The sequence below is a fragment of the Pedobacter insulae genome, assembly GCF_900113525.1.
In the GTDB taxonomy this organism is placed as follows: domain Bacteria; phylum Bacteroidota; class Bacteroidia; order Sphingobacteriales; family Sphingobacteriaceae; genus Pedobacter; species Pedobacter insulae.
In genome coordinates this window covers 1-57671 of record NZ_FOPP01000004.1, presented here as the reverse complement: position 1 = coordinate 57671, position 57671 = coordinate 1, and the positions used below count along the sequence as shown (strand labels likewise).

At 39.4% G+C, this 57671-nt stretch carries 38 protein-coding genes (1 of these 38 running past the window's edge); 11 read left to right on the top strand and 27 right to left on the bottom strand.

What is annotated here, in order from left to right:
* From BM207_RS07700 to BM207_RS07625, 16 genes are all read right to left on the bottom strand, one after another.
* Positions 1-295, bottom strand: partial view of an alkaline phosphatase family protein gene (locus BM207_RS07700; protein ID WP_090993009.1) — the 5' end (the start) only. Its footprint begins 1361 nt before the window's first position; only the first 295 of its 1656 coding nucleotides appear in the window; the start codon lies at positions 293-295; the stop codon falls past the left edge of the window.
* A 5-nt stretch (positions 296-300) separates the two neighbouring features.
* Entirely contained in the window at positions 301-2238 is a 1938-nt protein-coding gene (locus BM207_RS07695; protein WP_090993008.1) for a M60 family metallopeptidase, read from the bottom strand.
* Positions 2239-2257: 19 nt separating this feature from the next.
* Positions 2258-4021 (bottom strand): DUF4983 domain-containing protein, encoded by a 1764-nt coding sequence (locus BM207_RS07690; protein ID WP_090993007.1) that lies wholly within the window; start codon positions 4019-4021, stop codon positions 2258-2260.
* A 12-nt stretch (positions 4022-4033) separates the two neighbouring features.
* The gene (locus BM207_RS07685; RefSeq protein ID WP_090993006.1) at positions 4034-5662 is read right to left on the bottom strand and encodes a DUF5008 domain-containing protein; all 1629 of its coding nucleotides are present in this window, start codon (positions 5660-5662) and stop codon (positions 4034-4036) included.
* A 24-nt stretch (positions 5663-5686) separates the two neighbouring features.
* Positions 5687-6469, bottom strand: coding sequence for a fasciclin domain-containing protein (locus BM207_RS07680; RefSeq protein ID WP_090993005.1), 783 nt, complete (start codon positions 6467-6469; stop codon positions 5687-5689).
* A gap of 4 nt (positions 6470-6473) precedes the next feature.
* On the bottom strand, positions 6474-7976 hold the full coding sequence (locus BM207_RS07675) for a RagB/SusD family nutrient uptake outer membrane protein (protein WP_245768055.1): 1503 nt from the start codon (positions 7974-7976) through the stop codon (positions 6474-6476).
* Positions 7977-7981: 5 nt separating this feature from the next.
* Entirely contained in the window at positions 7982-11161 is a 3180-nt protein-coding gene (locus tag BM207_RS07670) for a SusC/RagA family TonB-linked outer membrane protein (RefSeq protein WP_177217079.1), read from the bottom strand.
* A gap of 22 nt (positions 11162-11183) precedes the next feature.
* Positions 11184-12215, bottom strand: a complete 1032-nt coding sequence (locus BM207_RS07665) for a DUF5007 domain-containing protein (protein ID WP_090993003.1) — start codon at positions 12213-12215, stop codon at positions 11184-11186.
* Positions 12216-12226: 11 nt separating this feature from the next.
* The gene (locus BM207_RS07660; protein WP_143095927.1) at positions 12227-12907 is read right to left on the bottom strand and encodes a hypothetical protein; all 681 of its coding nucleotides are present in this window, start codon (positions 12905-12907) and stop codon (positions 12227-12229) included.
* A 26-nt stretch (positions 12908-12933) separates the two neighbouring features.
* Positions 12934-14478, bottom strand: coding sequence for a RagB/SusD family nutrient uptake outer membrane protein (locus BM207_RS07655; protein WP_090993317.1), 1545 nt, complete (start codon positions 14476-14478; stop codon positions 12934-12936).
* A 32-nt stretch (positions 14479-14510) separates the two neighbouring features.
* A complete protein-coding gene (locus tag BM207_RS07650; protein ID WP_090993001.1) occupies positions 14511-17495 on the bottom strand; it encodes a SusC/RagA family TonB-linked outer membrane protein in 2985 nt (994 codons plus the stop codon).
* A gap of 237 nt (positions 17496-17732) precedes the next feature.
* Positions 17733-18941 (bottom strand): purple acid phosphatase family protein, encoded by a 1209-nt coding sequence (locus BM207_RS07645; protein ID WP_090993000.1) that lies wholly within the window; start codon positions 18939-18941, stop codon positions 17733-17735.
* A 191-nt stretch (positions 18942-19132) separates the two neighbouring features.
* Positions 19133-20578: a glycoside hydrolase family 10-like protein gene (locus BM207_RS07640; RefSeq protein ID WP_090992999.1), complete on the bottom strand. Its 1446-nt coding sequence runs from the start codon at positions 20576-20578 to the stop codon at positions 19133-19135.
* A gap of 5 nt (positions 20579-20583) precedes the next feature.
* Complete coding sequence (locus BM207_RS07635) at positions 20584-22011, bottom strand: DUF4623 domain-containing protein (protein WP_090992998.1); 1428 nt, start codon at positions 22009-22011, stop codon at positions 20584-20586.
* Positions 22012-22046: 35 nt separating this feature from the next.
* A complete protein-coding gene (locus BM207_RS07630; RefSeq protein ID WP_090992997.1) occupies positions 22047-23855 on the bottom strand; it encodes a RagB/SusD family nutrient uptake outer membrane protein in 1809 nt (602 codons plus the stop codon).
* A gap of 18 nt (positions 23856-23873) precedes the next feature.
* The gene (locus BM207_RS07625; RefSeq protein ID WP_090992996.1) at positions 23874-27278 is read right to left on the bottom strand and encodes a SusC/RagA family TonB-linked outer membrane protein; all 3405 of its coding nucleotides are present in this window, start codon (positions 27276-27278) and stop codon (positions 23874-23876) included.
* 232 nt (positions 27279-27510) lie between these two features.
* On the opposite strand from BM207_RS07625, the gene BM207_RS07620 reads away from it, so the two are divergent.
* Positions 27511-28257, top strand: a complete 747-nt coding sequence (locus BM207_RS07620; RefSeq protein ID WP_090992995.1) for a DeoR/GlpR family DNA-binding transcription regulator — start codon at positions 27511-27513, stop codon at positions 28255-28257.
* Positions 28258-28264: 7 nt separating this feature from the next.
* Here the strand turns inward: BM207_RS07620 and BM207_RS07615 are convergent, their stop codons facing one another.
* From BM207_RS07615 to BM207_RS07590, 6 genes are all read right to left on the bottom strand, one after another.
* Positions 28265-29113 (bottom strand): NAD(P)-dependent oxidoreductase, encoded by an 849-nt coding sequence (locus BM207_RS07615; protein WP_090992994.1) that lies wholly within the window; start codon positions 29111-29113, stop codon positions 28265-28267.
* Between the two features lie 157 nt (positions 29114-29270).
* The gene (locus BM207_RS07610) at positions 29271-30902 is read right to left on the bottom strand and encodes a right-handed parallel beta-helix repeat-containing protein (protein WP_143095926.1); all 1632 of its coding nucleotides are present in this window, start codon (positions 30900-30902) and stop codon (positions 29271-29273) included.
* A 13-nt stretch (positions 30903-30915) separates the two neighbouring features.
* On the bottom strand, positions 30916-31491 hold the full coding sequence (locus BM207_RS07605; protein WP_090992992.1) for a hypothetical protein: 576 nt from the start codon (positions 31489-31491) through the stop codon (positions 30916-30918).
* On the bottom strand, positions 31491-33275 hold the full coding sequence (locus BM207_RS07600; RefSeq protein WP_090992991.1) for a right-handed parallel beta-helix repeat-containing protein: 1785 nt from the start codon (positions 33273-33275) through the stop codon (positions 31491-31493). Before BM207_RS07600 ends, BM207_RS07605 begins: the two co-directional genes overlap by 1 nt.
* A 48-nt stretch (positions 33276-33323) precedes the next feature.
* Positions 33324-34886 (bottom strand): RagB/SusD family nutrient uptake outer membrane protein, encoded by a 1563-nt coding sequence (locus BM207_RS07595; RefSeq protein WP_090992990.1) that lies wholly within the window; start codon positions 34884-34886, stop codon positions 33324-33326.
* A 10-nt stretch (positions 34887-34896) separates the two neighbouring features.
* Positions 34897-37881 carry a SusC/RagA family TonB-linked outer membrane protein gene (locus BM207_RS07590; RefSeq protein WP_090992989.1) on the bottom strand — a complete coding sequence of 995 codons (2985 nt, stop codon included), beginning with the start codon at positions 37879-37881 and terminating at the stop codon, positions 34897-34899.
* A 373-nt stretch (positions 37882-38254) separates the two neighbouring features.
* On the opposite strand from BM207_RS07590, the gene BM207_RS07585 reads away from it, so the two are divergent.
* Genes BM207_RS07585 through BM207_RS07575 form a run of 3 tightly spaced genes read left to right on the top strand, consistent with a single transcriptional unit; the run spans position 38255 to position 43854 of the window.
* Entirely contained in the window at positions 38255-39676 is a 1422-nt protein-coding gene (locus tag BM207_RS07585) for a hypothetical protein (protein WP_218155028.1), read from the top strand.
* A gap of 11 nt (positions 39677-39687) precedes the next feature.
* On the top strand, positions 39688-42363 hold the full coding sequence (locus tag BM207_RS07580) for a glycoside hydrolase family 2 TIM barrel-domain containing protein (protein ID WP_090992987.1): 2676 nt from the start codon (positions 39688-39690) through the stop codon (positions 42361-42363).
* 9 nt (positions 42364-42372) lie between these two features.
* Entirely contained in the window at positions 42373-43854 is a 1482-nt protein-coding gene (locus BM207_RS07575; RefSeq protein ID WP_090992986.1) for a right-handed parallel beta-helix repeat-containing protein, read from the top strand.
* Positions 43855-43862: 8 nt separating this feature from the next.
* Here BM207_RS07575 and BM207_RS07570 read toward each other — a convergent pair whose 3' ends face one another.
* Complete coding sequence (locus tag BM207_RS07570; protein ID WP_090992985.1) at positions 43863-48059, bottom strand: hybrid sensor histidine kinase/response regulator transcription factor; 4197 nt, start codon at positions 48057-48059, stop codon at positions 43863-43865.
* A 38-nt stretch (positions 48060-48097) separates the two neighbouring features.
* On the opposite strand from BM207_RS07570, the gene BM207_RS07565 reads away from it, so the two are divergent.
* The 3 genes from BM207_RS07565 to BM207_RS07555 all read left to right on the top strand — a co-directional run bounded on the left by BM207_RS07565 (position 48098) and on the right by BM207_RS07555 (position 49597).
* The gene (locus tag BM207_RS07565; RefSeq protein WP_090992984.1) at positions 48098-48517 is read left to right on the top strand and encodes a DoxX family protein; all 420 of its coding nucleotides are present in this window, start codon (positions 48098-48100) and stop codon (positions 48515-48517) included.
* 56 nt (positions 48518-48573) lie between these two features.
* A complete protein-coding gene (locus BM207_RS07560) occupies positions 48574-48789 on the top strand; it encodes a hypothetical protein (RefSeq protein ID WP_090992983.1) in 216 nt (71 codons plus the stop codon).
* 334 nt (positions 48790-49123) lie between these two features.
* On the top strand, positions 49124-49597 hold the full coding sequence (locus tag BM207_RS07555) for a hypothetical protein (RefSeq protein ID WP_090992982.1): 474 nt from the start codon (positions 49124-49126) through the stop codon (positions 49595-49597).
* 171 nt (positions 49598-49768) lie between these two features.
* On the opposite strand, the gene BM207_RS07550 is transcribed toward BM207_RS07555, so the two are convergent.
* Complete coding sequence (locus tag BM207_RS07550) at positions 49769-52276, bottom strand: cation-translocating P-type ATPase (protein ID WP_090992981.1); 2508 nt, start codon at positions 52274-52276, stop codon at positions 49769-49771.
* A 495-nt stretch (positions 52277-52771) separates the two neighbouring features.
* On the opposite strand from BM207_RS07550, the gene BM207_RS07545 reads away from it, so the two are divergent.
* Positions 52772-53548, top strand: coding sequence for a MerR family transcriptional regulator (locus BM207_RS07545; RefSeq protein ID WP_090992980.1), 777 nt, complete (start codon positions 52772-52774; stop codon positions 53546-53548).
* Between the two features lie 109 nt (positions 53549-53657).
* Here BM207_RS07545 and BM207_RS07540 read toward each other — a convergent pair whose 3' ends face one another.
* Entirely contained in the window at positions 53658-54023 is a 366-nt protein-coding gene (locus BM207_RS07540; protein ID WP_090992979.1) for a nuclear transport factor 2 family protein, read from the bottom strand.
* Between the two features lie 244 nt (positions 54024-54267).
* Between BM207_RS07540 and BM207_RS07535 the strand changes: the two genes are divergently transcribed.
* A complete protein-coding gene (locus BM207_RS07535) occupies positions 54268-54768 on the top strand; it encodes a DinB family protein (protein ID WP_090992978.1) in 501 nt (166 codons plus the stop codon).
* Between the two features lie 10 nt (positions 54769-54778).
* On the opposite strand, the gene BM207_RS07530 is transcribed toward BM207_RS07535, so the two are convergent.
* Entirely contained in the window at positions 54779-55129 is a 351-nt protein-coding gene (locus BM207_RS07530; RefSeq protein ID WP_090992977.1) for a TfoX/Sxy family protein, read from the bottom strand.
* Positions 55130-55151: 22 nt separating this feature from the next.
* Entirely contained in the window at positions 55152-56309 is a 1158-nt protein-coding gene (locus BM207_RS07525) for a TlpA family protein disulfide reductase (RefSeq protein ID WP_090992976.1), read from the bottom strand.
* 187 nt (positions 56310-56496) lie between these two features.
* Between BM207_RS07525 and BM207_RS07520 the strand changes: the two genes are divergently transcribed.
* Positions 56497-56952 (top strand): MarR family transcriptional regulator, encoded by a 456-nt coding sequence (locus BM207_RS07520; RefSeq protein WP_090992975.1) that lies wholly within the window; start codon positions 56497-56499, stop codon positions 56950-56952.
* Between the two features lie 2 nt (positions 56953-56954).
* Positions 56955-57389, top strand: a complete 435-nt coding sequence (gene arr / locus BM207_RS07515) for an NAD(+)--rifampin ADP-ribosyltransferase (RefSeq protein WP_090992974.1) — start codon at positions 56955-56957, stop codon at positions 57387-57389.
* The last annotated feature ends 282 nt before the right edge of the window (positions 57390-57671 follow it).

The window sequence follows — 57671 nt, the reverse complement described above, 5'->3', positions numbered from 1 at the left end:
TCACACCGGTAATCATAGTAGCCCAACTTGCCACATCATTGGCAACCTGGCCCCTCAAAACGTCGTAACTATATTTTGATGTCTTTCTTAAGGCTTCGATATTGGTGGGTGCGATTGCTTTTAACTCTGAACCTGCTAAACCATCAATACTAATAACGAGCACCTTTCTTTGCGTGGTTACAGTGGGCTCAAATTCCTCAAAAACAGGAGGCGGATTATCATATTTTGTACAGCTGGAATAAACTATACCCATTAATAAAGCCAATGGGAGAATGCGATTTATAATCTTTTTCATAATATTTAAGGCTTAATTAAATTCATTTCGGCAAAAACTACGTATGGGTTAGTGGTATGTCCATTTTTAACAACTACTTTAAAAAACTTAGCGCTAACATTTCCATTAGGGAAAATATATTCAGTTCTATTCGCGGTACTCGGTAAAGTAGTTGTTCCTATACTGGTAAAGTTGATGTTATCTCTACTGCTAAATATTTCTATTTCTTTAGCGTCACCCGCGCGATTACCACCCGCACGTCCGTTAAAATACATCCCTTTAATTGGAATATTTGCCCCAGCGCTTAAAACAAAAGTAAATGGATAACTCTCGGTTGGGCCAATGTTACTATATTTTGAGTGATAATAGGTAGATAAAGTATTATCAACCATCGCAGCTAATGAGCCCTCTTGCGGTGGACAACTTGCAGATAGCATGCTGGTAGTATGTATAATATTTCCGGTCCCTCCAGTTTTGGTCAACGGGTTATAGGTCCAAATCTGTTTACTTAACAATGGATATTTAGCACCTATTTTTGCTTGTGACTGGGGACTCACCAAAATACCCCAAGCTTCGAAGAATGGAATTAAATCGGTATTGCAATATTCAGATAACTTCTCATATACAAAATCGTGCTTATCTAAATCATTATTGGCTAAACGTACCGCACGACGTGCTTCAGTGTACAATTTCGTCATGGCACCGTAACCATACAGTTCAAATATTTGCACAAACGGTGTCATTCGTTTAAATGGATCATCAATTTCTGCGTCGCCATCAAAGTTTTTAGTTCCTGTTCCACTTGCATAGGTGATGGCCTGTGGGAAACCGCTTTTTACCGCTGGGTGCAGGTCACTGTAATTAGCATTAATCCTATGCGCTACCTTAAAACTAAATAAATTGTTAGTGGTTTCACCCAGGGTACTCCAACTCCAAACACTGCCTTGTTGTGCATTATGACCAAATTCATGATAAGAGCCCCAGGTGCCGATACTTGTTTTCAACCTAGTGGCACTCGTAAACGAACCAAACCATTCTCTGTCATTTAACCCCACGAAAGGATAACCAGCATGTCCATAACCAGCAGATAATTGAATATCTAGTATTCCCCGCCATTGCCCTTGTGGGCTTTGATCTCTTACATCAGAGGCATTATCAGATAAACCCATCCAACCGTTGAAATCTTCCTCAAAGACCGTATTCCACAGGGCTAATGGTTCAGCCATATCAACCAATGGTTCCACAGGATTATTAAATTGACTAACAATTTTATCACGAGGCACTAAAAACACGACCCGTTTAGAGCGCAGTTCTAACCAAGGTACTTTAGACGCCAGCACCCTCGCTTTCCAAGCCTCATGTGTATCTACACCCAATATAAAATCGGGTGAAACGCATGCGCCAGATATCGTAAATTCAACAGGTGCCTGGATGGCAAACGCCGCATTAATATAGATAGTTCCACCATAGATATTACGTACATAATTAGCCCCTGGATACAATTGTTTCCTTTGAATGATGATTGGATCACGCAACAATGGATCTTTGCCAGTTAAATTATCGGTATGCCCACCTATTTGTATGCTTAACCCGTTTACACCTTCAGGCAAAACAAGTTTAATTAATTCGCCAGGTGCAGCGTAGTATCCAGTACTAAACTGAGGCTTTGGGGCAACCGAAATTCTCAGATTTTCGGTTGTTTGCGGTGTAAAGTTAAGATCTAGCGTGAATTTCTGATCTTTCACCCTAGGCTCCGACTGATCTACCAACCCTGGGAAAACACGCGCTTTCGCATAGGCAGAACGGTCAATGTTCAACATATTGGTATCAACAGTAATATTTTGTTGATTTCCAGATGCATCATCATAACCGTCTTCAACTGCTATGCCATATTTTTTACAAGCTGTAAAACCACTCGCTAATAGTATGATAGCAATATAGTTTAAAAATCTAGTTGATTTCATATTCTTGATTCTTGTTTAATTAGTTATTACGAACATCTGTATAAGTTGGTCTCCAAGTTTTCCCCATTAAGTCCCATGAGTTTGGCACAATTATTCCCATCCACTGGTAAATTTGGTATGGAATGTCAACATTGTTGATGACGACCCCAAAAGTTGCAGATGAAATAAGTGGTGAAACATGCGGTGAAGAGTCTGAAAAGGAAGTCCAATTAATATTGGCACTTGTAGTGAAGCTTGGTGCTTTGCCCGAAACATCAGCAATGGTGGTACCGCCTCCTTCATTAGCGGGCCAATACCCAGCTAAAGAAGCATAGTTTGGATAGTCTGCAGATATAACTGCCTTTTTCATGTTTGCGACCAAATCAGCATCAGAGATCGCAGCACTAAATAGGGCAATATCTTTTATCAATACATTAATAGTTCCACCTTCATTTGCAGCAAAGTTACCCCCTAAGGTAAATGGTGCAGTGGTATCAAAGTTTCCACGATCAGTAATGTCAAGGCTTAAGCCTTTTACTCCATCTAGAAATACAGTTGCCCATCTTTTTCCAGCGTCATTATAAATTTTAAACGCTAGCGAATGCCAAATTCCATCTCTTATCTTTCCAAAACTAACTTGTCTATTGCTGAACCCTACTTGACCTATATTTAACATAATCACATCGTTCTCTAAAAACAACACCCACCCTGGCACGCCAATGTTAAATGAAGCTCTCTTAGAAACTACAGCTGGGTAGTTTGAAGCTGCGCCATCATTTTTGATTTTACAAACAAAAGTAAACTGTCCGTTACTACCAAAATTCCCTAAAGTATTATTGTTTAATTTTGCATTTGTAAATATAGATGACGTACCTGTAAACCTTGGAGCAAAGCCAGAATATGGTAATGAATTAATATCTGGTTTTGGGGTAATCTGACTTACAAAACGAGGATTATAGAATGCGATGAAGTTGTTTCTTACCGGATCACTGAAAGCACCCAATCCAACGGAGCCCGGATCAACCGGAACATTCCCCCCTTTATTAGACGCAATTACGACCATCCAATCTTCTTTTGCAAAAGTTGGTCGCTGTTGCAAGGCAGTCATAATATTCCCAATATACGTATCTAACGTAAGAATTGCATTGGTATAAGCTGTCGTATTATCCGTATAACCATTTGCTGCTCCTGCAATTTCAGCACTATGAAATTGACCAATAACCACTGCAGCTTCTGGCTTTTTCAGTTCCTCAACGATGGCATCTTTAACCTTAGCGTCATCATTCTCAAAATTTACTTTTGAAACTGCATCTAGTGCTAAGTTAGCATTAAACGCTTGGCTTGCAGCAATTGAAGCAGTTCTCAAATTTGGTTTTACCTGTTTCAATCTTGTAAAAAGAGATGGGTAAGTTGCAAGCTGACTACCCGAAAAGTCTTCACTTACCACTTTATGTTTATCACTTGTTACCCCGGTGGTTGCATTCGTCCACGCGCCAGCATTGGTCATAGCATTGGTTCCAAAATCTGAAAGCGCATCGTAAGCATAAATAGATTTTCTTACTATTTGCGCCAAGTTTGGCGGATTTACTGTTTTTAAAGCATTACCCCTAACACCGTCCAATATAATATAGAGAACTTTACGCTCCTTTAAAGTCACATTTGTGGTATCATCCGGATAGTCGACTCTTAGCGTATTGGGAAAATCCTTGTTGCAAGAACTCGCAAAAAGCAAAATCGCTGCCAAGCATACCAAACCAACTGTATTGATTAGGAATGATTGCTTATATTTTGTTAAATCTTTCATATTAATATCTCCTTAATTTTTGATTTCTACTCTTACGATATTGCCAAATTTCTTGTTATCAAAACGCTGGATAGATCCCACTAAAATCACCGCTGGATTACCAAATGATGAAGTGGTTTCGATAATTTTATAAACTCGACCAGTAAATTGTCCCGTATTATTGTAACCTGACGCTAAAGATGCGTCTGCATTTAAAACCATAAATCCTTGACGAATCACGCCATTGTATGTTTTAAAATTACCAGTAACGATTACTTTACCATTGTTCAATTGTGAGGCAAAGGTAGCCGACCCCGAAGCAAGCGTTCCAAAATTGAAGGTATTATCTACACTTCCATCAGCATTTAGCATTGCTACACCTTTTTTCGCCGTTCCACCATAGGTAGTAAATGAACCGGTAATGATAATTTTATCCGTAGTGGCATTGTAAGTAATCGAGCTAATATTATCATCAGCACCTGCTCCAGCTTTGAAAGTTTGATCAACACTACCATCTAAGTTAATGCGGACTATATGCTTTGCAGGCAAACCGTTGAAAGTAGAAAAACTCCCTACCAAAATCAATTTTCCATCAGCCTGCTGAATAGCATCGGTAATTTCCCCGTTACCAGCGGCAGGACTCTGTTTTGTAGCCATATCAAAATGGAAGGTAGAATCCATTGCGCCATCTAAAGTCATGCAAACCATTTGCTTTATCTTGGTTCTATCATACACTTTTGTATCGTAGGTAGACCGATCATAAAAAACCCTTAGGTAATTTTCGAAAGCCCCTACTGCATATATACGATCATTAAAGACAAAAGATTTTTTAATTACGCCCGCAACGCCTCCATTAAAAGTAGGTACTGTATCCTTGTTCTTTCTGAAATCATTTGGTGTAGGGTTAATGACATCAATAATGGTACTATCTAATGTACCATTGCTGTTTAAAGTTGCGATGCCATTAATATTAATTCTTTTTCCTCTGGTTGAGTTAAAACTGAAAAAGAAGCCTGAAATTAAAAACTTGCCATTGCTTAGTCGATTTACACTGTTAATTGATCCTAAGGCACCTTTTCCAAAGTTTAGCGACGTATTATAGGCACCTTGCGAATTTATTTGAGCAATTCCGCCTATAGGTACTTTTACGTTGCCTTTATTATCAAAATCACTAAATGCTCCAGTAAGTAGATAGTTCGAGCTCGGCAAGCGTAGAATATCATAAATTGTTGAATTCGAACCTACAGTTGCCTGAAAAGACCCGTCAGCACTTACTTTCCCGCTGATTGTTAATAAGGGTCCAAAGAAAGTCTGCCCATCACTGATTACTGACATACCACCACTACTCGCATTATTTGGCACTTTAATTCTGGCGGTACTATCGGTAAAAGCCAAAACGGTAGCTTCAACCTCATTTACATAGAACTTATAGTTATTTTCAAATTTCTTTAAGCCTCTTATACTCACCTCTACTTCGCTACCAGGACTAGCTATTTCGGGTTCAGGCAAAGCTGTACCGAACTTAATTCCTAAAGGTTCTTTACCTCCACTGTAAGGATTTTCTCCGATAACTTCTTCTTTACAAGAATACAAGCTTAGCACTAACAAGACTAACAATAATTGGCCTAAGCGCATTGTATGTTTATGTATTATATATTTCATATCAATTGAATAATTAAATGAGATTTAAGGTGTTACAGGTAAAATTCCATCTGCAAGTACCTTGTCTATAAATGTTCGCGTATTAAAGCCAAAATTATGCTTGCTCTTTAGGGTAGCCCCCTCGAAAACGTTTTGTGCCAACACATGGACTATACCATTTGTAGGGGCAATATCTGAAGAGGAAACCGGAATGTTAAGTAGATTCACCGTTGGATTTGAAAAATCGGGAATGTATGATAAATACAACTGACGATACCCAGCATATTTCACAAACGTTTTGGGACTTCCATCCGGATTTCTTTCGGTCACTGCGTCATTAAATAGCACACCAATATTCATCGTTCTACCTGCATATGAGGTATATCCTTGTCCGGGGAATGCGGCGAAAGCAATCGTATCTAATTGCGGATAATCCTTTAAACGATTAACCCCTTTAAAAATGTACATTGAAAGTGCTTCCTTCCAAGTTTCTGGTTTAATTTGCTCAAGTTTGGCAACGGTGTCCCTTCCATTCCTTTGCAAATCGGCATTCAGTGCTTTTAATGTTTTATAGATTGTTGAACTTGTTGGCGCAAAAAAGGTAATTTGTTCCTTTTCGAAAACGTCATTCATTCCAGCAATATTAATGACTCTTGTTAGCGTGTCAAAGTAAGCTGGTTTAGATTTCAGGTAAGCAAGAATAGTTCCGTTAAAGTTGGGATTGTGTTTACCGGTGTCCAAGAAATATTCATCTCGTTTACAAGAAGTGAAAACGGTAAAGCCAATCAACATAAATAAGGCTATTTTTAAAGTTATTTTATACATCATGATATTATCTCCAATAGTTATTTAAAGTCATGTTAGGATTATTAACTAGAGCCACGGGATCTATTGGCCAAGTCCAGGCGCCAGCATTGAAATCGGTAACAGAAATAGGATTTTTAGCATACTTGCTTTCAGTTATTTTCTTGGTTCTTACCAAGTCATAAAAATAATGTCCTTCACCCATCAGTTCTCTAACCCGTTCATAATAGATATCGTCTTTCAAATTCGCACCTGTTGAAGTAATTACCGTAGCATTAGCTCTATCTCTTACCATATTCAGATAACGTTTTGCCTCCCCTTCCGAATCTCTGTTCGCATTAGCCTCTGCAGCTAATAAATAAGCATCAGAAAGTCTGAAAATAATCACATTATCATCATTCAAAATATTTAAGCCTTCAGCATATACGTTTGCAAATTTCTTGAACTGAAAAGTACCATTGTTTACCGTTCTGTTTTCGAACCAAGCATCTTTTCTACCATCAGGCGCTCCTTCAGAATAGATTTTATCCATCCATTCTTTTTCATAATAGGCCAAACTATTTGTGGTATTTACAGAGCCTTTTAATGGGTAATGACTTAGCAAGAAACCTACATTAGAATATTGAGATAATTTTTCTCCATTATTTGCGTTTTGGAAAACCTCAAATAAACTCTCTTTGGTACGTCCTTTAAAAATGACTTTATATTGTTCATTGTCATACGGTAATAACCTGTAATCGGTAGAGGTTTCTAACTCTTTACCCAAACTGATTACTGCATCATAATAATTATTTCTATTGGCTTCTGCCTGATCAAATCCAGCTGCCCACATATTCATGTGCATTAATAAAGCAATGGCGCTACCACGCATAGCTCTTACGCCTATCAACGAAGGATCTGAATAAGTCCAAGGTAAGTCACCTTTAACTGCATCCATATCGGCAATGCAATTTCTCAACACCGTAACCATCGGCGTTCTTGGCAATCTTTCTTCGCTAAAGGCTGAAGTATAATACGGAACATCACCGAACAACCTTACCATCATAAAATAAGAAAGATTACGCATAAATACAGCCTCAGCTTTATACTGTTTACGTTCAGTATCTGATAAAACACCAGCTGGGACCTCATCTATCTTCGCATATAAAATGTTTGCCGCAGCAACAACGTCAAAAAACTCTTTCCAGCGAGTGTTGGTTCTAAAATTGTAGCCGCCGGTCCACTGGCCATCGGCCGACAAGCTCCTTAAATTATTAGTAGACATTAGATTTATATAGTTACCCGCACCAGAACTAATGAGTGGCGCACTACGCAAATCTGCTACTTGAGAAAAACCGCTACCTTGTCCAACTTTTCCTCTAAAGCGAGCATACAAACCATTGGTAAATCCTTCGACATCTGTTTTGGTCTGCCAAAAATTATTCCCAGATAAGTTATCTACTGGTACGATATTCAAAAACTTTTTGCAACTAACAATAGTCGTAGCTACCACGGCTAATATTAGTATGTAGGTATATTTTTTCATCATCATCACTATTAAAACTCAATATTTAGGTTAAAGGTGTAGGTTCTAGGGTTTGGATAAATAGCTCCACTGTCTCTACCCAAATCACTTACACTTTCTGGACTGGTACCAGAATAATTGGTGATCAAGAAAACATTACTTGCAGTACCACCTACTACTACTCTGTTCATTCCAAATCTGTTGGTAAACTTTTGGTTTAAGGTATAACCTAACGACACATAACCTAATTTAAAATAAGATCCATCTTCTTGAAACAAGGTCTGGTTAGTACGATAAGGATTTGTAATGCCTGACCTTAAATAATCATATGGATTAGGGTACCTGGCCAGTTGACCGGTTCTAGTCCAGATATCGTAAGCCCCTAATGGTACAACACCTGATGGATTCGTACGGAAACCATTTTGAATTGCTAATGGGTTGTTGAAAGATGCAAACTGCGAAGCAAGTGAGTTATTGAGTACATCTCTACCAATTACATAATTTCCTTGAATTTGCATCGTAATACGTTTGTAACGTAAATCCATCGTTACACCTCCATGAAAACGCACCTGAGAATTACCCGCTGCTACTAAATCTCTTTCATCAAGTACATAATCCCCGTTAAGATCTGTAAATCGAGGATCTCCAGCTTTATAGTAACTTAAGAACGAGTTATTAGCACCAGAACGATACCTCAAACCCGTTAAAGGATCAACTGGTACTTCACTATCATTGGCATATACCCCTTTAGTATTATAAATATAATTGGTTAGGGCATTCTGACCTAACCGATACATTATCGACTGGCCTGTACTTGGATCAACATAAATAAATTCTCTTACTCCATCCGGCAAGTGTGCTATATAATCATTGTTAATGGCTCCATTCACACTGATGGTCCATTGAAATGGCTTTGATGGCTCAAACACCCTAGCCGTTAAACTTGCCTCATAACCTATATTAACTAAACTAATTTCGTTTGTTTTTATGTTAGTAAACGAGCTTACATTGGCCAAAGGCTTTTCTCGTAATTGGTTATCAACTTGTTTGTAATAAGCTTCAAATGTTCCAAACAACCTGTTCTTTAAGAGACCAAATTCAAAAGCCGCGTTATAAGTAGTGTTTTTTGTAGGCTGTAGGTTTGAGTTTGGCAATGTTCCCAAATTCATTAAAACAGTTGGAGCACCATTATAAACCGCACCATTTACATACCTACCATATACATCGTATATATTTCCTTGCGGTTGCAATACGGTACCGTAACTTAATTTAATGGAAGCATATTCAAACCACTCTCTCCATTTCTCTGTAAAGGTTTCATTTTGCAAATTCCATCTTATTCCAATTGACGGACTTTTGATGTATCCTGCTTCAGGTCCATTACTAGAGCTTCTATCGGCACGATAGGAAGCGTCCAACACATATCTACGTTTATAGTTATAACTAAAGTTACCTGCAAATGCTACCGATCTGAATTGATCAAAGTTATCTAATGTACCACCTAGTGATGTTAAATAGTCATCTACCCCCACTATTGGGCCCCTTAAGTAATCATTTACAACTTTATTATTTTGGATCACATCAGCTTTAAAATTTTTGGAATCCAATTCTGTAAAAGCATAAGCGTTAAAGTTGTGTGCATCTTCGCCACTGCCGTCTTTTATACTATAAAAGTAGTTCAATAAATTCCTGTTGTAAATGGAGTTTTTTACACTATTAAAAGTATACAAAGACGCTGCGTTACCATTGATGGTAGATGGTAAAAAGTTTTCCTCAACACCCGTATTAAATGTATAATTGAAGTTAGAAGTTAAGCTAAGCCCGGGAACAAATTCATACTTCATTTCTGTTGTGGTATTCAACTCGGTAGTTTTATTATCATTATCTGTAGTAATGGCGCCAAGCACGCTATTAACTGCAGAGAAAAGAGAAGGAGACGGTAGTAAAGATGACGATGCTCCTCCGGTTGCAACCCCTGTATTTAATAACCCGTTTCCACTACCTTTTTGGTTTTTACCCAATGTACCGTTAATGGTGGTATATAATTTAAATTTGGCGCTAGGCATGTACTGCATGTTCATCCTTAAATTCGATCTATTAAATCCGGTATTCTCCTGAATTCCGTTTTGATCGAAGTAGCCAAAGTTTACTTTATAGTTGAACGCTTGATCTCCCCCGTCTATACTTAAATTGTGACTTTGGTTAAAGGTAGACCTAAAGAAGTACGATTGCCAATCTGTAGCATTATTATAGTAAGCATTTAAGCTGTCGGCAATATATTCTGTTGCATTCAACAAAGCTAGCGAACGATAATAGCTCGTATCACTCTGCATAATTTGTGCAATACGTAAATCGCGCTCACCTCTTCCACCAATAACCTGTCGAAGTCTTGGGGGTGCACTCACAAAGAATTGGGTATTGTATCTAATTACAGGAATTTTAGAGTTACCTCTTTTGGTTGTTATTAAAATAACACCATAAGCACCTCTTGAACCATATAATGAGGTTGCTGAAGCATCTTTTAAGATCTCCATGCTTTCTACATCTTGTTGGGGAATTAGGGAAATGGGACTAATACCCGGGCCTGCAGACTGGAAACCATATTGAAAGTTGCTGTTGTCATCAATCGGAACCCCATCTACCACAAATAAAGGTGAAGTAGATTGTAAAAATGCGCCGTCACCCGAACCGCTTACATTAATGTTAGATAAACCACGAAGTGCAATCGAACCACGCATACCTGGTGATCCGGTATTCTGTTGGATATTCAAACCCGCTACTTTTCCTTGAAGCATATCGGTAATACTGGCAACTGGAACTGCTTGTAAATCTTTACCAGAAATCTTTACACTAGATCCTACCGATAGTTCTTTCGACTTACTTACATAGCCCTGAATGGTAACTGCCTTTAATTGGTTATCATCTTCGACCATTTTCACAGTCAATTTTGTTTTACCAGCCACACTCATCTTTACGGTCTTAAAACCTATATAAGAAAATTCCAACACTGCATCTTCTGGGACTGACACAGAGAAACTTCCGTTCGCATTGGTGGCTCCAATAGCGGTTTTGTTATAAAAAATATTAACATTCGGTATCCCCCCCGAATTATCAGAGACGGTACCTGTAACCGTTTTCTTTTGCTGCGCCTTTAAATCTTGATTAATGCCCAAAAACAGACATAAAAAAGCTATTATATAAAGATATCTCATATTAGATAAATTAGTGTTTCTATTAATCATTGGTGAATTTTGGACGTTCGGTCTTAAACCAGATAATGATTTCCCAGTCGCCTTTCTCGAAAATGGCATATTCCAATCTTAAAAATGCTGCTTCTTTCACATTTCCAAATCCTTGCCGCTCGTACTTAAAGGTCGATAAGGCACGTTCGCCATTACCCACTGTGTATTGCGTAGGATAAGCCGCCAACGGGATGGGATAAGCTACTTTATAGGTTACCTTTTCGGCATCTTTTACCATATCAAAACCATGTACCAATGATGACCATTGCGTAGTATTGAACTTACTTGGATCAATAGGATTGAAAAGTGTATCAACAAACTTGAATGTCAGCGAATTACCAACATCACTTTTCTTGTTAAACAACACTACAACATCTTCCTGACTTTGAGAAAGATACCTGCCTGTACGCTCGCCTCTGATATTGCTAAAAAATGGAATACCGCCTAACAGAGTCGATTGACCAACGTTGGCAATGATGGTAGAGGGTTCGAAAGCACGCTCTTTAAAAGGACGAAGTTTGAAGTCTTTATAATATTTACGACCACCAGAATTTGAAACCTCTACATCGAATACATAACCAGAGTCTGGCTGTGCTCTCACAAAATTAGAATTAGCTTTTGCCCACATCATGAATTGGCCAGAATGTTGGCGAATTTCAAACAATTGATGATTTTCTATCTTGCGCTTTGCTTCAATTTCTGCGATAGATTTTTCAGAGCCATCATAAGCTGATTTCCACACTTGTACGGGGAAGTAATCTGTTAACTCAGGAGCCGCCTCTCCGGTAAACCGGCGCATATTTACAATTTTAAAATTTAAAGGAATAGAAGAGCTTCCAATGCTAAAATTATCCGTAAACAACGTATTTCGACCTAAAACTGGCTGGTAAGATTTTACAGTAAACTGCGAATCGTCACTTAATGACAAACGCACATCGGGTATATTGTCCTTACAACTTGTTAGCAAGATGGAGATACTTAAAACTCCCAGTGTAAGAAATGATAAAAATATGTTCTTGTTCATTTTTTTCAATGTTATTTATTTACCCTAATTACAAATTCATTAAAACCATAATCATGCAGGGGTGCCAAAATATTTACAATGGCATTCTTTGTCTTGATGTTTACAGCATTGGTATTGGCATTCTCCCAGTACTTCTCAAAAATAGACCCTTTGGGGTCGCTAAAAATAACCGACTGAGGACCTCCACCTACAAAACCCGAGGCATTTAACTTATTGTATTGTACGTGCATTGGATATGCATACTTAATACTCATAATATTCAAACCATCAGCAAACTGTGCGTAACTATCGGTAGTACGTGCATTTCTCAAAATATACCTCGTTGTAAGGGTATCAAGCTCGGCCAGGTCACAGTCGCTTAAGTATAATGCACTTTTGCCTTGTGCTTTACGCTCAATATTTAGATTTTTAATAGCGGCCTGGAAGCTTTGGTTTGTAGGTGCAAATAAGGTTACATTTTTTGCACTTAGTGAATCTTTCAATTCCGGCAACCTATCTAATACAAGGAGCAGTGAATCAAAAGTGTTCTTTTGGGACTGTAAATATTGTAATGCGGTCCCATCAAATTCCTTGATTGTATTTTCATAATCGTGATACATCGATTCCTTTTTACATGCTGTAAATGCTATTAAAACAAGCAAAAGCATGGTAAATGACCTCGAAAAACGCTTTATATTTTTGTTTATCATCATCTTATAATTAAAAAATAATTTGGTAATTAATTCCAATAAGGGTTCTGTTTAATAGATGGATTAGCACTTAAAATATCTCTAGATACTGGCCAGTAAATACCTCCATTAGCTAAAAGTGTATTAAAAGCTGGGTTATTCTTCTTAATTCGGTTAAGTCTAACCAAATCATACCATCTCCACCCTTCGCCCATTAACTCTCTTCTTCTTTCAGCAAATATGGCTTCAATTACATCGCTCGATGAGTTTGATTGGAAAGGCTTAATTCCCCTTAAGGCTGAGGCGCGGTTAAGCGCAGAAATTGCTTCATCTCTTTGTCCCAGAACAGCCAGTGCTTCAGCTCGCAATAAAGTCACTTCTTCATACCTCGTAAATAATACTGCTGAAGTAAACAAGGCAAAGTTTCCGCTGATTTGTGCACTACCAATACATTTTATTTTACTGAAAATCGGTTGCTCTGAACTATAATTTGTGAAATAGTTTTTACGATACAGTTTAGTGAGTGGATCAATACTAAATCTTAGGTCATTTACATCTGTAAAAGCTTTTCGAATAGTATCTTTTGGAATAAATATCTCTGGATTGGCTTTTAAAATCAAAGGCGCTGCCAAGGTTAATTGCTCTAAGTGTCCGTTTGCTGTGGCTTCTCCGTTTCCATATTCAAAACCGAAACCTACAATTTGTACGGCACGCTTAAAGGCAAAAGGGCTATAGCCATTCACATTTTCGGTAAGTTCGTCTACACTAATATACTTTACCCCAAAACTACCATCGCCGTTTAAGCTGGTAATATTATCTAAAAAATATTTGGTGTAAACTTCACAATCCAAATAATTGCCTTGCCATGCAGCAATATGCGATAATACAGCATAGGCTGATAATTTGGTAAATAAAACGCCATTCCAAGTAGGCCAGTTCGCTCCGTAATATAACCCAGGGAATATTGGATCATTTCCACCATACCTAAATGGCAAAACTTTGGTAGCCAGCAACAACTCTGAAGTAGCATAAGCTAAAACCTTATCCTTAGAGGTCCGTGGATGCGTATTGAAATCGCCATCATGGGACGTAATCAACAAAGGAACATCTCCCCATATCCGTACCATATAAAAATAGGCAAAAGCTCTTAATGCTCTTGCTTGTGCTACATCTACTTGGTTGTTAATAGGCGTGTATCTAGGATCACTTGCTACAATTTCTCGTGAGCGCTCAATAAATAAGCTTGCAGCATTAATTACAGAATAAAAACGCTTCCAATTACTAACCCTTTGAATTACCGGGTAAGAAGCATTCAATTCACCATCAATAATGGCTTTTAAATCCGATCTGTTGGTTGAGGTAAAATCTCCCTGTCTCAAATCACCCATTAGCCAATGGGTATTATCTGCTACCATTGCGGTACGCATTAGGGTATAGATCCCAATCAAGCCGCCTTTGGCGTCTTCATAATTGTTCCAATGATTTTCTTCTGCTGCTAAGCTATTGGGTTGTACTTCCAATACTTTTTTACAGGAAAAACCAATTGTAGTAAAGAAACCTGCCAGTAGCACCAGTAAAAATTTGTTGAATTTCATCTTATAGTTTTTTGTCATGATTATATCCCCTCCTATAAATCTAATTTTAAACCAATGGTATAGGTTCTCGCAATAGGCAAGCTGGTACCATTATAATAACCCGTGTAATTGATCAATTCTGGATCAGTACCCGAAAAATTAGTAATGGTCAACAAATTGCTACCCGTTAGGTATAAGTATGCGCGTCTGAACCCTAATTTGGCATTACTGATAAATTTGCTTTTTGTTAGGTCGTAACCTAACGTTACCGAGCGCAATTTCACGTAAGAGGCATTCTCTAAAAACAAATCTTGATCTGCTCTATATGGAATTACATTACTCCATACATTATAAATAGGATAAGTTTTTATTTTATCAGAGGTTTGCCAGGTAGTTACTTCCTTGATTGAGTTGATGTCGTTTGCCGATTCGCGATTGGCAAAGTCATACCTGCTTGCATCGAACTGGTTGATTGCTTTTTGCCCAAGCGCAAAGAAAAGATGAAAGTTCAATTCGAAATTTTTGTATTTGAAATCGTTCATCCATCCGCCAATTAATTTTGGCAACCTGTCGCCGGTAAATTGTTTATCTGCATCCGTAATGTTATAATCACCATTGTAATCAACCCATCTTGGATCTCCTGCCTTCAATGTTAAGCCATTAAATGCTAGCTTTTGTCCGTTCGAGGGATTAGTTGGCACTTCAGAGTCGCTGTTGTAAATTCCATTATTGGTATATAGCCAATAACTTCCCGAAGATTTGCCCACTTTCAGTTTGTTGTCACCAATCACTAATTCACTTAATCCATCCGGCAGTGCTTTAAGTTCATTCTTGTTATAGTTCAGGTTTAAACCCGAAGTCCAGCTTAATGCCTTTTCGTTAGGTATAATCGTGGCTGTAAAGTCGAAATCTACTCCCATATTGTTGATTTCCATCCCATTTTTGTAAATGCTGGTATATCCACTCTCGCCAGACACTGGGATGTTCAATAACTGGTTCTTATTGGTGCGGTTATATAGTGTTACAGAGGTGCTTATGCGATTATTCAACATGGTTGAAGAAGCACTGATATTTAACCTATCTGCATAGGGTAAACTAACCCCATAACCTACCCAACCAGTGTTATAAGGGCGGGTAATGCCTTGAAAACCACCAAAGGTTGGAATAGTCGGTTCCTCATACCATCCATATTCTGAACGATATTGCGGACCCGCGCCGAACCTATCCTCTAAAAAGATCTTAGCCACTCTAGACCAAGAGGCACCAATATTTAATTGGTTAAAAAATTTATTCTTTGTTAAGAACTGATTTTTCAAATTCCAGTCTGCGCTAAAGGCAGGCGTAGTGATCCATCTGCTATCTGGCTGTCCATTAGAGCTACCATCTCTTCTTATGATCGCTCCAAAACTTAATAAATTTTTATAACTATACTTGGCTGAGCCGTAAAACGACATCATCCCGTTCCTGGTTCTATCAGTATACCTGAAAAGATAAAAGTTGTTGATTGCGTTTAAGTAATCATCATCATTTGAATTTCCTTCAACAACGTTGATTTTAATGAAATCACTATTTCCGTCATAGCCTCTGGCATAATTATATTTATAAGTATCGCCCTGAACCGATTGTCCTACCTCAAAATCGAATACATTATCCTTATTTAAGTCGTATTGATAATTTAACTGATTGTTTAGTCCAAAGCGTTGGTTATAACCGAAATAACCTGAAACAAAGTTAATTCCGTCCATTAAAGTAGTTGGGAAGAAAGCATCTCTTATCCCTTCGTTATAATCGAAAACCACTGCGGTATTGAAATTTAATTTTGGAGTTAGTTTAAAGTTTAACGAAAGTGAACCATTTAGCAAGTTATTTCTGTTATCATCCACCACTTTACTGTATTCATTTAAAAATAACTGGTAATTATCTTTATTTGGCGAGAGCGGATTTACAAAATCAGGCAGATACCTAACTTCGGCATACCGATCTCTCAAGTTCTTGTTCCGATCTCTATCCATTCTAGAGGCATTTAAGAAACTAGAAACTGTAAGCCATTTGAATGGCATCATGTTAATGTTAAAAAAAGCATTGTATTTTGTTAGGGACGTTTCGTCAGCATTACCTGCGTTCTTTGTTCCGGAACCAAAAAATCTAAAATTCGCTTTTTCCGAACCACCGGTAATACCTAAATTCGCAGTAAAAATTGGAGCATTTTGATAGTAAAGGTCACTCCAGTTAGATTTACCAAAATAATCTAGGTTTGTAGAATCCCTTAGGTACGAGGCATAATTGTTCAGATTTGCCTGAGAAGCATATTTTTGGTAAAATGGCTGGCGAAACTTATTTTCGAAAACACCATTTACCGTATTTGCGCCTCCAGCCTGTACCATTCCGAAATAGGAATTAAAGCTAATTTCCCTCAAGCCGCTTTTCGCTGCTTTAGTAGTAATCCAAATTGCACCATTTGCGGCGTTCGGTCCAAGTTTGGCCAACGATACCGGATCTTTAATCACTTCAATTGAGGCAATGTTATCAATATCTACGTTTGCCAATAAATTGGTAGCCGGGCCTATCCTATTATAATCATATTTCTGTACCTCATAGGCAAAAGGGTGCTCTTGCACTAAATAAACTCCATTTACATACACAGCAGGCTGCATATTATAAATGTCTTTTTTGGTAAAGATCGGCGTTGAGGATCCCTGGATGATCATGCTTTGCTCGCTTCCAGGCTCTCCACTAGTTTCTTGTACATACAAACCGGATACATTTCCCTTTATCATTTGTTGTAGTGATAAATTCGGTAGGTTTCTTGCAGTAGAAACTTTAATTGAGTCGCGGTTTCCTTTGAAGCGTGCTCTTTCACGGATGCTGCGACCGATAGAATCTTTAATAGATGTATCAGCCTGTATTGAATCTTGCTGAAACATCAAAAGGTTTACGTTGAACGCAATTTTTGAATCTACATGTTTATTACTATTTGCCTTTGCAGCAAATGCAAAAAACAACAAGAAACAAAAAATCTTAGTAAAATTTTTACCCATTTTGATTTTTGTTAAGTTGTATTAGTTGTGGTCTATTAGAATTTGCGGTGAAGCTTAAAGCTTCTTAAATCGGCATTGAGAATAAATCGCCTCTGGAAATAGTTAGTAATGGTTTTAATCATACGTTGGTTGGTTAGTGGTTAGTATTGAATGAGGGAAAATTACGGGTTAATTGTGATTACATTTACATTTTACTGTGCGCAAACGTTTGTGCTGGACTAGTATTTCCCTCTGCGTTTATCTTGTTGCAATAACATAGTCAGCTACTTCGGTCCCCGAATCATTGAGCATAACTACTTTCAATTCCGTTTTGGTTGCAAGTACTTTGGTAAGCGTTTTTGTACCTTTTAATGGTCCACCGCCAATAATGATGGGATAATTATTTTGACCTTTCGCAGGTGGATGAACTTTATACTTGTGGGTATGCCCACTCAAAACTAAATCTACCTTACCGCGGTTCATAATGGGTTCGAAAAGCGCTGTACAGTGCTTTGCCCCGTGGCCATCTCCCGAGTAACGCGGCGGAATATGCATTAATACAATCCTGAACGCTGCTTTTTTAAACTCTTTTCGATCAATTTCCTGCGCTAGCCAAGCTGCTTGCTTTACTCTATAATGGTCAAAATCCACTAGTTCAGCATAAACAGGATGACTATCTTCCTTGTCTTCTCCGGTATCCAGCACAATAAAGCGCACTGGCCCCAATGTAAACGCCGTATAAGCCACATGATGAAAGTATGTTTTAAAGTCGCGTGCAAATACCCCTCGTGTTTCGTGGTTGCCTCTTACATACAGGAATGGGGTTGTTTTAGCAAAAGCTGATACGCATGGCTCAAGCATGTGATCAATAATCTGTTGCTCATTCGTCTGGTAATCAAAAATATCACCGTTAAAAAACACGAAATCCCGTTTATTGCCTTTATCCAAGCTTAAAAGCTCAGGAATAGAGTTCGGTCTGTCGTGGATATCATTAAGCATCACGAACGAAACCTCCTCTTTTTTCAAGTCGGCATTTACGAAATGTTCGATTGCTCCCTGAATTGTTTTACCATAGGTAACTTTGTAAGGCTGAAAACTCACTATCTCCCTGGAGACGATTCTGTAATAATATTTACAGTCAGGCTTCAGATCCGGAAGCTTAACGCAATTTAAACGGCCTGCTGGTAATAACCCCAGTTCTCCTTCTCCATATGCTTTTTTTGGCATTTGTTCAGGAGTTTCTCCGTATTCCACCCAACTATTACAATTCTTGTTTGTAATCCATAAAACAGCTATACTGCCGTTAAAATCTGTTTGTAGATAAGGTCCAACTTTAATGCTAAATTCCTCCTCTTCCAATACAACAGGATTGGCAACGGCTGAAATTGGATTTAACAATGAGAGCCCCCCTAGTGCGAGTCCTCCTTTAAGAAAACTTCTTCTGTTTGCAGATATTTTATTGTCCATACGTTTTTATTTCTTCAATTATTTACTTCATGATATTCTAAAGTACATAGACAAGAAGAAAATACGAGTCGCAAAGATTACGCAAACGTTTGCCATATAAGGAAAAAACGGCATGGCAAGCAAATTACGGCTAACTTACATGCGTTTCAAAAAAAAAGCAGCCATTTAATTGGCTGCTTTATGCTATATTGTTATTTTTTCTCTACCGGATCGGATGGCTTGCTTTCCTGACTATCCGTATTTAACGTAGAAACCGAATAAAAACCATTTGAAGTAATTGACAGGGTATTTGAGTTTGTTAACGCTAATACTCTTCCTTCTTTCTTTAAATCAGAGAAATAGTACACAACAGATTTCAGGCCGCCTGAAACATCCCATTTTAATGTGCCATTTTCTATTCTCACATTTGTTGCCACTGTAGGAGCAGGCGCTAAAGCACGACCCAAAAAAGGCATAACAGCAGGATCTTTATAAATGGCAGCAAGCTTATCGGTAATACCCACCTTATTTGAATTTAAATATTTAGCACTGTACATTACATTTCCAACTACTTTCTTATTTAATTTTGTTAAGTCAAATTGTCTTTGCAGCTCAGAAGATGATTGAAAAGCAGCAGGCATAGTAGGGTCTCCAAATTTGTAATAGCCATGGCCTACCATTAATGCCGCTTTGAAACTGTTCTGAGACCATTCAGAGAGTCTTAATTGGAAATCATTGAATTGGTTTCCCACCTCTTGATACAATTGCGGGATAACCACATCAACCCATCCCTCCTGGTTCCATTTCTTGACATCGGCATATAGCGAACTAAAATTCTTATTGATGTCTGGAGCAGGTGAAACAGAAAATACCACTCCCGGTTTCGTAGCCACAATCACATCGTATACACCTTTGATGGCCTTATTTACGTTGTCACGTCTAAAATCTTGAATATTATTGATACCTGCACCATACTTCACAAAATCTGCTTGATCTGTAAATGTCTGACCCTCTGGATAAAAGTAATCGTCGAAATGTATTCCATCAACATCGTACTTTGTAATAGTTTCTTTAACAATATCGAATAAGCGTTGCCTAACTTCAGGTAGCGCAGGATTATAAATTCGTATAGTTGGAAAATCTAATACCCATTCTGGTTTAACCGAAGGATGAAGCGCTGGAAATGAGCTTCCCGTTCCGGCACGAGTTGCTACCCGATAAGGGTTCATCCATGCATGAAATTCGATATCTCTGGCATGGGCTTCATCGATCATAAATTTAAGCACATCATATCCTGGATCTACACCTCTAGTTCCAGTAATAGATGAACTCCAAGGTTCGTAGCTAGAATTATGAAACGCATCTCCCATACCTTTTACCTGAAAATAGATTGCGTTAATATTAAGTGCTTTAAACTTATTAAGATAATCTATATATTGTTGTTTCTGGCCTGCCACGGTGTAAACACCTTGTGGCCAGTCTAAACCATAAACCGAGGCCACCCAAACTGCTCTCATTTCTTTTTTTGGAAAAAGAAGACCAGTTTCTGCTGGCGGTTTAGGAGGATCAGGAATAACATTATCGTCACCCTTCTTACAGGCATTTAGCAGCAGTGCTATTGCAAGCACTGCCACTAGGTTTAAAGATTTTCTTTTCATCAATTTTAATCTAAAGCTACTTTCTTCTGGAATTCAAAAAACACAAAGCCCGCATCACTTGCAGCAGCGTAAAGCATCAAAGATTCATCGTTGCCCAATGCGTCCTTTTTAATATAAAAACCGGTTTGAGAAGCTGGTGATGTATTTACAGGCCCCATTAATGAATATTGGAATACGGGAGTAATCGTAGGCTGATTATTTAAATTAGTCAATGCGTCTTTCACATTATCACCTTTCGTAATATCATACACAAAGAAATTAGTTGCCTCTGATCCAGTTCTTGCAGCGGTTGTTACAATAAGATAGCGCTCACTGTTAAAATTAACAATGCGGGCGTCTGACGCTCTAACTGGAATAGCCGTTCTGCTCATGGTAAACACAGATGCGCCCCCTTCCGAAACAAGGGCTACAGGAGCATCGTGACCTGTGAATAAATATTCGCTCGTATTACCAATTCTGTTATAAGAAGTCCACGAGCCTCCGCCTGCAACAGGTGTTGCGAAAACAGTTGGGTTACCTACTGTTGTGTAATTAGCAACATCTAATCTTAATATTTTACCGCCGGCATTGTCTCCGAAAAAGAAGTATCCATTTCCTTGACCGTCTAGGCTAGCCGAGAAGTTATCTCCATGTCTGGTGCCAGCTCCGGTTATGGTCGCTACATTTATATTAGCTATCACTTCCGGTGCAGCGCTTGGATTTGTCCAATGATAAACTTTTAACGGACTCGTGAGGCCGCCCGACAAACTTGCGATGTAAGTATGGCCATTTACCTGAGCACCCATATTCATAGAAAATGTTCCACCTGAAACGCCGGTGATATTAAGCATCATCTTATTAATAACCCCTGTTTTCAAGTCTGAAACATTTAGCAGGTGTGGTTCCGTTCTTTTAACAACCAATACCTTATCCCCATCAAACCCACTCCCTCTTGTTAATGCTCCAGCGAAAGCATCGTAAAGTGGCGCTCCTAATGGATTACTTGTAAAATCATACGTAGTTCCATTTTCAAAATCGGCTCCGAATACGGGTACTTTCAACCGTAATTTAACCAAATACTCGCGAAAGCGGGGGGCATTTAAGACTTTAACTACAATAACCTTTTCCGATTGGCCGTCTTCAAATGTAACCGGATAGGTGTCTTGACTTAGTTTAGCACCAGAAGATAAATTTGCTTCAAACTTCAGATTTGAGAAATCGGTGGTTGGTTCTATTCTTGGAAAGGATACCGTCTTAGCATCTTCATCCACAACGCCCTCCAATACAGTAGTTCCATTAGCTCCTGCGTTAACTATTTTAATTGAATTCAAAACAGTTACATTAGCGGAAGTATCAAGTGCTTCTGGTAAATCATCCTTGCATGAAGCTAGGCTTAACAATCCCATGAAGGTTGCCAAAATACCTATTTTTGATGTTTTATATGTTAGTTTCATCTATTTAATTTTTTATTTACTATTAATAATATAGCTTAATTCTGTGGCCACCCCTGCGTTTGCAACAATTGGTATCCCCTGGCTGCATAATCGTCTATTTGTACACGGCCAATAGGCGCCAAATATGGATTGATATTGGCTTGATTTAAAAATGGTAATCGGTTTTTATTGGCAGTATTTTTATAAAAGCCCTTCATAGCTGCACCATTTGATCCGTTGTAAACGGTTTCCGTTCCGGTTAGGCTTACCACAGCAATTTTGCCTACATTAGCCGATGTTAGCGCGCCAGGCAATTGTGCAGGGAAATCTACCCATCCCCCAGATATCAAATCTGTATTCAGATCATTATCCATATATTCCAATTTAGACCATCTCTTTAAATCCGCCAAACGGAAAATCTCAAAGGCAAACTCCATTCTACGTTCTCTTCTAATTTCCCAGATTAAAGCCGACACTTGTGGGTCTCTACTAGGATCTGCTGGAAGAGCAGTTAAACTAAGTGGAGCAGTTTTTGTAACTCCTCTATCTACAGCTTCTTGCGCTAATGGTCTAAGTCTAATTTTATTAATTGATCTATCTATATCACTTTGCATGACTGCCGGACCGCCTAAACTCGCCAATTCGGCCTTTGCTTCGATCCAATTTAACAATACCTCTGCATAACGTAATACTGGGGCATCAGTTTCATTTTTATCTCCGGTAAATTCAGGAGGCATACCGAGTAAATCTACTTGGGTACGCTTTTCTACTTCTCTAGGTAAAAACTTCGTAATGTAGTAAAAAGAACCCCTGTTTAGTAAACTTGGCTTACTGTAAAAAGTAGCTTCAAATCTAGAATCGCGTGTTGCGATCATATTGTCTAAATTAAATGATGCATCAGCCGGACTAGCATTTTGCCACACCTCTCCAGAAGTAAGAACGTATGATTTTAGTAAATCCGAAGTAGGGCCATTCAGTGTCGATTCGGCTAAGTTACCATAAGATGCAATAGCGTGCGTAACCCCAGCCGCAGGATCATAATTTCTATATAGAATACACTCCTTGTTTCCTTTTAGTTCCTTAGAGGTAAACAGGGTTTTATAATCGGTATTAATATCGTACTTACCACTCGAAATGTCCATATCGGCAGCCTCAACAGCCAACTCTAAAAATTTCTTAGCTTGTTCATTATTTTTATAATAATATTTTTGCCAAGTACCTTCAGTTAGTGCCAGTCTGGAAACAAAGCCCGCAACAATGTATCTGTTCACGTTTTGATCTCCATCATCTAAGCGAACATTTTGAAGTGCAAATTTCATGTCCTCATATACTCCATCCATTACTTCATTGCGCGATGTTCTGGGTTTGTATAGTTCGTCGAGTTCTGTATTGCTTATTTCTCGTGTATAATAAGGAACATCTCCGTAAGCCTGTACCAGTTCGGAATATCTAAACGCCCTAAAGAACCTTCCGATACCAGTCCAATGAGCTTTCGCACTAGCAGATAATACATCTGCCATTCTAGTGTCTATACGCTCTAACATGATGTTAATCGAGCGGATCGAAGAGTAACTCCATATCCCACTATTTGGAACCGCACGGGTAAAGTTAGGTTGATTTCCTTGCACTACCATATCGTCGCTATTGGTAAAGCCTACCAATGGCGCACCGGCGGTAGAGAAGCCACTTCCATAGCCGTCAAAAAAATCAGTATAATATTTGTTGGCGTATAAACGCAATTTTTCTTCGCTTTCCCAAGCTGTGTCGTCTGTCTCGGAAGTTAAAGGAGGTCGGTCTAAAAATTTCTTACAACCTGCCAATACCATAATTACAAAGACGAATATTATTGTATGTTTTATTTTCATTTTCTTTCTTCCTTTAAATTAAAAACCAATTTGTAGCCCTGCAGAAGCTGACCTAAATGCTGGATTTGAGGTACCTGTACGGCCTAAATTATAATTTGTGCTACCAGAACCTAACATTGAAAATCCTGAAATCGCTTCTGGATCTATTGGAAGGCCTCTTAAATTATCAAACGTAATAAAGTTCTCTAGCGAAACATACACGCGTGCATTCTTAATTCCAACCTTTTTCATAAACGCATTTGGTACGTTATAACCTACCGTGATATTCTTAATTTTTAAGTAAGACATATCTAGCATGTATTTTGTCTGAGGTCTCATTACATATCCTTCACTGGCCCCATTCATATTCCATGCTCTTGGATAAAAGGCATCCGTACGATCTGCTTTCCAATAATCTTCAGCAATTACCTGTGGCATTGCTCCTTCTTTGGCAAAATATCCTGGAATAGCTAACTGTCCGTCGCCCCAAATTTTTCTTTCCCCAACTCCTTGGAAGAAAACAGATAAGTCAAATCCTTTATAATCTGCACCCAAACGGAAGCCATATTGATATCTTGGTGTTGTATTTCCAATCACAACTCTGTCACCCGAATCACCATTAGTACCTTTCCCTGCATCGATGTATCCATCTCCATTTAAGTCCTTAAACTTTACATCTCCGGGACTTATCAATAACGTTTGGTTACCATCTTCGAAATAAGTTTGATAAACCGGATTATTTCCAGCTAATAGATTTGTTCGCTTACTGGTACCATTAAACACAATATTTGTTTGCACAAAATTGCCATTATCGTCATATACGAAGTCATCCTTTTGGAATAGTCGATCAGTTACAAAACCATACACATCGCCATATCTACGGCCTGTTGAAAAAGCTGACCCAACACTTCTATTTTCCCAAGGCATTTGATAGTCAGATCCTTTAGTAATAAAGGTTACCGCATCCGCCATATTTGCATCAAATGATAAACGGAGCCCATTGTCAAATTGATGCGCAAAATCTAAGTTTAATTCCCAACCTCGAGTTCTTAAGTCTCCATAATTTCCTCGAGGTGCGGTGGCACCAAAGGTAGCAGGTAAAGCATCACCGTCGATAATCATGTCTCTAGTATAGCGCTGAAAAACTTCAGCTGTCACTCCCAATTTACCTTCAAAGAACCTTAAATCAGCACCAAGGTTGATGTGCTCAATATTTTGCCATCCGATATTACGTGATACAGGAGGGGGTGTACCCAATTGAAAATAAGGAATTCCACCACTGTTTAACCATGAATTTTTGGCGATATCCATAGTAGGTAAATACAGTGAGTTTATGACTGACTGATCTCCAATGTTACCCCATGAAGCGCGCAATTTTGCAAAACTCAATACCGATTTAACACCGTTCATGAAGCCTTCGTTAGATACAATCCATCCTGCAGAAACACCTGGATAAGTTCTCCATTTTAAGTGAGTAGGAAATTTAGAAGTTCCATCACGTCGCAAAACACCTTCTAACAGGTATTTATCTTTAAAAGCATAATTAATTCTTCCAAAAAATCCAGCTTGTGAATCCCAGTTCGCTCCTCCTCCTGCTTCTTGAGTTCCAACGGAATATTCATACTGCGGATTGTCATTGTTCAGCAGGTTACCCAAGGTCGAAAATTGACTGGAATAGTCGAAAGAAACGATGTTAGTACCTAACAAAAATTTAACTTGATGATCTTTTAAATCCAAATTATAATTTGTTGTAGCGTTAAAAGTTTTTCTTTGTGATCTAAAATTATTCTGTGAAAAATAAGTAGCTGATTTTAAAGTATGATCTGTCAGCGGGAAACGGTAAGCCGGCATACCACCCGATTGAGTAGGATTGCCATCTTCATCTACGTATACCTGACCATTTTCATCCCTAAGGGCCTCCACTCCATACCAATGCGTACGACCTTGTACATAAGGAACGGACGCAGTGGTTAAATTATTTTGTGTACTATACGCATAATCAGCCTGTACATCCCAATTCTTAGTTAAATTAAGCGTAGCACCTAAGTTCATGTTCAAAAACTTCTCATTACGAATTTGATCGTTCGACATTCGGGCAGAGAAAGCAGGATCAATAATATCTTGGCCTTGCTCTTGCACACCAATAGGGAATAAACGGCTCCAACGATACATATAAAGCCATGGATCTGCAGCAAAAGCAGCTGCATTAAGTGAATTAGGGTTGCGTTTTGTTCCCTCAGCATACCTCAAATCTCCACGAAGAGTTAAATAACTAGTTGCTTTTGTGGAGACAGAAAGTGCGGGATTAATCCTTCGGTAATCATCATGCTTGGCTGGTTTCATCATCCCCTCTTGCCCCAAATAGCCTACGCTTAAATTATAGATTGTATTGCCGCTTTTTCCATTTAAACCCAGATTATGCATTTGTGAAAGATTATGATCTTTAATCATTGCTTCTACTGGATCATAAATTCTATACCCAAATTTTTGCGCCCCATCCCAATACCAGTCACGTCCATAAACAACAGGATCATTATTACCAACAACACCCGCATATTTTGTCTGCCATTCTTTTATTTTTTCGAAGCTGGTTCTGTCAATCCGCCAAAATCCTCCGGCCGGACCAGGTTGCTTCATGTTTTCATGTGCATCCAAGGTATATTCCAAACCATCAATACCAGCAATGTCAATTTCCTTAAATGGAGTTTGCATTACAAAATTGTTTGAGTAGGTAACATTATTTCCTTCTACTTTAGCTCCTTTTTTTGTGGTAATTAATACTACCCCAAATGCAGCTTTAGATCCGTAAATAGCGCTTGATGCAGCATCTTTCAAAATACTTATTGTTTCAATATCATTCGGATTAACGTATTGAATACTCGGAATTTCCACGTTGTCTACCAATATTAATGGATTGCTCGAACCCGAAATTGAGCCTATCTGCCCCCGAATCTTGATAATCGGGTCTGATCCTACTTCTCCACTAGGAACAACGACCGAAAGACCTGGAACCGCTCCTTGCAAGCCTCTTCCTAAATCTGGTATAGGACGATTTCCAAATACCTTCGACACATTTACCGAAGTAACTGCACCAGTTAAACTTTCTTTCTTCTGTGTACCAAACCCAACTACTACCACTTGCTCTAGTGACTTAGAATCTTCGAGTAATGTTACATCGATTGTGGTGTTGGTGCCAACGGGTCTTTCTACAGACACGTAACCTAAATAACTAAACACCAAAATATCAGTTGCTGAGGCTTTGATCGAATAAGTTCCGTTGCCAGTTGTTTGGCTCGCTACATTTGTTCCTTTTATTTTAACAGAAACGCCCGGTATGGGACCATCTTGGGAGTTAACTTTTCCCGTGATGGTTTTTTCTTGTCCAAATGCATCCGCAAATAGTAGAAATGTACCGAGAAAAATTAAGAGTAATTTTTTTTTCATAAACGCCGTTTTGGTTAATAATTAAGTTTTATTTTATTTATATCTGGTCTTTGCTAAAAACGCATTAATACGCATAAATAACAATTCGAAAGTAAATATGCTGATTATTTTTCGGCTTTCGAAAGAAATTCACAACTTTGTTTTAAAAAAAACGAATATTTGTTGCAAAAACCTGCAATAACCTGCATTCTAGTTTTAATTTTTATACATTAGTATTTTTAAAGCCAGATCAATGTTAAAAAAAGAAAGGCATGACTTTGTGATGCGACAAATCAACTTACACAATAGAGTGCTTACATCGGATTTAGTACAATTATTAAACGTTTCTGAAGATACTATTAGACGTGATTTGCAAGAGATGTCTGGCGAGAGACTCCTATATAAAGTACATGGAGGCGCACTCTCTACGTCTTACAACTCTACTTTCAGCTCCAGCACAGTTTACGCGAAAGAAGCCAAAGGCAATATTGCAAGAAAAACCATCTCGCTAATTAAAGACTCCATGGTTATTTTAACCGGCGGCGGCACTACAATCATTGAGTTGATTAAACACTTGCCCGAAAATTTAAAAGCCACTTTCTTCACGGTTAGTCCCCTGGTAGCAGTTGAACTCTCTAAATATCCTAAAATTGAAGTGAATTTAGTCGGCGGGAAATTTTCTAAAAACTCAAAGATAAACTATGGAGGTCACGCCATTAGTCAACTTGCTGAGGTAAATGCAGATTTGTGCCTATTAGGTACGAGCGCATTACATCCTAAAGACGGACTAACAGATACAGACTGGGAAATTAATCAGTTGAAAAGAAAAATGTTAAACTCATCCAAAAAATCAGCTGTGCTTTGTATTTCGGAAAAGCTTGATATTTCTTTAAGACTGAAAGTTGCCGCATTAGAAGATATAAATTTTCTAATTACAGAATTAGCACCCACAGCAGAAAAGCTAACACCATATCAGCTTAAAGGACTAAAAATAATTTAAGAAATAGTTAACGATTGTCTTTCGCAATTATGCTCCAGTCGGCAGCACCATGCCCTTTTGCTATCCAGCTGTCCATTTCGGTCGCAACAGCTGGAATCACTGTTAATTTAATTCCTTTTTCGCTAGCGGCGCTCATCATCAGTCCTGCATCTTTCCGGGCCATATCTAACTCCCAAGAGGGATTATTGAAATCCCCAGCTCTTAATTTATCCAACCTTGCAGGCGCCCCTGCCCCCGGATTCCATGAAGCAAATAGCTCGGCAATAGCTGCCGAATCAACATCTTGTGCCTTTGCAAGTCCGAGCGCATCTGATAGCCCAGCAGTCATAGAGATGAGGAAAGAGTTTCCTACGAGCTTTATTGCCGCTGCTTTTCCTACCTCCGGACCAAAATTAAGAAGCTTTCCTGTCATTTCTGAAAGTAAAGGCGCCACCCTCGCTATTACCTCTTGGTTGCCCGAAACCAGCATGCTTCCCGTACCTTCCAATGCATTCGGAGGCCCCATAAATACTGGTGCATGCACATAGATAAAGCCTTTAGCCGCCCAAAATTCTGTTCGCTCAATGGCTCCCTGTTTGGAGGTTGTCGTATGATCTAGAATAGTAGCTCCAGGCGCAAAGCCTGCACTGGCAGCTTCTAATACCTCGTTTACCGTCGCATCGTTCTTCAGCGTCAAGTGAATGAAATCAACACCCCTTACCGCATCAACAATATTTGCAAATGCTTTGGCACCATCTTTTTCCAATGCACTGGCCTTTGATGCTGTCCTGTTCCAAACCTGTACCTGATCTCCTCTGCGGAGCATTGCCTTAACAAAATTAGAGCCTAATAGCCCAGTTCCCAAAAATGCTTTCATATCCAAATATATTATTAAAAAATGAATCCAATGGAATCAACTATCAGCGCAAAAAAGCCCTCCCCCATAAAAAGGCTGCATAAAGGATTCGATTATTTTTTCTTTTTGCTAGAAATGTAGCCCTCAATAACCTTTCGGTCAACTGCACTCTACATTCTTATTTTAAAGCTCCGTTATAAACCCCAATGTTGGGCGCCTTATCACGGTCTACCAGATTTCCATAAAAATCTCGCCCCCCATTGTTTTTAATTATATGACCTGTTCCAAATGCTGGGGAGCCTAAGCGGAGGTGGTATTTCTGAACTCCTTTTTGATTATTTACAAACAGTGGATCTCTATAAATTCCATTGGCATCGAACAAGATATTTTTAATCGGATTGCCAAAATAAAGATTAGTATCAAAGTAATTATTAGTGCTTTCTTCATAATCACAGTAAGCATTTGTACTCAAATTATAAAAAATATTATTCCGGTAAACGGTTCCATCCGGACTGGTTTTCCAAACTTCATGCGAAACAACTTTAGTATCAATCTGATCGGCCCCTAAAAAAATCACATTATTGTAAACCTGTGTATTGGTAGCACTTCCGCTTACCCTAATCACGCATTTCTTATGGGTAGGATGTGCGAATTTACCATCGTTTTCGAAAATATTATAGCGTACAATGGTCGAATCATTGAAGTTATTGGGACCACCGGTCACTAGCATTCCGTAATCATTATCATGTACATAGTTGTACTGCAAAACGGTATGCTTAGTTTTGTAATCCGAGTCAATGCCACCCGCATCTCGATCATCAACATTCGCTTTGGTAAATCTACATTCGTTATATTGCCATAATGCATTGTCTGTATTGAAGCTGAAACCAGCATTCCCCGATCCCTTTATTGCGCATCGATCAAAAAGATTATACTCAATTATAGGATTTTTCGCAACGCGCACCACCAATGCGTTTGCACCTGTCTTACTCAACTTGTTCCTGCGTAACACAATATTTAAGGAAGGTACCCAGTTGGTATTCGTAAGCAATGTTCGCTTACTCCAAGGCGAGCTAACCAATAGAATTCCTGTTCGATCTACATCATGGATATGGCACGAATCTATTAATATTCCATTAAAATAAGTTGGCTTCTCACTACCTAAAACCTTAAATACAATCCCACCATTTTCTTTGCTCAACTCATCGGCCTGATTGATATAACCATTTACCCCATGAACTTCTAAGTTCTTAAAGTAAAGATGTGACACCTCACCCACGTCTTCGGCAGTAACATAAATCCCGTATTTGGGTTTGTTTTTATTCACCAATTGCCGAGGTAGTATTGGAAGTACATAAGTAGTGTGATTACCATTTTCCCAAGCAGATAATTCCTGACCCTGTTGTTCCTTCGCATCATAATTGGTTATTTCCAGATCGGAAACTTCCCAGTATTGCTGATTATGAAAATACAATGTACCATTCGCAACACCATTTCCAGCGATTGAAGGCTTCTTTCCATACCCATATTTCCCAATTAGGATAGGCTTCTTCAGTTGTCCATTACCTTTTGGGTTCAATTGTCCTATCCACGATTGTCCGCTTTTAAAAAGAATCTGATCTCCTGGATAAAAAACCGCAGCGTTTACTCTGTCTAAGGTTTTCCACGCCGCCGTTACTGCATGGCCTGTATTAGAATCCTTTCCGCTAATGGCATCGATATAGAAAACCCTGGGGGTTACCTGTTTGCCATTCGCGGTACCACAAAACAATGTGGTTAAATAGAAAATTCGAATAAGTAAAGTTTTCAAATCAAATATTTTACTACCATTTGTTAGTAACAACCATTACTTTAGCCATACTCAGCTTTTTATTTAGCCATTCTTGATAGGAATTGTCCTCCATTTGTTTTTTATCCATTAAGGTTACTTTTAAGGCATTTAATTGGTTACTAAATACATAATTAAAATAGTTTTGCGCTGTGTAAATGGGAGGGCCAAAAACAATATCTCCATTTTTGATAGCTTCCTTCCTCTTTAAGGTAGCTTCTTCATACTTCCTCACAAACTGCTCGTAATTTATTGCCACATCAATTCCATGTTTCTTCATTTCAATTTGCTGCACTTTAATTGCAACTGCCTGTTCTAAAGCACGTTTCTTTAATACTTCTAGCGGAACTTCGCCGTGATAGCGTTTAGTCCAATCCAATGCTGTCTCTCCCAAATCGCATTTTGCTGCAAAATACGCATACACCCTAGTACGCTGATTACTCATTTCATATTGCAGCTCTTTAAGATGAAGTGGATAACCATTTACCGTGGCAATCAGCACCACATCTGATTGGCCAATTTCCAAGAGAAAAAAATAAAAAAGAAATATAAAACGGATTACTAACATCATCAATTGCAACCTAAACAGCCATTGTGCGCACCTTTATTAGGCCGTGCGCTTGAACTCACCGTTAAGCCATAAAAATCTTTTGCCCCATTATTACTTATCAACCTTCCTTTTTGATAAGCTGGAGATGCGTAAGACGTAATTTTGTAACCATCTACCTGAGTGCCTAACGACGATGATCCGTCTTGATTTTTTGTACCAATCCCTGTAAGATTGCCACCACTTCCAGCATTACTCAACAGTGGATTTCCTGTGGTATTGGTGTTTACTCCAGTACCTTCTCCATAAATACCTGTTGGTGATGACGGCACATTAGTGTAATTGTAAAAGTGATTATATTCCCAAATAGATGAATCTTCGGGCCTTTTAACAATTCCCCCAGCTTGATTGTAAAATATATTATTGGAAAATTTAGTGCGGTTATCTGCAAAATTTGATAATGCTACACTTTCTGTACTTGTTGTAGCAGTATTATCATATACATAAACACTGTTATTATAAATCTGTGCATCGCCCGGTAAACTAAATGAAGTGGGATACTTAGAAAAATGAAAAATTCTATTAACGGCGTTGCTTCTTCCATCACGCTGACTAATATTGTATCGAACAGTTGTATTTTCTGAGCTTCGTATTAACAACATAAAACCACCTAAATTATCGTGAGAATAGTTGTACTGAAACTTTGTGTCAACTGCTCTTAAATCTGCATCAAAAGCCATTCCATCACTAGAAACAGCCTGGGTTCCGTACACTTCGTTGAATTGAAAAACGGCATCTTTAGTGCTTCGGCACCAAATAGCTACACCATGCTGAACTAAGCTTTCATTGCCGCTATGGTTATTAGTCGCCAAATTGCTTTCTATCAAGGGTGCCTTTGCAAAACGAACAACTATACCATCGCCCGTGCAATTATCCACTATGTTTCTTCTAATTACTAAGTTGGAGATCGGATAATCATTGGGATCAAAATGGGTATCTGCACTTAAGTTGTCGGAACAGCCCGAAAAAATCCCTCCACGATTCATATCTCTAACTTCACATTCTTCAATTCTTATATCTTGAAACCTCGCATCTACTAATGCACTAGATGCCGAGCCCGGTGCACGATAAAAGAACAAACTAATACCACCAGTGTCTTTTCCAGTATCAAAACTATACTGACCAAAAACGTCTCTAACAGTAACACCTTTGATGGTAATGCCCTGAACTATTTCATCAGTTGAACTACCCGGTACATCTTCGACCACAATTTTAATTCCTTGTCTGTTTCCTTGGGTAGAAGATATGTTAGTTACCTCGATATTGTTAATACTCCAATACGACTGATTTTTTAGTAAGATGGTAGCACCACCATCTAAAATATCATCAGAGGTATTGATAAGCCCATCTGGCCCCTCATCTCTTGCACCCCCTCCATTTATAATAGGCTTTGCGCCTGTACCATAAGCATCGATTACAATTGGAGAACCAGAGATACCTTCTCCCTGAGGACGTAAGGTTCTGGTCCATGCCCCTCCTCTTTTAAAAAGGATCTGGTCTCCTGGCGAAAAAACAAAACTGTTTACTTTCGATATATTTTTCCAAGCTGATCCAGTGCTCGTACCAGCGTTGCTATCATTACCACCTACATTATCTACATAATAGGTAGTCCCAACCATCATTGTCGTCTTCCCACCTCCTTTACCCAAATTATCATTTCTACCTTCTACAGGTTGTGGCTGATTTTTTTGACAAGCTACAGCTAAAAAAACTGCGCTCAATGCTGCAAATTTTAAATTTGTTTTCATCTGTTTACATTTTAGTGGATTAATTTTCACGACTTATTAGGATTGGTACTACTGCGGATAACCGTCGTTCTGTGTAAAATTGCCTTTGCCTTTCATATTATCAATTTCTGATTGTGGAATTGGCCAGCGAACATGGTAAGACTGGATACCTGTTCGTGCCTGTATAGCATTTACCGCTGGATCCCCAGCATACAATTTTACACGTTCAACCAACTTACCTAATCGTTTTAACATATACCAACGTTGTCCTTCGAACGAAAGTTCCCTAGCATCCTCATCCAAAATCAAATCTTCGGTTACCGCACCATTAAACGGGCCTAGTCCTGCCCGACTTCGTAAATCGCTCATGTACTTAACGGCTGTGACATCATTAGCACCCCCTAAACGCATATGCGCTTCTGCACCGATCAGGTAGGTTTCGGCTAAGCGATAAATGATAATGTCTTTAAAACTCTGTGCTTCGTTAGGTGCCAGTTTAGTCCATTGATCTACATATTTAAAACAGGCTGGATATAACTGATCGAAATAAATGGATGCGTTTGAAGCAGTAACTCGCTGTCCAAGTGTTTTCCCAGCAGGGAGAGTGCTTGGATTATCATACACCCAAAATAATTTATAAAATGCAGCTAAACGCTTATCGTTAGCACTATACAAACTGAGTAAATAAGGGTTTGGATAAGTCCGACCCCAAGCCGAGCCTCCATTTGCATCACTAACTAAAATACCTGCTTGTTTAAAATAGTTAGGAACAAAATATTGCGCTAACCGATGCCCAACTGGATTACCGGCCGAACCACCTGCAGCTCTGTCCCATTGGCTTACCAAAATTGCCTCGGTATGGTTAAGGTTCGCCCCTTTAAAAATATCACCGGGATCGGTTAAAAGTTTATAGGGACCTTTAGTTATAATTTCGTCTGCCTGAAGTGCTGCCTCTTCATAATCTTTTTTCCATAAAGCCACTTGCGCCTTTACGTGACGAGCCACTCCTTGTGTGTAACGCCCTATGTTTTGAGGATTATAAGTGAGTTTGCTAATGGCATAGTCCAGATCGCTATACATCAATGCATAAACGTCTTCTGGATTTGCAGGTGTGTAAGTTCGTTCTAGATTATCTACAGTAGTAGGTTCGGTATTTAAGATAATGCGATCGAATGTGCGAAAAAGATAAAAATATGATCGTGCTCTGAATACTTTTGCTTCTGCAACGGCTTGCGCCACTTCCGCATTGGTTAAACCTTGCTGCTCACCAGACGTAATGATTTTATTTGCACGTTCGATGATGGTGTAATAATGACTCCAAAATAGCCGAACTTGTGAGGTTGACGCATTGATCGTGTTATCGTACCTTGCGAAACCAATTCCGCTACCTGCTCTTGTAACAGTAATATCCTCGGCACGAATAAAACTAGTCCACACGGTAGACTCAGCATCATTACGGAAAATATTACGATCCAGGTTATAGAGTGCCGTTACAGCGGTACTTAAGCCTTCTGGCGTATTAAAAACCGCATCTTGTGTGATTTTATCTTTACTGGTCTCATCGAGCATCGCCTTTTTACAAGAAGTGAATAAAATGGCAGCGACGGTAACTAAATAATATATTTTTTTCATGAGAAGATAATTAAAATGAAACGTTTAAACCGAAAAGAACAGTTCGTGGTTCAGGATAACCAGCTGGCGTTACTTCAGGACTGTAAGAAGAATAATCAGTTGCATTAAAAAGATTATTGCCAGTAACATAGGCACGAACACGTTGTATACCTACTTTATTAACCAAACGAGCAGGTAAAGTATAACCCAATGTTGCAGTTCTAAACTGGATGTAAGAATTATCTTGATAGCCTAGGGCAGAAAAGAACTGAATAGTAGAGCTATATCGAGGGCGTGGAAATTCATTGGAAGGATTTTCTGGAGTCCAATAATTTACCCGAATTCCATTGGTTTTTCCACTCAATGAACCACCGCTATTAAAATCATATAGGTAAGGATTGCTCCTAACCGAGCCTTGAACAGTATAAAAATCCAAGTACAAATCAAAAGCTTTATATTTAAAGCTCGTTCCGAATGAGCCAAACCATTTGGGATCTCGCAAGATAACATCCCTATCGTTCGCATCAATCTTATTATCTCCATTAAGGTCGCGCACTCTAATATCGCCAGGTTTAGCAGTAGGCATAAACGAGTTGGCTATATCGTCGCCAGTTTGCCAAATGCCATCGAAAAGATAGTTATAATAAACATTAATCGGTTTCCCAATAAACCAGTTGTTATTTAGATCATTTACTGGATTGCCCATTTCATCTACATCACCAGTAATTTTCACGATCTTGTTGCGATTAGCCGTATAAGTTAAATCAATGCCCCACGTAAAATCTTTGGTTCGAACCGGAATGGTGTTTAGCAAAAACTCTACACCTTTATTGTTTACCTCACCTAAATTAATTAACACAGAGCTATACCCTAGCGACTGATTTATCGACTTGCTAACCAATAGGTCTTTTGTATCAGTATTGTACCATTCTAGCGCACCCGAAATTCTTCCCTTAAATAAATCAAAGTCCATTCCCAAGTTTAGCGACGTTGTAGTTTCCCATTTCAGGTTAGGATTTGATAATTGATTATTTGGAAGATATCCAGTTTGGAATGAACCATCACCGAATAAAAATGGATAAGAATTAACTTCACCCAAAGTAGTATAGGGACTTACAGCCTGGTTACCCACTTGACCATAATTGGCCCTTAATTTCAGCTGACTAATCCAGTTAACAGGTTTTATAAACTCCTCTTGTTCCATTCTCCAGGCCACTGAAGCAGAAGGGAATACGCCATATTTATTGGAAGGACCAAAAACAGTAGAACCGTCCACACGGGTAGTTAAGGTAAATAGGTATTTGTCCATCAATGTATAGCGCACCCGGCCCATATAAGAAAGCAGGGTTCTATCGGTAACATTTCTTGAGGGCGTACCAATAACCTGTGCCGAAGGCAAACCGTTATAACCCAATATATCTGTGGGTAATTGAGAACCCGATAAACTTGTGGTTCTACTCACCTCTTTATATACGCTCTGTAATAAGGTTACATCAAATCTGTTCTTCTCATTCAAATCTTTTTCATAAGAAAAAATATTTTCTACTAGGTAGTCATTATAGTTTCCTGATGAAATGGAGGCGGCATTACCGATATTACTACCCTTTAGGTAAAGTTTAGTACGATAAGTACCTTGTTCATTGTTTCTGGTATTTATATTGGCATTCACTCTATACCTAAAACCTTTAAACAAATCAAAGTTGCCAAATACGTTAAAAAGTAAACGATTGGTGGTAGTTTCATTTACCGTTTGTTCATTTAAGAACTTCGGGTTAGTGGTATTTTCACCATTAACAAACAGCTGCAAATTGCCATCCTCTCCATAAGGTTGTGCTAGTGGCGAGGTGATAATATATTCATTCAAATTACCATCTTCTTGGGTTAATTTATTTCTTGTAAAAGAAAGATTAGCGCCAACACTTACTATCTTATTAATTTTTTGATCGATATTAATCCGCCCTGTCCCTCTTCTAAAACCAGCGCCTGCAACCATGCCACGCTGATCGAAATAACCTAAAGAAGCTGCAATCTGCGTCTTATCGCCGCCACCTCTAATGCTCAAATCATGTTTTTGCGAAAGCGCATCTTCGATCATAAATTTTTGCCAGTCTATCGCTTGGCCGTTTGCCATTACCTTACGGGCTATTGGATCAAAAACAACTTCGTCACTTTCGTAGTTATTACCTGCATTTTCTGTGCGGAATGCTTCTCTACGCAGGGTAGCCCATTCACTACCGTTATATAAAGAAAAATTCTTTTTCAGTTGTTGTATACCTGTATATCCATTGTAGTCTACACTCACTTTTCCCGCCATGCCACGCTTCGTTGTAATTAAAATTACCCCATTGGCGGCCCTAGTTCCATAAATAGCCTGAGAAGCTGCATCTTTTAAAATTTCCACAGATGCTATATCTGCTGCATTTATGTCGTTAACATTATTGACAGGCACATTATCTACAATGTACAAAGGCGCATTACCGCCAGACAACGAGCGCTGCCCGCGGATCAAAATATTTGAACTACCTCCCGGGCGCGAACTCTCTGTGGTAATTTGAACACCCGAAGCCTTACCTCTTAACATTTCGCTAATGCTAGCGGTCGGAATAGCGTTCATCGCATCAGGTTTAACCGAAACTATAGAACCTGACACATCACTCTTCCTCTGTGTACCGTAACCCACCACAACAACTTGCGTTAACTGAGCAATGTCCTTTTCTAAAGTTACGTTAAGTATACTACCAGTGAGGTTGCTAATAGACATTTCCTTCGTTACGTAACCGATATAGGTAAATACAAGCACATCGTTGCTATTAACGGTGATCTTATAATTTCCACTTGCATCGGTAACGATACGTCTATCGGTGCCTTTCACTTGGACACCTACGCTTGATAAGGGTTCTTGATCTGAACTTACCTTTCCTGTAATTGATTTTTCTTGTGCAAAAGCTACGCCGTGCCACAAAAAACACAAGAGAAGCGTAAGCCTAAACATGTTGGGGTAACATGATCTGTTCATGAGTTGTAATTAAGGTTTATAAATGGTTTATTTTAATTATAGAAACAAATTGAAGAAGAAAAACACAATAAAAACCAAAAATAAGGCGACTAGTATCAATCCAATTCTATTTTTTTCCATCGTTAGGTTCGAAATTATATAAAGCCAAGATAAGGGCTAAACTAGGACTACTTCAAGTAAAAATCTTACAGATAAACATGGTAAATCTTTCAATATTGCCTTCAATGATTTACGTCTCCTCGTATTTTCGGTGAAAGATTCACCCTGCATGTTTGCATTATTTACAGTGGCGATCAAAATTTAGCACCCTGTATATTGCACTTAGTTTTAACCAGTATTAGAAATGTATACAAAGCCTTTAAAACAGTTGCTGATGAGCGGTTTATTCGTAATAGGTAGTTTTACCTACGAATTATATGCTCAGCAAACTGGGAATTATAAATCAGTTGATGTGGAGTCTCAAACTCGGGGCAGGGATAGTGATGGAAAGGTGGTAATAGCCGACTATAAGCCGTTCGAAACAAGATTAATTGATAATTTTAAAGATTATCAACCGAAAGATGTCAAACTTGGAAGATATGGTGGCGACTTAACACGCAGTACAAAAGCGACTGGTTTTTTCTATACACACAACGACAATGGTAGATGGTTTATAGTCGATCCAGATGGATATTACAACTTTCATATCGCAGTAAACAGTATAAATACTGGAAAAAGCGCTAGAAATAAAAAAGCATTTGCAGAAAAGTTCAGTAGTAAAGAGAATTGGATAGGCAAGACCACAGCGCTCCTTATTCAGAATGGCTTTAATGGCTCAGGTTCCTGGTCGGATACCGAGGCAATTGTGGCAGCAAACACACGGGCAAAAAAACCATTGGTCTACACCATTAACTTAAATTTTATGGGTAGCTATGGCGATAAACGCGGGGGGACCTATCAGGTCCCTGGTCACAAGGCCTATCCTAAAAACACCATCTTTGTATTCGATCCAAAGTTTGAAGCACATTGCGAGGATGAAGCTAAAAAATTGTTACGGTATAAAGGAGATCCAAACCTACTGGGCTATTTCTCTGATAATGAGATGCCCCTTCATCTACAATATTTAGAAGGCTACCTTAGTATGGAAGACAAAAAAGACCCTGGTTATTTAGCAGCGACTAAATGGATTGCTGAAAAAGGGATCAATAAAGAGCAGATAACCGATGCACACCGCGAAGAATTTCTAGCATTAGCAGCCAGTCGCTATTTTTCGATTGTACGTAAAGCGATAAAAAAATATGACCCAAACCATCTCTACCTTGGATGTCGCTTTTATGCTTCAGAAAAGAACATCGCCAGATTCATGGAAACTGCAGGTAAATATCTGGATATTGTTTCGATCAACTACTATGGGGTATGGACACCCAACAAACAACAATTGCACAATTGGGGAAAATGGACTAAAAAGCCGTTTATCGTAACAGAATTTTACACAAAAGGTGAGGATTCGGGATTGGGGAACACTTCGGGTGCAGGCTGGATTGTAAGAACACAGGCTGATCGGGGTAAGGCTTATCAAAACTTCTGCTTAGGGCTGTTGGAATCGAAAAACTGTGTTGGATGGCACTGGTTCAAATATCAAGATAATGACCCCACGTTGGTAGGTGCTGAGCCATCGAATGTGGATGCAAACAAGGGAATTGTAGATAATCACTATCAGGTTTACACACCCCTGTTGAAGTTGATGAAACAACTTAATGAACAACGCTATCAATTGATAAACTACTTCGACAAGGTTAACGAACTCAAAAAATAACCTAATTTACCATGAGAAACAATTGCCTGTATTTTACCCTACTAATTACCCTTATCATTTTAACTTCCGTTGCCAGGGCACAAGAAAGGATAAGTTTATCTGCTAATTCCGATTGGCAATTTTATAAAGGAAAGCTGTCTTACCCTGCCCTATTAACTCAGCAAATCAGCTGGGAAAAAGTACAAATCCCTCACAGTTGGAATACAACTGATGTAAACGACGATGTACCTGGCTATTATAGAGGCTCAGGATGGTATAAAAAACACCTTGTTATTCCAGCGAACTGGAAAAACCGTAAGGTGTTTCTCAGTTTTGAGGGCGCAAACCAAACTACTGTAATTTTTGTAAACGGAAAAAAGGCCGGCACTCATATTGGTGGGTATACCGGTTTTAATGTAGATGTGAGCCCTTTTTTGCGTTTCGATCAAAATGGTAAGAATGAAATTACTATTCAAGTAGATAACCGGTATAACGCCAACATTCCGCCACTGAGCGCCGACTTTACATTCTTTGGTGGCTTATATCGAGACGTTTACTTAACTGTAGCAGGAAAAACACATTTCAATATTGATAAATATGGTGGAAAAGGTGTTTTTATCACCACCCCACTAGTTAGCGATGAAAAAGCAAGCGTAAGTATAAAAGGGGACATTAACAATGCTGCAGAGAATGTAACTGAGCTAATCGTTACGGCAACCCTAAAATACAAAAATAGGGTAATTGCCGAGCAGAAAAAACAACTAAAAAGCGATGGCCTTACTCATTTTGAGCTTAATTTCGAGGAAATTAACAATCCAAAATTATGGTCGCCAACCGAGCCCAATCTGTATCAGCTTATTACCACTATCAGAAATGCTAAGACAGGAGAATTATTAGATCAGGTTTCAAACCCGCTCGGGTTTAGATGGTTTAAATTTGATGCGGCAAAGGGATTCTTTCTAAATGGCAAGCCACTTAAATTAATTGGAGCCAGCAGACATCAAGATTACAAAAACCTGGGTAACGCCGTTGGCGACGAGATTGCAATTAAAGATGTGCGCTTATTAAAAGAAATGGGGGGAAACTTTCTTCGTGTGGCACACTACCCGCAAGACCCAGCGGTATTAGCGGCGTGCGATCAGTTAGGGCTCCTTGCGGCGGTTGAAATACCGGTTGTAAATGCCATTACCGAGACCGAAGCATTTGCGAACAATAGCAAAAACATGCAAAGGGAAATGATTCGGCAAAATTATAATCATCCAAGTGTGATTATTTGGGCCTATATGAACGAAGTATTACTTCGCCCCCCTTTTGCCAATGACAGCACACGACGGGAGGTCTATTTTAAAAATGTTTTTAAATTAGCTCAAGAGTTAGAAAACCTTACCAGGGAAGAGGATCCGAATAGGTATACTATGATTCCAAATCATGGTAACTTTGCGCTTTATAATCGGATTGGTTTAACCAAAATCCCTATGTTGGTGGGTTGGAACTTATATCAAGGATGGTACACCGGAAAATATACTGGCTTTGCCACTTTTTTAGATATGCACCATCGTCTGCTACCCGACAAACCTTTATTAGTTACCGAGTACGGTGCTGATGCCGATAGTAGAATACATAGCGAGCAACCTTTAAGGTTTGATAAAAGTGTGGAATATGCTGTTCAATATCACGAATTCTACCTAAAAGCTATGCTAGAAAGACCTTTTGTAGCCGCTGCAATGGCGTGGAACTTGGCCGACTTTAACTCCGAAGAACGAGTTGAAACCGATCCGCACATTAACAATAAAGGCTTATTAACCATCGACAGAAAACCTAAAGACACCTATTTGTTTTATCAGGCTAATTTACTAACGGTACCATTTATTAAAATTGGTTTAACAGGAAGAACTGTGCTGGGTGGTGTAGCCGACGGCAACAACGAATTCAGGCAACAAATAAAAGTGTATAGCAATCAAAAAACGGTTAGTCTAGCCGTGAATGGAGTACCTATTGGCAAGCAAACAACTTCAATGGGAATTGCCAACTTTACCGTAACATTATTACCAGGTAGCAACACGCTCATTGCCACCACCGGCCATGGAAAACAAGACCAGGTTGAAGTGGTGGCACGGCTAATTCCGAAAATATTAAATAGCGAAACGCTTCCGTTTAGCGATGTAAACATAAGCTTGGGCGATACCCGCTATTTTTTGGCTCAGCCTGCCCAAGAGTTATGGATACCAGAACAAGCGTACACAAAAGGTTCTTGGGGTTATGTGGGTGGCACACGTTTCAGCATGACAGATACTTCAAGGCTAAGCTTTGGATCGAACAAAAATATACTAGGCACAGCTTTAGATCCTGTTTACCAAACCCAACGGATAGGTATGGACGCATTTATTTTTGATGTGCCAGATGGCGAATATGAGCTTACCCTACATTTTGCCGAACTTGTTTCTAGCGAACCACAAAAAGCCTTAGCTTACGACTTAGGCGCTAAAACAACAGTAAATGAGCAGTTTAAAGAACGGAATTTTGATGTTGCAATAAATGGTAAAACCATGATTGCCAATTTGGGAAATAAAAACGAGCTTAAAGCCGCCGAAGCCCATAGTTACAAAGTTAAGGTAACCGCAACACATAACTCAGGCATAAAAATTAACTTCAAGCCAATCTTGGACGAAGCCATTATAAATGGAATTCAATTAAAAAAGATCTATTAATTTAGCATAATGAAAGTAATAAGCGTAGTCATATGGTCGGCATTAAGCTTAGCGATTATGCTTGCCTTTAACGCACCGGGTAACAAAGGCAAAAGCAAAACCTATTATGTAAATGCGACAACCGGTAATGACGAAAATTCTGGCTCTTCGCCCACCAACGCTTGGAAAACACTGACTAAAATCAATGCGCAGGTATTTCAACCCGGAGATATCATTCGGCTCAAATGTAATGAGTTTTGGGAAGGGCAATTAGTATTACAGGGTTCAGGAACTCCCAACCGTCCCATAACGCTTTCCAGTTACGGGAAAGGAAAGAAACCAATAATTGATGGCAAGGGAAAGGTAGACCAAATTATTTTACTGAAAAACATAGAGGGCTGGCATATTGACAACCTCGAGTTAACCAACAAGGCTGCATCCGTAGGTAACAGGACCGGTATTTTAGTAACGAGTTTAGCTAATGAGCTAAAACAACACTTCAGATTTACTAACCTTTATATTCACGACATTATGGGCGATTATTCTTTCGAAACCAAGGGAAAGAATACTGGTGGCATTGGTTTGATAGGTGGAGAAAATACCAAGTTTAATGATATCATTATAGAAAATTGTGAGATCGGAAATATCAACCGAGTAGGGATTTTCACCAACTTAACGAAGGGCAATAATGCCAAAAGAGGCAACCGACCTTTCACAAAGCTCATTATTAGAAATAATAAAATACATCATTGTGCCGGCGATGGTGCTATAATTAGATATGCCTTCCAACCCATTATTTCGCATAACTTGGCCTACGAAAATCATAACGGCCCTGAAAATTTAGTGAAGCATGGCGTGGCTTTATGGTGCAGAAGTACCGATGAAGCAAGATTTGAGTACAATGAGGTTCATCACACGCGCGGGGGCATGGACGGGCAAGCTTTTGATGCTGATTTAGACAGCTACCGCACTGTGGTGCAATATAATTACAGCCATGACAATGAGGGTGGGTTTATGTTAGTTTATGGATCGTCTAGCGAATCGATAGTTCGTTACAACCTTAGTGTTAATGATGGCGTAAAGGGAAAGCATATATTCGATTTCCCTGTGTGGACAAAGCCTCGAGGCTCCGGTATTTTTCATAATAATACAGTGGTTTTACCCAAAGACGCAGCCGTAGTGGTTGCTGATGAGGCACTGCCGACATCTGTTTTTTACAACAATATATTTTATCAGCAGGGTGATGGGACATTGGTCACCGAATCTGAAGGAGAAACTGCCCAATTTATTAATAATGCCTATTATGGTTTCGCCAAGCCCTCTCAAATAGGAGATACTGCTGCCATTTTAGACAAGAACTTATTCATTAAAACAACAAATGGGATCAAAGTTAAATCGATTGGTGTTGATGTAAAAGAGGTTGCCAAAAATTATTGGCTTTCTCCCAGTGAAGTTAATTTTAAAGGTAAAAGAATAGGTGTTAAAAATTGGGGAGTTGGTGCCTTCCATTAAAAGACTCACTAGCTCTTATCTTCACTACTTTGATTGGCGTAGGCTTTTGGGGTACACCCAAACTTTTCTTTAAAACATTTTCTAAAATAATCCTGGTCATTAAATCCAACCAAATAAGCAATTTCACTTACATTCAGCTTTTGTTGCTTAAGCAATTGGGCAGCTCTATTTAAACGTACGGTTCTAATAAATTCATTTGTATTCTGATTGGTGAGCGCTTTAAGTTTGCGGTATAAAGTGGTTTTACTCATTCCAACTTCCTTACTTAAACCCTCTACAGATAAATTTTCATCTGCCATATTTTCCTCAATGTATCTCAGGGTGCGTTCCAAAAACTTTTCATCAATCGAAGTAATAGCCAAATTGGTGGGCTGCAAAGTTAAGTCCCGACTATATTTTTCCCGTAATTTAATTCTCGATTCAAGCAAGTTCCATATCCTCACTTCTAGGTACTTTAAATTAAAAGGTTTTACAATATAATCGTCTGCTCCAGTTTCCAGTCCTTCTATTTTATAAAGCAAAGTCTCCCGTGCGGTAAGAAGAATGATTGGGATATGACTGGTGCGTTGGTCATTTTTCAACTTTTCACATAACTCGGTTCCCGTAAAATTGGGCATCATCACATCGCTAATAATGATATCTGGAAGTTGTGAAGTAGCCTTTTCACATCCGTCTATTCCATCTACTGCGGTAATTACCTCAAAATCACCTTCAAAATGAGAAGCCACGAAGGCTAATACCTCAGGATTGTCTTCCACTACCAACATCATTAACCGTTGCGAAGTATTTTCATTTAAAATATACTGCTTCTTAGCTATGGTTGTTTCAGTTAATTGAATTTCTTCCGTATTTGCATAAGTACGGATGTCTTCGCTATTATTATAATCATGTATAATCTCTTCTTTGGATAGGTGGGTATTTCCCAAAGGCAATAGAACAGTAAAAATTGTATTTCCAGGTATCGTACTGGTAGCAGGCGTGCTTTCAACCTCAATTTTGCCTAAGTGCATCTCAACCAGACCCTTAGAGAGGGAAAGACCGATGCCTGTGCCCTCACCGTTAATTCCGTTCACATTATAATGCTTGAACTGGTCGAATATAGTTGGCAAATAAACTGGCGATATCCCTACCCCATTGTCTTCAATAGCAATAGTAACCCACCCTGCATCTCCGCTATTGGTACCGGCCCTTTCCAATACTGATAGCGTGATGGTTCCACCAGAAGGGGTAAATTTTATGGCGTTGGCAATTAAATTGTAAAGTACTTTCTCCATTTTATCCCGATCAAACCAAACCCTAATACTCTTCTGAGTGGCAAACAGTTTAAAGTGTATTTTTTTACTTTTTGCGTAAGATTGAAATGCGACCATTACCTCTTTCACAAACCTGATCATATTACCTTCAGCAGCTTGAAGCCTCATATTGCCCGTTTCAAACTTTCGATAGTCTAATAACTGGTGGGTAAGTCGCATTAAGCGCTCCCCATTTCGGTGGATTAACTGAAGCTGTTGTTGCAACTTATGGTCATTTACCGTGCTCAAAAGTTTCTCTATGGGCGAAATAATCAGCGTAAGTGGCGTTTTAATCTCGTGAGAAATGTGCGTAAAAAACGTAAGCTTCCTTTGAGAAAGCTCTTGGTCTTTTTCGTGACTTAATTGCTCAAAATCTAGTTCGTTTTTAAGTTTCGCGGTTTTATAAGAGAAGTAATAAAAAAGATAAAGTAGTCCGGCGATAATAAATAAGTAGATTAAATAGGCCCACCAGGTTTTATACCATGGAGGCAGTACATGAATAATGATCTGGTCTATTTTGGTATTCCATACCCCATCATTATTGGCCGCTTTTACCATAAAAACATACTTACCAGCATTTAGATTGGTGTATGTAGCACTACGTTGATCTTTAACATAGTGCCAGTCGTCCTTACCGAAGCCTTTAAGCATATAAGCATAAGTGTTTTTTGCCGTATTCAAGTAGTTGAGCATGGCATATTTTATGGTGATATAAGCCTGATCATAGGGCAAGGTTATATTCCTTACCTCATCTACATTTTTTTTGATTGGCGAATCTTCCTTATTGTAATCTATAGGTTTATTGTTAATTAGCAATTCGGTAAATACCACAGGTGACGCCAGCTTGTTCGACACAATTTGATCAGGAAAAAAGCTAGTGATACCATTAATGCCGCCGAATAATAGCTCTCCATTAGGCAAACGATGGGTCGCATTGGTAATGAACTGATTACTTTGGAGGCCATCAATTACACTGTAATTTTTAAACCTAAGCTTAGAAGTGGTATCCTTGTCCAATGCTGATGGGTCAAATACACTAATGCCTTTATTAGTACTTAGCCAAATCCTACCTTTCAAATCTTCATTAATTGCCCTAATCACGTTATTGTGTAAACCCTCTCTTTCCGTGTAACTATAAAATCGGCTTTTTGATTGATCAAAACGATGAAGTCCTCCACCCCTAGTCCCTATCCAGAACCTACCTTTAGAGTCGATAAATAAACAAGTTACATTGTTATTGTTCAGACTAAAGGGAGACTTAGTATGTACAAATCGTTTAAATTTCATCGATTTAGTGTCTAAATAGGCAAGCCCCTGTAAAGTGCCAATCCATAAGTTACCAGATCCATCTTTTACTAGTGCACTCACATTATTCCCTATTAAACCATTTTTGTTTTTCAGGTCTGCTACAAAAATCTTCTGCTCTCCACTTTCAGGATTGGTATAAATTAACCCTCCTCCATTAGTTCCCACCCATAAACCATCTCCATCCACAAGAAGCGAATATATTTGTGATCTTCCCCTATATAAAGCATCATAGGGCAAGACATGTAATGTTTGAGTTTTCGTGCGCGTATTAAAATACCTAAGCCCATCGAATGCACCTATCCAAATATTTCCTTTAGCATCTAATGCAAGTGATTTAATGAGATTTTCGGAAACCAAGCTTTTGGTCTTGAGGCTATAAGAACTCAAAATTTGTTTCTGTCTATTTAAATAGTTCAACCCTCCACCTTCAGTTCCTATCCATAATCCCCCACTTCTATCGTGCAATATAGAGCTCACTACCGCATTCGTTAATCCCGGTTTGGAACCCATTTGTTCACCAATATTTGTAAAGTTCAGATTAGCTCGATTATACACATTTACCCCACCTGCGTACGTCCCTATCCAAATATTGCCTTGCCTATCTGGCATAATTTTTAGAATAGATCGATGCGATAAACTTGCTTCATTGTATTTGTCGTTAGTATAAGTCGTAAATAAACTTCCCTTCCTATCAAAAATACAAAGTCCCTTTCTTGTGGCAATCCACAACGTTCCATCTTCGTGAAAATATAGATCTCTCACTACGTCAACCGGTAGGCTATTTTTATTGCCAGGCTGATGCCGAAAATTTACCACACTATTTTGGCGCCCTTTTAAATAAAACAGGCCATTTTGTTCCGTACCAAACCAGAAGTCGCCTGTATTATCTTGCTTAATTATGCGAATTGTGCTTGGCGTTTTCGAAAGTGCTTTCGCAATCGCATCAGGAAGTGGGGCTTCCTTTTTAGTAACGAGGTCTATACATTTTAAGCTGCTTTTATAACTAATCCACAATTTACCTCGATTATCTTTATAGAGCGTTTGCACATTTGACTCACGAAAACCTTTTGGTACTAGGTCGTCTCTGAACTTTTTATCCTTTAAATCGTAGCATTTAAGTCCATCATAAGTGCCCACATAAAGGTAATTGCGATCAAATACCAAGGACGTGACAAAGTTTGATGATTGAAGATCTTTGTCTTTCCGTGGTATCACAATATTAACAAAGTCTTCTGTTTCGCGATTAAAAAAGCTCAATCCGCCTGCAGTACCCACAACTAGCTGTTTGTTGGCGTCCTCCGCAATAACGTTCACTTGATTATTTTGTAGGCTACGAGGCTGATTGGGTTCATTCTTGAAAATTTTAAATTCATAACCATCGTATCGATTTAACCCATCTTCGGTGGCAAACCACATAAAGCCACGATGATCTTGGTAAATACAAAAAATAGTATTCTGAGAGAGCCCATCATTAATGGTAAGACGCTTAAAACTAATCGATTTTTGTTGCGCAAAAACAGAAAAACCAAGAATAGTTAGCAGAACAGTTATAAAAGGAAACAAGCATCTTAGGCCAATGTGATTGATTTTCTTTTTGGTTACCATCAACCTCTAAGATAAGTATTTTTAGCTTATCTTTAAACATGCAAAAGATAAAAACCACCATGGCCCAACACACGGTTCGCATCATCTTGGGCTTATTCATGATTGCGGCCGCCTTGGGACATTTCACCTTTCAGCGGCAGGAGTTTCAGGCACAAGTACCCAACTGGATCCCCTTAAGCAAAGACTTGGTTGTGATCTTATCTGGCGTCGTAGAAATTTCCCTTGGACTTGCCATGTTATGCTGGAAAAACAAACGACCACAGATCGGCTTTGCCTTGGCCTTGTTTTACATCCTCATATTTCCAGGCAACATTGCCCAGTACCTCAACCACACTGATGCCTTTGGATTGAATACCAACAGTGCCCGACTTGCCCGTCTTTTTTTCCAGCCCGTGTTAATTCTCGCGGCCATCTGGTCTACAGGCGGGTTTGCCTACCTCAAAAATAGAAAGAGCTGAGCCCGTTGGGTTATGCTTGCCAATAATTAATTAGGAAAACTTTAAAACTAGCTTTATTGTTCATTGCTTTTATTTTTGCCGTGGCATGCAAAAAAAAGTCGAGCGTACTAGACGCAGATGTTTCAATTTCCGTGTTAACCGCTGACGGAAAAAATGCACTTTCATCACCTGCGTTATATAACGCTTCCAATATTAGTGCTTATCATATCGTTGATGGCCAACCTCAGCGGTATTTAACTCCTTCCTTAGGTGGGGCGCAGCTTTTGATATAAAAGGTGGCACTGGCACCGAAAAACTTGCTGTTTATATGAACTTTGACAAAAAAAGATCGAAACAACAACGCTCACGCTGATAAAATTTGGGAATTCTAAAATGAACACACTCAAAGGAGAATTTAAGTTTGATAACGACTCAGTAATGCTTAAGAAAGTTTGGTTCAACCGCGTCAAAAGGATAAAAAAGCCACCAATCTGAACTAGTCTCAAAAGTTTCGTTTGAAGATCTGGTTTTTTAAAAAATATCACATTTTTAAATGACAAGTATCATTGCATCCGATAACAAATTAAGAGATTTTGGGATATCAAATTATCGCTAAACAACGCATCCATGAAACGAATCCACGATACAGCAAATAAAACTATTTTCTATCTACTAGCAACGGCACTTTGGCTGACTACACTGCTTAGCTCCTGCGCTGTCGAAAAGAATGATCAAATACTTAAAAACAGTAGACCAGATACGCTCGCCAAGCAAGTTAATTACGGTACGATAAAAAACACGCTACGGTGGAAAAAAATCGATCGGGATGGGTTACTATTTGACCAATATATCGACAACAATTTCCGCTTACCTAAAAAAAAGAGAGATAGTGCTGCAATTGTCAATTACTTTGTGGAAACTTCGTTCGCCCAACTGGGAAGAAGGGAGTTTAGACAATGGGATTTAGTGGTGGTCCGCGGAGTACTCTTTCAAGTCAACCTTCCAAAAAGTGCCGAACCTACAAAACTCCTATTTCCTGGCCAAATAAAGATAGAGTTGTTGGGCATGATCTTCTTACTTTTGGGGATTTACTTTTTTTAAACCCAAAATATTTAATGATAAGAAATTACTGGTTGTTGGATTTTAAAACCTCTATGGCTATCTCGCCAACACCAGACGCACGCCCAAACTAACGTCTTCGAAATGCTCGTTCCCTTATCAGCGGAAATGACACCCCGGTCCGATAAGCTATTCATCTCACACCCCCAACCTTTATGCTCGAACTTTTCTTTGCCTGCCTTCTAGCTTTACAAGCTCGTACCAGAATACACAAACAAATGCGACACACACACAGCCCAGTATTTGGACAACGCTAAGGCGAGCAAAGCCGAAAAATGCCGTCAGAGAAGGAACGAACAACAACAGCCCTGTGATGGACACCGTAAGGGCAATAACCAGTGGCACCAAGCGGTTTTCATATCTTAAAGTAGTAAAAATCGAATAATAGAATGAGCGGCTTTGAAGAGTCAGGAAAACATTGGCTGCAATTAACACTGTGAATACCATGGTACGGGTATATGATTCTCCGAAATAGTGGTCAGCAGCGTACCGATAGACAAACAATGTTCCACAGGTAATGGCTAGTCCCTGAAAGATACTGACCGCCAGTTCCCTCCCATTAAAAAAAGTAGCATTAAATGGCCTTGGTTTGTGCAGCATAGAGTTTTTCTCTATCGGTTCATTTTCAAAAACAATCGAACAGGTGGGTCCCATGATCAGCTCTAAAAAAATAACTTGAACCGGAGAGAATATATTTGGATATTCCCAGCCCAGCAACAGCGGAAGAAAGACGGTAAGCATAATGGGAACATGGATGGAAATGATATACCGGATTGCCTTTTTCAAATTAGCGTAGATTTTTCTGCCTTGGGCCACCGCAATCACCATCTTGGAAAGATCATCTTCCAACAAAATCAAAGAAGCTGCCTGCTTGGCAATTTCGGTTCCCTTTTTTCCCATTGCAATGCCAATATGGGCTGCTTTTAGAGCTGGACCGTCGTTCACTCCATCCCCAGTCATGGCTACCACCTGACCATTTGCCTTTAGGGCATTAATGATTCGCAATTTGGCCTCAGGGAACATGCGTGTAAAAATCGTGGTCTCCATTACTTTGTCTTGCAGCTCCATCTCAGACATCCCCATCAGTTGCTCACCGGTTAAACTTTTATCTGCACCTTTAAAAGAGATTTGTTTGGCAATGGCCTGGGTGGTAGCCGAATTATCGCCGGTCAAGATCTTCACGGCAATTCCCGCCCGGTAGAAATCCTGCATCACTTTAGCGATATTCGCCTTTGGCGGATCATAGAAAGCGACAATTCCCTTTAATACAAAGGGGAACTCTTGTTGCGTTTTGGGATAATCAGTGCCCGAAAACTCACATTGTCCCACACCTAAAACCCGGTACCCTTCTTTGGTGATTGTTAGCAAAGCATCTTCAATTTTTTGTTTTTCAACTTCAGTTAAATCGCAGACGTTCATCAGCGCCTCGGGTGCTCCCTTGGCCGCTACAATCTGTCTGCCCTTTTCGTCCCTAAAAACATGGGTCATCATCGGCGGCTTTCCGTCAAGTGGATACTCATGTACCATCTTAAAATCAGCGCGGTCATCATCCTTGGCAAACTCGCCATAAGCTTTGTGTAGGGCAAGCTCCATGGGATCGAAAGCGATGGGTTCACTTGCCCACATGGCAGTCTCAATCAACTCCTTTTCCTGAGGGCCCAATAGCTCTCCCAGCGTAGAAATACGTTGGCCCGATAGTGTGAAAAGCTTTGCCAGCGCCATTCTGTTCTCAGTTATGGTCCCCGTTTTGTCGATACAGATGACCGTAGCACTGCCCAGAGTTTCCACCGTTTTGATCTGTTTGACTACGATCTGCATCTTCATCAACCTCCACGCACCTAAAGCCATAAAGACGGTAAAGGCCACAGGAATTTCTTCGGGCAGAATGCTCATTGCCAGCGTAAGGGCCTGGAGCAAACTCTCCAACAGGTCACGGGAAGCAACATAGTTAATGCCCCAGACCACCATGAACACCAAGGCTCCTATCACCACCATTTTTTTTACAAAAGTGTTGATCTGAATTTCTAATGGAGACTTTTCCTCCTTGATTGCCTCTAGACTTACTCCAATCTTACCAAGGCGGCTTTGGTTTCCAACATGGGTTACCCTAACGATAGCCAGGCCACTTTCCACCGTGGTACCTTTATAGATAAACGGCTCCAGATGTGTTTTATCTTTAAAAATAGGAAGGGATTCCCCTGTTAGTACCGATTCGTTTACCGAAAAGTCGTTGGAATGCACAATGATACCATCGGCCACCACCGAGGTTCCTTCTTCTACGATCAAGCTATCGCCAACCACGATCTCCTCGCTCTTTATTTCAATTGTCGAGCCATTTCGGATGACCCTGCAGTTAGGCTGGGTAAAGTTCTTCAGTTTCTGTAGCGCATTTCTGCTCCGAGAATCCTGATAAATGGAAATAGCAGCAATCAAAGCAATAGCCAATATCAAAAAAAAGCCATCGCTTGCTCGCCCGTTTATAAAATAGATGAGCGATGCAATCACAAGTAGGGCAATCATCGGTTCTTTAGCCAATCCCTTTATGGAATCTAAAATGGTCGCTTCTTTTTTATAGCTTAATGCATTGTTCCCGAATTTACCCCTAGAGACCGCTACCTGCTGGTCGTTGAGACCCTTGATATTGAAATGTTGTACGGACATGATGAAAGGCTAATTTTGTTAGGGTTAAAAATACACAAATCATTCTAGAAATTAAGCGCGTGCTTGCTGCAGTTTACATCAAGGTAAGGCAGGCTACCATTGTTCATACATTACAAATTTCCGTTTTTACAACCTTGTTAAAGTATTGATCGTCACCTGAGCGGATGATTAGTCAAGTTCGGCTCGGCTTTCGATCTGGTCAATATCAAAAACCCAAGTGATGTACATCACCCTTTACCGTGTGGATTTCCTATATTGTCAATTACTTCGTACCTTAGGAAGATACCTTGATCAAATCGTTTCAAAATGGAACACATCGACTATTACAAAGCATTGGAGGTATCCAAAACGATTTGACCGCAACTGTTTAATCGGACTACTCCTAAAATCATGCCCTGATGTTAAGAAATAATGGACCAAAATCATTTTTTTGAAAATAGTTCTTGACTCTTACCTAAGGTCATAGCCTACCTTTGTCTGCGTAATCAGAAGAACATGAGCACGCAAAGCAACTATTCGGTAAAACAACTGGCCAAACTCGCTGGTGTAACAGTCAAGACCCTGCACCTGTATGATCACATGGGCCTACTTAAACCAGCCCAAAGGACTGGTTCGCGGTACAGGCTCTATTGCGAGTCCGAACTGCTGCGCCTGCAACAGATCCTGTTTTACAGGGAACTTGACTTCCCTTTAAAGCAGATACTTGCCATCCTGGACGATCCAAACTTCGATCTGATCAAAGCCATGGAAGGCCATAAGACCCTGCTAAAAGCCAAAAGACGCCGGATCGATACCTTAATGAAAACGCTAAATCAAACCCTTATTTCACTAAAAAATAAAACCATGTTAAACCTCGAAGATCTATATCAGGGGCTCAGTGAGCAAGAGGCCCAAAATTACCGAAACCAGGCCATCAGCAGCTACGGTGAAGAAGCGGTAACCCATGCAGAAAACCATTTGAAAAGCCTCAGCAAGGAAGCTATGCAGGCATTGGTTTCAAGGCAAAAGGAGCTGGGCAAATCCCTCTACCAGCTAAAGCACTTAAAGCCCGCAAACCAAACTGTGCAGGAACTGGTAGGCCAGCATTATCAAAATACAAGAAAACTGTGGGGTACCCACCAGGCAGTAGACAAGCAGGCTGAGGCCTATCAAGGTCTAGGGCAGCTCTACCTGACCGATGAAAGATTCACCAGCGAAAGTGGTGAGACTGACCCAGATTTTAGAATATTTATCAGCGAGGCAATGTCGATCTATTCCGCCTCGCTACACTAAGTCAGCGCTATCCTTCAGGTGTGGATTGATGCATGGTAAATAAATGAACCGTTCCTGGTGGCCGCTTTTATCAATGGATCAAGACCCTGATCAGTATTGAACCTCTTTATCAGATTTGTAAAGGCACACTGCTTGCAGCGATCACTTTCCACTGTCCGTTAGTCTGTTGCCAGACCCGGGTAAATTTGACATGGCTTTCGAACTCCTGTTTTAGATAGCTGCCTTTAATCTCTTTTGAAACCACAACCACAACTGTATTTCCGAAAGAATGCACCTGCTGATCTGAAGTTTTTAACTGAGTAATCTTCAAATCCCCGCTAATATGCGGGGCCAGATCCTGCTGTTTAGAAAGGGCCATACCTAGATGATTGATAAATACCAGCTGATCGTGCAGCAACTGGTCCAATACCTTTACATCGCTGCTTAAAATGGCTGCAACAATTTGTGCTTCTAAATCCAGTATTTCGCTTTCCATAACTTCTTTTTGATAACCTTAATTTCCAAAGGTATAAAATTAGCCGCTTAGAGGCCACTCTAAAGGTCAGGTTCACCTCGGCTTCACGGGCCTGATAGACTTGGTTTTACAAAACTACGGAACGCCATTCCATACACGTAAACAAAACTAATATTTTTAGTTTTTTTCTTTTAAATAATACTAATTATATTAGTTATTAATTTTTATATTTGTCGTACTAATTTTAAAAACTAATCTCTTTAAAATGTATAGAACCATCCATGATTTTTTGACCGACTGGGAATATGAAACAGCAGGAACTGCTAAAGTTCTGAAGATCGTAACCGATGAACTGCGTGCGCAGACTATTCATCCTGAAGTTCGTTCGCTGGAACGCCTGGGCTGGCACCTGACCCAAACCCTAACTGAAATGGGGCACAAAGCAGGTTTATTTACAACCGATCCGCTGGAACATGAATCCCTGCCCGACACGATGGCGGAGCTGACTGTCAAATATGAAGATTATGCTGCTCAAATTGCTAAAGCAGTACATTCCAAATGGACTGATTCTTCATTGCTGGAGATGGTAGACATGTATGGGGATCAATGGTCTAAAGGCACAGTATTGCGTATACTGATAAACCACCAGAGCCACCATCGTGGCCATATGACAGTAATCATGCGCTTTTGGGGCTTACCCGTTCCCGGTCTTTACGGCCCTTCTAAGCAAGAGTGGGCAGAAATGGGAATGACCGCTCCCGAGTAACTGGGAAAATTTATTTGCTTTTCTTTTTAGAGGATTTGGCCATCGGATTATATTCCAGGCAAAGGTTGACCCAATAGGCTAAATCCTGTTTCCTTAAATTTTCCGCAATTGGCACATACACGAAATTCTTACTTGTCCTGCCGTTCATCACCATCTGACTGCAAGTACCCTTTTCCAACTCTGTCAGGACTTTTTCTTCTCCAATCCTGCACAGCAGATTTTCTTTGGTCACGCAGATGCACAATTTTTCATCGACCATAAAGCATATTCCGCTGAACATTTCTTTTTCAGCAACATCCTTTTGGTCAATCAGCATTTCCCGGACCTGGTCCGCAGCCCGTGTATCAAATTCTCTTTTCATGGCAGTATGGTCAAGCAATTTCTCATTTATTAATTTCTCCTATTTTAGCGATGAGCTCAGCTTGCAGTTTATCGCTGTAACCACTAAATGAAGCAGCCACCTTACCCTTTCTATCAATGATGTAAAAGGTGGGGATACTACTTACGTTGTATTTCTCTTCTAGTTTCTTTGGGTCAACAAAAATTGGATAACTTACTTTATGTTGTTTTACAAACTTTAGAACGGCTTCCTTCTTTTCCCAAGAGTTTATACTCACCACTTCAACCTCTGTATTTGCATATTTTTGATGTAGGCTGTTCATGGTTGGAACAGCAAGGATACAAGCCACACAAGAAGTCGAAGTAAAGTCGATCAATATAACTTTACCTTTTAATTCCCTACTCGATAAAAATTTGCCAGAAGTACTCACAAGCGACCATTCTGGAGCCTCGGTTCCCGCTGCCAATAGCGGCTTTTCATCTTCGCTTTTCTCGGGACTATAATCTACCGGGATTTTAAATTCACTTAAGTCGGGAAAGTTCTTATCGTTAACCTTATAATTGGAAAAAGTCTGCTCTTGCCTATACGTAATCATCCCTTCCACCTCATAACCTCCCTTGCTCAGTACGCCCCGCATATTTTTTTTGGTACGTACCGGAAGGTAACCGCTTTTATTAAGGTAAATGTCGTAAATGCTGTATTGACGCTCTTTATTAATCACAGTATCCTTCTCAGTGATCTTGAAATGATAACAGGGAATAGCATTGATCAGCGTATCTGCTAACATTTTTACCTTGCCTGGCGTATTTGCAATAAACTTTTGCATGAGTTTAAGCCATCCAAACATAAACTCGCGCTGGTACAATGAAGGGTCGGGTGTATTATCGATCTCGTAAGTTTTCTTCTTAGTCTGTAGTCGCAAAAAAGAAGAGCCATTAAATACCAGTTTACTCCCGGTAGTAGAAAACTCAAACAGCTCTACACGCTTGTTCTCCATTAGCTGATTGCTTACATGAACATCATAAATCTCCTTACTTAACTCCTCAGAGAAAAAATCTTTTGTCGTCCTATTTTCGGTATAGCTTACATTTTTTATTGCGCTGAGCTGCTGAATAGCTTTTTGTAAAATTGGAGATTGTGCTTTTATACTTTGGTTAAATAGCCCAAATAGCATAAGGACTAGGATCAGGTTACGTTTCATAGCATCAAGGTACACTATAAGAATATAATCTAAATAAATTTAACATTATTTAATAATACAAATCGTTAAACTTTTAATTTACAGCACAGATATACATAAATCAAAAATTGGCACTGAAATAATTTCCCAAACTGAGCAACAACAATTATCTTTGTAATAAAGATACTTTACAATAAAGATAAAAGCTATGGAAGAAAAAGTCGAAAGACTGGTCAGCATGAGCCAGCAGTTTGCCTATACCTCGATACAGATGCATGAAGCTATCGGTCGCAAGGCCGGGATGGCCGGCACAGACCATAAATATCTAGGATTTTTTCTCCAGCGCGGAGAGATGACCGCTGGCGAACTAGCTGTCTTTACCGGACTGACAACGGGCGCTGTGACCAACCTGATCGACCGCCTTGAGGAAAAACAGCTCATCAGAAGATCGACCGACAGCCGTGACAGAAGAAAGATCATACTGGTCCCGGACATCAGAAAAATAACCGCATTGCTCCTTCCTCTGTACGAAGATTTCAAAACCGGTACACAGGAACTGCTGTCCAGTTTTAGCCAAGATGAGCTGGCTGTCCTTGCAAAATATTTTACAGGTGCCATGGAACTGATGAACAAAAAATTAGCAGCAATCAATCAAAAGAAATAACCATGGAGAGCCAACAAATAGCAAATGCGCCCATACAGGATCCTTTTAAGCAAACATTTTTTCATGGAACTAAAGCTGACTTGAATATCGGCGATCTGATCTCCACGGGCTACACGTCAAATTACATAGACAGACAGTTACGACACATCTACTTGGCTTCAACTTTGAATGCAGCGGTCTGGGGAGCGGAACTTGCCGCGGGCGATGGAAAGCAGCGGATATACCTGGTAGAGGCGACCGGTGAGCTTGAGGACGATCCCAACGTAACCAATAAGAGATTCCCCGGCAATCCGACGATGTCCTACCGCTCGACTACTCCCTTCAAGGTTGTCGGAGAGGTCACCATATGGCAAGGACATTCGGAAGAACAGATCCGGTCCATGAAAGAAGCACTGCAAAAGCTAAGCGAGAACGGAGGAGTGGTGATCGAGGAATAGGCCGCCGCGACAAAAACTCGGGGAAACCCATCTTTTTGTTCCATTTTATAAGCTAAAATCTTGCGACCTTTCCTCTTTTGGCCTCTTCTTCCTCTTTTTTCCAATGACCGTAGGATCATCATAATCTGCCTTTTCCAATAGTCCACCTAATAAATTCTCTTCCTCTTTGCCCGGCCTTTTCCGAAGATGAGTATTTCGGAGTGATGATGCCAGTGATTTTGGTCAAACCGTGCCACTTAAAAGATCATACAATTATATAAAAAAGCTGGGATTATTCCTTTT

What these genes read in the sequence shown, in the direction of transcription:
- BM207_RS07695 (WP_090993008.1), bottom strand. Translation starts at nt 2,238, where the DNA reads ATGAAATCAACTAGATTTTTAAACTATATTGCTATCATACTATTAGCG.
- BM207_RS07690 (WP_090993007.1), bottom strand. Translation starts at nt 4,021, where the DNA reads ATGAAAGATTTAACAAAATATAAGCAATCATTCCTAATCAATACAGTT.
- BM207_RS07685 (WP_090993006.1), bottom strand. Translation starts at nt 5,662, where the DNA reads ATGAAATATATAATACATAAACATACAATGCGCTTAGGCCAATTATTG.
- BM207_RS07680 (WP_090993005.1), bottom strand. Translation starts at nt 6,469, where the DNA reads ATGATGTATAAAATAACTTTAAAAATAGCCTTATTTATGTTGATTGGC.
- BM207_RS07675 (WP_245768055.1), bottom strand. Translation starts at nt 7,976, where the DNA reads ATGATGATGAAAAAATATACCTACATACTAATATTAGCCGTGGTAGCT.
- BM207_RS07670 (WP_177217079.1), bottom strand. Translation starts at nt 11,161, where the DNA reads ATGAGATATCTTTATATAATAGCTTTTTTATGTCTGTTTTTGGGCATT.
- BM207_RS07665 (WP_090993003.1), bottom strand. Translation starts at nt 12,215, where the DNA reads ATGAACAAGAACATATTTTTATCATTTCTTACACTGGGAGTTTTAAGT.
- BM207_RS07660 (WP_143095927.1), bottom strand. Translation starts at nt 12,907, where the DNA reads ATGATGATAAACAAAAATATAAAGCGTTTTTCGAGGTCATTTACCATG.
- BM207_RS07655 (WP_090993317.1), bottom strand. Translation starts at nt 14,478, where the DNA reads ATGAAATTCAACAAATTTTTACTGGTGCTACTGGCAGGTTTCTTTACT.
- BM207_RS07650 (WP_090993001.1), bottom strand. Translation starts at nt 17,495, where the DNA reads ATGGGTAAAAATTTTACTAAGATTTTTTGTTTCTTGTTGTTTTTTGCA.
- BM207_RS07645 (WP_090993000.1), bottom strand. Translation starts at nt 18,941, where the DNA reads ATGGACAATAAAATATCTGCAAACAGAAGAAGTTTTCTTAAAGGAGGA.
- BM207_RS07640 (WP_090992999.1), bottom strand. Translation starts at nt 20,578, where the DNA reads ATGAAAAGAAAATCTTTAAACCTAGTGGCAGTGCTTGCAATAGCACTG.
- BM207_RS07635 (WP_090992998.1), bottom strand. Translation starts at nt 22,011, where the DNA reads ATGAAACTAACATATAAAACATCAAAAATAGGTATTTTGGCAACCTTC.
- BM207_RS07630 (WP_090992997.1), bottom strand. Translation starts at nt 23,855, where the DNA reads ATGAAAATAAAACATACAATAATATTCGTCTTTGTAATTATGGTATTG.
- BM207_RS07625 (WP_090992996.1), bottom strand. Translation starts at nt 27,278, where the DNA reads ATGAAAAAAAAATTACTCTTAATTTTTCTCGGTACATTTCTACTATTT.
- BM207_RS07620 (WP_090992995.1), top strand. Translation starts at nt 27,511, where the DNA reads ATGTTAAAAAAAGAAAGGCATGACTTTGTGATGCGACAAATCAACTTA.
- BM207_RS07615 (WP_090992994.1), bottom strand. Translation starts at nt 29,113, where the DNA reads ATGAAAGCATTTTTGGGAACTGGGCTATTAGGCTCTAATTTTGTTAAG.
- BM207_RS07605 (WP_090992992.1), bottom strand. Translation starts at nt 31,491, where the DNA reads ATGATGTTAGTAATCCGTTTTATATTTCTTTTTTATTTTTTTCTCTTG.
- BM207_RS07600 (WP_090992991.1), bottom strand. Translation starts at nt 33,275, where the DNA reads ATGAAAACAAATTTAAAATTTGCAGCATTGAGCGCAGTTTTTTTAGCT.
- BM207_RS07595 (WP_090992990.1), bottom strand. Translation starts at nt 34,886, where the DNA reads ATGAAAAAAATATATTATTTAGTTACCGTCGCTGCCATTTTATTCACT.
- BM207_RS07590 (WP_090992989.1), bottom strand. Translation starts at nt 37,881, where the DNA reads ATGAACAGATCATGTTACCCCAACATGTTTAGGCTTACGCTTCTCTTG.
- BM207_RS07585 (WP_218155028.1), top strand. Translation starts at nt 38,255, where the DNA reads ATGAGCGGTTTATTCGTAATAGGTAGTTTTACCTACGAATTATATGCT.
- BM207_RS07580 (WP_090992987.1), top strand. Translation starts at nt 39,688, where the DNA reads ATGAGAAACAATTGCCTGTATTTTACCCTACTAATTACCCTTATCATT.
- BM207_RS07575 (WP_090992986.1), top strand. Translation starts at nt 42,373, where the DNA reads ATGAAAGTAATAAGCGTAGTCATATGGTCGGCATTAAGCTTAGCGATT.
- BM207_RS07570 (WP_090992985.1), bottom strand. Translation starts at nt 48,059, where the DNA reads ATGGTAACCAAAAAGAAAATCAATCACATTGGCCTAAGATGCTTGTTT.
- BM207_RS07565 (WP_090992984.1), top strand. Translation starts at nt 48,098, where the DNA reads ATGCAAAAGATAAAAACCACCATGGCCCAACACACGGTTCGCATCATC.
- BM207_RS07555 (WP_090992982.1), top strand. Translation starts at nt 49,124, where the DNA reads ATGAAACGAATCCACGATACAGCAAATAAAACTATTTTCTATCTACTA.
- BM207_RS07550 (WP_090992981.1), bottom strand. Translation starts at nt 52,276, where the DNA reads ATGTCCGTACAACATTTCAATATCAAGGGTCTCAACGACCAGCAGGTA.
- BM207_RS07545 (WP_090992980.1), top strand. Translation starts at nt 52,772, where the DNA reads ATGAGCACGCAAAGCAACTATTCGGTAAAACAACTGGCCAAACTCGCT.
- BM207_RS07540 (WP_090992979.1), bottom strand. Translation starts at nt 54,023, where the DNA reads ATGGAAAGCGAAATACTGGATTTAGAAGCACAAATTGTTGCAGCCATT.
- BM207_RS07535 (WP_090992978.1), top strand. Translation starts at nt 54,268, where the DNA reads ATGTATAGAACCATCCATGATTTTTTGACCGACTGGGAATATGAAACA.
- BM207_RS07530 (WP_090992977.1), bottom strand. Translation starts at nt 55,129, where the DNA reads ATGAAAAGAGAATTTGATACACGGGCTGCGGACCAGGTCCGGGAAATG.
- BM207_RS07525 (WP_090992976.1), bottom strand. Translation starts at nt 56,309, where the DNA reads ATGAAACGTAACCTGATCCTAGTCCTTATGCTATTTGGGCTATTTAAC.
- BM207_RS07520 (WP_090992975.1), top strand. Translation starts at nt 56,497, where the DNA reads ATGGAAGAAAAAGTCGAAAGACTGGTCAGCATGAGCCAGCAGTTTGCC.
- arr (WP_090992974.1), top strand. Translation starts at nt 56,955, where the DNA reads ATGGAGAGCCAACAAATAGCAAATGCGCCCATACAGGATCCTTTTAAG.